Source organism: Pseudoalteromonas aquimarina, from assembly GCF_049257255.1.
GTDB lineage: Bacteria > Pseudomonadota > Gammaproteobacteria > Enterobacterales > Alteromonadaceae > Pseudoalteromonas.
In genome coordinates this window covers 173,014-230,684 of sequence record NZ_JBMMUG010000007.1, presented here as the reverse complement: position 1 = coordinate 230,684, position 57,671 = coordinate 173,014, and the positions used below count along the sequence as shown (strand labels likewise).

Genomic DNA, 57,671 nt, shown 5'->3' with positions numbered 1-57,671 from the left:
AATTAACCACTGAAATCAATAAAATTAGCCAATCTGAAACTCAGCGGCTATCAGCAAAAAAAGACGATTTAATTAAAAAAACCTTTATTGGCTTATCTATTATTACTGTATTAACCGTCATTTTGTTATTCAGATTTATACAAGTCTTGATAACACAACCCATCAATATTGCAGCAAATATTGCAAGCGAAATTGCAAGTGGCAACCTAAATAACCGGATTGACAGTCACAAACGTGATGAAATTGGCCTACTTCTTACCGCACTTTCTCGCATGCAAGAAAATTTAAACACTGCAAATTCTGAGTTAAAAGCACAAATTGATGAACAACAACGCCTTGCAAAAATTAATGGCAGAATTAAACAAGCACTGGATAATGTTGCAACCCCAGTATTACTCTGCGATGTAAACAGCCACGTAATTTACGCAAATCATAAATGTAATGAGCTTTTAAACAAACATATTCAAAACATTAGTGTAAGCCAACCGAATTTTAATCCTGCAAATTTAATAAACTCTGCAAGTAGTTTATTGTTCGATGGTCAAGAGCAGTATAATCAGCTAGCCCTTTCATCACAGCAACAGGTTGAATGTGAACTTACCTATCAAAATACCATTTTATCTGTGATTGCAGGTCCAGTAACTGATGACAGCGCAACCATAATTGGTGTGGTATATGAATTTGTTGATTTAACTGAGCAGCGCCTTGCAGAACAACAAGTAGACAGCATTATTACTGCTGCTGTGTCTGGTCAACTTGAAACACGAATAAACTCTCAGGAATTCTCCGGCTTTATGCTTACGCTTGCTAATGGTATTAACCAAATGCTCGACGCAATTGTGAAGCCAATACATCAAACACAAAATTACCTTACATTAATTGGTAACGGCAATATACCAAAACACATTGAAGGCGATTATCAAGGTGACTTTTTATTAATTAAGCAAAGCCTTGAACAATCGTGCTTTGCAATTGCCAAATTAATTGAAGATACCAACGAGATTGTTAATAGCGCATCTATTGGCGAACTTACCAAACGTGCAAATGCCGACAACCATAAGGGAGATTATCAAAAGATAATTAGCGGTATTAATGCAACCTTAGATGCAATTGTAACACCCATCAACCAAACATCACGTTACTTAAACGACATTGCTAATGGCCAAATCCCAAAACAGATCAGTAATGATTACCAAGGGGATTTTTTACAAGTAAAACAGAGCCTGCAAACAAGCTGCTCAGCAATAGAACGTTTAATTTCAGATACCAACACATTGGTAGATGCTGCATCAAATGGCAAACTCACGGTAAGGGCTGATAGCCAAAAGCATAGCGGTGATTTTGCCAAAATTGTTATTGGCATTAATGACACACTAGACGCCATTACAAAACCATTACAAGAATGCCAAGAAGTGATGCAAGCCCTAGCTATTGGTGATTTATCAAAATCTGTAAATGGTGAGTACAGTGGCGACTTTAATAACTTAAAACAATCTGTAAATACCAGTGTTGATAATTTATCTGCCTTGGTTAAGCAAATTTCAAACACTGCGTCACATATCACAAATTCTGCTGATGACATAAAGCATGGCATTAATGATTTAAGTAGTCGCACTGAATCACAAGCAGCATCGATTGAAGAAACCACAGCTTCAATGCATGAAATAACTGAAACAGTAAGACGCAACTCAGAAAACGCACAAGTTGCCAATATGCTGGCGGCAAATGCAGACGAACAAGCGCAAGAAGGTGGTCGTTTAGTTGGCGATACTGTGAGTGCGATGAAAGAAATAAGCACAAGTTCATCACAAATTTCGAATATTATTGAAGTGATTAATGAAATTGCATTTCAAACTAATTTACTCGCACTTAATGCCGCAGTAGAAGCGGCCCGTGCAGGTGAAAAAGGCAAAGGCTTTGCAGTGGTTGCAGCAGAAGTTAGAACACTTGCACAGCGCAGTGCTAATGCATCAAAAGATATCGCCGGCCTACTTAATGACAGCGCTTTAAAAGTAGAACATGGTATGAAGTTAGCGACTCAATCAGGTAACACGCTTGCATCAATTGTCAGCGGCATTCAGGAGTTATCGAGTAATATGGCAAATATTGCTGATGCGAGCGCTGAACAAGCCAGCGGAATAAACCAAATTAATACTGCCATAAAGCAAATGGATTCAATTATCCAGCAGAATAATGGGCTTGTAGAAAGAGCCAATGCATCAAGCAACAATATGGCAGAGCACGCAAACGAGCTTAAGTTTTTAATGGCGAAGTTTTCACATTAAAGCAGCGTATAGTTTTTAGCGGGTCGTAACGTTCAGGTGGAGAAATTGATACTTCACCTGAAATACGTAAATGAGCGAACAACAGCCGTTGGAAGTTATTGTAATCCACTCACTATAACTATTTTAATTTTATGTATATCGACACAGTTATAAGTGAATGCGGCAATCATTTTATCAATCGGCTCGCTATGTAAATTATAAACATTCTCGGCTATCTCATTTATGAAATTATAACTAGTTAAACTTAAATCCTTTAATTACGCTCATTTTTACTTAGCGAGTCATAAAATTTCTCGGTTATGCCAATTCTCGTTTTCTCCAAGTCAAAGAGCCATTGAGTGTTTAAATTAAAGTTGATAACCTATTAATATATTTAAATAAAACGTATTGGCGTTCAGAATTTATGGACGATATTCAATTTGGGATAACCGGGAATTCTCACTAATACACTGTTAAATGCCTAATGGAGTTTTGGCGTAATGTTGAAGTATATTTCAATATTAATAATCTTTCTAAGTTTTAATGTTATGGGGAATGAATTCGAAATGCCACAAAAAACTGTTTCCAAATTCCTTAGCAGTATGAAAGACAAAAATTATAAGAAAGCATCTGAATATATTTCTAAATCAGATTTGACTTGGTTGGCTCAATCTACAATACCATTACTGAATAACTCTGAGTTTTTAGATATGTACGGCTTGGAAAAGCTCACAGAAAGCGATATTAAAGAGCTTAATCATAGTGATATCTTTGAACTTTGGTCATATATTGCGTGGGAATCAAGAGATAAAAACTTTGGAAACTATGTGCCCGAAAATGTACTCGGGACAGTTAAGGAAAACAGTAATATTGCACACGTGGTTGTTCGTGATATTGCTAGCTCTGAACATGAAGCTGAGGTGTATTCATTAGAGTTAGTAACCCAAAGTTGGCAACTCAAGTTACCTAGAATAATAAGAGGCACCCTAAGTGTTTATGAGAAGTCCTTCTTGAACAAATAAATGTAATCGGCACTTAACAAACGCATCAAAAATGACGTCAGACGCTTGGCTGGCGCTCCTTCGTCGCTAATTTTAGCCAAGCATTTATGCGCCCATTAGTAAGGCGTTACGAATGACAGTTGTTGGCACTTAGCGGCTATTAAATACCCTAGTTTATTCACTTAAATCACAACCAGTAGCCTTTTAATTAAAGAAACTTAAAAAAGGGGTCAGTAAACTGACCCATTTTTTAACCGATTCCGCCTTTCGTTAATTTATACGGATTTAGTAACACTAATAATTCTTCGCGTGTTAAATCAGTTTCTTCTAAAGCAACCTCAATCACAGGCCGGTTTTCTTTATAAGCTTTCTTTGCAATTTCAGCGGCTTTTAAATAGCCAATCACTGGGTTTAAAGCGGTGACTAAAATAGGATTTTTATCGAGCGATAAATTGATCTTATCTTCATTCACTTTAAAGGTAGCAATTGCTTTATCTGCTAAGTGATAGCAGGTATTGGTTAATAGATGTATACTCTGCAATATGTTGTGAGCAATTACAGGTAACATTACATTAAGCTCAAAATTACCTGATTGCCCTGCAACGGTAATCGTAGTGTCATTGCCTATTACTTGTGCACCCACCATTGCCGCCGCTTCTGGAATAACGGGGTTTACTTTACCCGGCATAATTGATGAGCCTGGTTGCAGTGCTTCTAACTCTATTTCAGATAAACCAGATAATGGCCCTGAATTCATCCAACGTAAATCATTTGAAATTTTTATTATTGCCACAGCCAATGTTTTAAGTTGCCCTGAGAGAGCAACAATCGCATCTTGCGAGCCAATGTTATAGAAAAAATTATCACTTGGACTAAAACTGATACCAACAGCAGTGCTTAAGTTCACTGCAAATTTACTCGCAAATTTTGCATCGGCATTAATCCCTGTGCCTACTGCGGTTCCCCCTTGAGCAAGCGGTTTAACACGTTCTAGTGCAGCGTTAATACCACTAATTGCAAATTCAATTTGGCTTTTCCAGCTGTCTAACGTTTGAGCAAATGTAATTGGCATAGCATCCATTAAATGAGTGCGACCTGTTTTGCAAATATGCCCTACTTCTTTGCTTTTTTGATTTATGGTATTTATCAGATGGTTTGCAGCAGGTAACAAGTGGTAATAAACACCAATGCAACTGCTCACTTGAATAGCTGTTGGTATCACATCATTGGAACTTTGCCCCATATTGACATGATCATTTGGGTTTACGGTCTCTTTCAGCGCGTTTGAAGCTAATGTGGAAACAACTTCATTCATATTCATATTTGAACTGGTGCCTGAACCTGTTTGAAACACGTCTATTGGGAATTGGTCATCAATGCCACCAGCGAGCACTGTTTCACATGCATCGACAATCGCTTCACAAATGTGCGGCTGCAAATGTCCCAGCTCTTGATTGGTTTTAGCAGCACTTGCTTTAATATAAGCAAGTGCTTGGATAAACCAAGTTGGCATTGTCAGGCCGCTAATATCAAAGTTATTTACAGCACGCTGTGTTTGCGCTTGATAAAGGGCGTTTGCAGGTACTTGTAACTCGCCCATGCTGTCTTTTTCAATTCTAAAATCTGTCATTTTTTATCTCTGATAGCTTAAAAATTCAAAGCTGATCACTCGCAACTCATTCTCTAATTTATAATAGTGACTCAAATCACTTTCGATCTGTTTATAAAAACGTTTGAGTGCAAACAAAGGTTTATATACAAAATCTAGACTCATACGTCTTATGAGAAGATTTAATAAAGGATCACTCATAATATTAAGTAAGTCGAAAAATAGCCGTCTTAAAAAGAGCTCTTGCAGCAAAGGGTTATTGTTTTTTTGATAAACCTTTGCAAGCAGCAACCCGTGTTCAACAACATTAGTTAAAACGTCAAACGCTTTAGCACTTGAACAACGCGATAATCTAGTTAAATTAAAAGAATACTGAGTATGAAGATCACAAACATTCATTGTTAGTTAATGATAATAATTATCAATAAGCACAGATTAGTATAACCAAGCCGTAGATGCAAATAATTATTACTTAGATTTACTTTGTTTGGTTTGATACATTTTTTGGTCAGCTAAATGCAATACATCGTCAAGCTTTACCTCTTGCCCATTAAAAAGTGCATACCCTATGCTTGCCGATACTTGAAAGCACTTTGAATCCACTTTAATAACCTTTGTTAAATGGGCTTGGATACGCGATATTACATCTTGAGCGTATTGCTCTGCGGCTAAGTCGTCTTCACTTAAATGCTCTAATAGAGCAACAAATTCATCGCCACCTAAACGCGCTACATAGTCTACTTGGCGTAAATCTGACTGCAATCTGCGTGCGATAATTTTAAGTGTTTTGTCTCCAACGTCGTGGCCATAGTTATCATTGATTGGTTTAAAATCATCTAAATCTATAAACAACAATGCTGAATATTTAGCATTGTTTTCATGTGTTTTAAGGCGATTAAAGTGTTCATTTAAGTGACGTCGATTGGGTAATGACGTAAGCGCATCGGTCATCGAAAGGTAAGTCACCTTTTTTTCCAACTCTTTTTGGTGCGTAATATCAGTCGAAATACCTAATAACCCAACGATTTTGTCATTTTCATAAATCGGGGTTTTGACCTCAATGTAATACTTAGTGTTGTTAAATTTATCTAGTGCAACGATTTCTTCTTTACTGCTGTTGCCTTGAAGCACTGAACTATCTATTTGTCTTAATTGATTTGCGGTTTTTTCATCAAAAAAGTCATCATCGGTTTTACCTTCAATTTCATGCTCAGTTAAACCAAATAATTCAAGTGTTACTTTGTTCGCGTAAATATAATGAGAGTTCACATCTTTGATATAGACGTAAGAGGGTACTGCATCCAATGCAAGTTTAAGTTGTTCTATCGTTTTGTCTTTGCTTTGATTCGACATTTCCACACTCGTAATGACAGATACCCAATTTGCGTAGCAACTTTAGTATAGTCAATTGTTTAAAATCCATTTGTGCTCAGTTTAGAATATTTTGCTTTATTAATTAAGTTGTTATTACGGCAAATATAAACATATGACATTTGTCATATGTAATTGGTGACAAACGTCTCTAACAAACTATTCCTTTTTAAATAACACTACGTCTGTACCGAAACAAACGGTCAGTCATTTATCAATTTAAGGAAATAGTCATGTATTTAATTAGTAAAAACATTAACGCGTTAATTATTGCTACAGCTGCATTTACAGCCAATTTTGTAAATGCTGAACAACCCACAATCGACGCAATTGAATTAGCAGCACAACAAAATAATGTCTCTGCTCTTACAGAAATCGCAGGCACTGCCAAAGGCTATGATGCGGCACTTGTTAACTATCGCTTAGCTATTGCACACAACATTATGGGTGAAAAGGACAAAGCAATTAGTTTACTTGATAACGCACAATCTATTTTAAGCGACACCCAACTTAGCGCAGATAAAAGCGAAATTAACGCGCTACTTGCGCAAGTTTATGGCTATCGCATTGCAATAAAGCCAATAACAGGCGCGTACTACGGTATTAAATCAACTAATGCTCTCGAAACAGCATTTGAAAGTGACGAAAGTAACCCTCGTGTACATTTGATTAACGGCATAATCGCTTACAACACACCGAATATTTTTGGTGGTAGTAAACAACAAGCACTTAAAGCACTCAATAAATCACTTAACTATTACCAAACTGATGAGAATGTGGGTTATCAGTGGGGTCATGCCGAAGCCCTCGTTTGGCGTGGACTAACCCATTTAGCACTTAATGATGTTCAAAGTGCTCTTCATGATTGGCAAACATCTCTTGAGATTGCGCCCAACTATGCATGGCCGCAAATGCTTATAAACAATAACCAAGATTAATCACTTTAAAATCAAATTTAGGGCAGCATGCTGCCCTTACTTCACAAAGGAAATGTCATGAAAACTTTAGAACAGTACAGAGATGAATATAAACAAAAGAAGATGCTCGCAATGCCTATCGCCGGTTGTGCAGTTTGGTTGATTATAGGCATGTTAGGTATGTTCGTTGAAACGCAATATTTAGGACTTATTACATTTATTGGTACAGGAATGATTTTCTATATCGCGTTAGGCGTAGCAAAGTTAACTAACGAAACCTTATTGCTTAAAAATGCTGAACGTAACCCCTTTGATAATTTGTTTTTAAGTACTGTAATTATGTCTCTAATGGGTTATGGACTGATCATTCCAATGGCACAGCTAGACCACACAACTATCCCCCTAAGTGTTGGCATTATATCTGGTTTAATGTGGCTACCACTATCTTGGACATTACAACACCCATTAGGTGTTATCCATACGGTTACACGTACAGTATCACTTGTTATATTGTGGTATTTGTTTCCAGAAGATAGATTTGTAGTACTGCCTTTTGATATTGTAATTATCTATTTATTTAGCATTTATCAATTGTATACTCGCTGGCGAAATCAAATTAAGCAAACACATTCAATGGCATTAAACGTAGGTCAAAATGGATAATTTTAAACAAAGCCTCGCGGTAGAAGGAAAGTCTTATTGGGTCTGGGGTCCTCTCGCCTTTTCTAGCTTTTATTTTTTACCGCTAATTTTTAGCTTTGAGCGTTTCTCAACATTTAAACTTATCGCAATGCTACTACTTTATTGCGTATTCATTGCCTGTTATGTAAAAGCCGTTAATGCAAAAGGCGAAAAAGCGCTAGTGCCAGTATTAACAATAACCATAATTGCCACTTTTGGTACTTATATAACCCCAGGCACACAAGCACTTTTTGGCTTTGCCTGTTACTTTTGTGGCTTTAATTTTAGGCAACAAAAAGGGCTTCAAGGGTTTATAGGTGTATTACTGGGTATTGCTTTATCGGCTTATTTATTTAACTTAATTGATTTGTACTACATTGTGCCTGCAGTTATTACTAGTGTTGGCCTGTACTTTATGGGTCGAGCTGAACGCCGCGAAAGGCAACATAGATTAAGTGAAGAACAAAGTCAGCAACAAATAGAACAATTAGCAATGGTAGCTGAGCGTGAGCGCATCGCTAGAGATTTACATGATTTAGCAGGTCACAGTTTATCGTCAATCGCATTAAAAGCAGAGCTTGCAGAAAAACTGATCTCGAACGACCAAGTCTCATTGGCACAAAACGAAATAAAGCAAGTGGCAACAATTAGTCGCGAGTTACTAAGTGATATTCGTCAAGCTGTTACCAATATGAAGCAGTTTCACTTAGATGAACAATTAAACGTGTTGAAAAATGATTTATTACAAAATGGTTTTCAAGTAAGCGTCAATAACCATTTAAATAGCGCGTCATCTAGCACTCAAAACACCATTTCAATGATCTTAACTGAAGCCACAACCAATATTATGCGCCACAGTAAAGGTAATAAAGTGACTATAAATATTACTGAAAAAGAAATATCAATTAGCGACAATGGTAAAGTAAACACCTTTGTTAAAGGCAATGGCCTTAATGGCATAAAACAACGCATTGAAGCTCTTGGTGGTGAATTATTTGTGGATCATGAAAATGGCTTTAAATTAGCCATGACTTTTAAAACGGAATTAATATGATAAATGTACTTGTTGTTGAAGATCAGCAAATGGTAAGAGAAGCGATTAGTGCACTGATTGGTTTAGACCCTTTTATTAATGTTGTGGCACAAGCCGAAGATGGCAAAGCGGCGCTTGCGATATTGCAAAATCAACACGTTGATATTGTGCTTTCAGATGTCGAAATGCCCAACATGACAGGTATTGAGCTTGCTGAGTCATTACAAAACAGTCAGCCAAATTTGAAAATGATGATAATGACCACATTTTCCAAAGCGGGTTACATCAAACGGGCTATGAATGCAGGTGTGTATGCATTTATCTTAAAAGAAGCCCCATCAGAGCAACTTATTAATGCAATTAAATCGGTGCAACAAGGCAAAAAGGTGATTGACCCTGAACTCGCCCTACTCGCACTTTCAGACACAGATCCACTTAATGATAAAGAGCGCAAAGCTTTAAAGCTCGCTGGTGACGGTCTTAAAACCCATGACATTGCAGCCAAATTGTTTTTATCCGAGGGCACAGTGCGTAATTACCTTTCAGAAGCAATAAGTAAACTAAATGCAGTAAATAGAGTCGATGCAGCGCGTATTGCACAGCAAAAAGGCTGGTTATAAACCAGCATTTTTAACATTTTATTCTTCGTCTGGATCAAATCCAAATTCACCACTGATTGTTTCTGGGTAACCACAAATAGCACGCGAAGTTGCCATGCCCGCCATCGTTGCGGCTTCCACGCAACCGGCGTTTACACCCGTTTTAATCCAATCACCTGTAATATAAAAATTATCAAATACAGTACCGTCCGTTGGCAGGCGATATTGACTTGAATTTACCACCGACATTACATAGCGCTCACTCGGGTCAACATTTGCACGCCAATATTGGCTATTAAAACGCGCTTCACCTACCTCATTTGTTGTATCCATAAGTGCTTGCCAATCAAACTCCCCTTGAGTGGCTATACTTGGCCAAAGCGGATGCATTTGTTGTTTTAATTTCAAGATACTATTGTCTTTAACTCTGTCATTACACGCTTGTTGAAACTGAGTGTGGCTTGCATCAGGGTAATGTTCTTGGGTAAACGCACTGCAAAAGTAGGCTACATTTTTTGGCTCAATGCCTTGCTGCCAATCTTCTTTATTAATCAATTGATCCATGGATGCCCATGTATCAAATGGTTCGCTAAATCCACTTAAAATTGGTTGTTCACCACTTGCTGGCGTATATGCCCAGCCGGTTTCATCAAGTGTTTTATCAAGCCATAACTGAAATGCTTGGGTAGAAACAGCTTTTACTTTTTCGGCGGTTAATTTAAGAGCCGTGTCCTTATTAAGTAATTTGTCACATAGGTGTGGCAGGCTTGCAACTGAAATACCATAAATGACTTTATCAAAGTCAACACCTTGTTTTAATGTAATCTCTGGTAACGCTTCACCAAAATGGTTTTGATAAACATTTGGCCAATCACTATAAAAGCTCTCTAAATTTATATTGTGTTGTTTTAAAAGTGCTGCTTGCTCATCATCAATTTGCTCATAGAGTGGAAATGATGGCCAGCATGGTAGGCCTTTTACATCCACTAACGGTTTGTAATCTCCCGTTTTTAAATTAACTTGTTGGGTTAATGTAATGCTTTCAACATAATGGCTATCTTCATTCTTATTTGGTGTTAGCTCTGACACTTGATGAAAATAGTTAAATTTAACACCACGCTTTATGAGCAACTCATAAATTGGGCTAAATATGGTATCACCCATGCCTGCTTGCATTTTCCACATAACACCACCGTGATAACACAGTGATAACCTGAGCATGGCTAATGCTGCAACGCCCGCTTCAACATTTGGCTTATTGAAGTCACCATTTTCGTAAGCAAAAACGAGATCATAAAAACCACGCACTGGGGCAGAATCAACAGAAAACTGTACATTTGCTCCGTGCTTTAATAACCATGCTCTAAAATCTAAGTTATTGATGGCACCAAAACCACGTTCAAACACCTTGTCTTCAATTAAGCCCTCCATCATGGCAAGCGCTAAGTCAGCACAAATATATAAACGGCGAATATCGCTATTATCTTCAAGTAAATCTTCAAACTCTTCGTTTATCCAGCGTTTGAATCGTCTCACAAGCCATTGTATTGCGGTTGGATGTTTGTGATTTGATAAATTTTTATCACTGACACGTTTATCAAAAAAGTAACTTAATTCACTGAGTGTTACTTGAATATGTTTAGAGAAATGTTCAAGTGAATGCTCAGCATCTTCTTTAAATTCTTGCCACTCTTCTTTGATATCGTCTACTTTCTCTTTAACTTCATCAATAAAATGTGCAAACACACTTTGCTCTTCATCACCTTCAGGCGCATGAATATCACGCTTTTTATTAAGTGACTCGGCTTTATGTTCTAAATCACTAATGAATTTTTTTAGCCAAAAATACAAAAGACGCGCGATTTCCCAAAAATGAAGATCTAATGTGCCATCGGCAGGATTGCCAGGAATTTCAGGAAAATCAACAGGCCAAGTTTGCCATTCATTATCAATAAGTTCTTGTAAAACCACGTAACTGTGAGGCTTAAAGGCCTCTTGCCAAGTCGCAAGCGGCATACTGTCTGGACGGCCTAATTTTTCATAAATTGCTTGAATGGTTTTAAATGAGTTTACATAAGCGCCAAACCATACATGTAAGCCATGCTCTTCTATGCGCTGACCAAGGTAAGGGTTACGCCCGCTTGCACCTTTACCGCCAATGCGCCACCCTTGTTGATAAACAGTAATATCGTATTTATCTTGCCAATTTTCATCGTCGGTTAAATACACCGCCGCAGTCATGGCGGATACACCACCGCCGAGGATCACAATTTTTTCTTTTGCCATGTTAAAGTCCTTTTCTAATCCCTAGCTATAATTTCAAATGCTTTTTCTTGGTCAAAATCCATCACGACATTAAATGGTAACAAGGCACGATGGGTGCCTGGGTAAATGCCAAACATCTCACCAAGCGGAAAAGTATCTAGTTGAAACACAGTTACATCAAATTCATGCTTATAGATTTTGGCACTGTGCACTTTTTTAATAATTGAAGGTGAATGCACAACACCTTGATAAACCGCTTTAGTGCCGTCTCCGTTAGGCAGTTGCTTAAATAAAATTTGGTCCATTTGTGGATTAACAAAACCATCGAGTAACTGTTTAATTGCATTTAAATCAAGGTCAAAAAAATCAGTATCGGACTTTAGGATTTCAAATGCTTCTTTAACTAGTTCAACAAAATCACTAACTGGGTGCTCGCCACCTTGCTCAACTAAATTCACTTCGAGCAGTTTATGTTTTGCCATTTTAGTATTTGGTGAAAATGGCTGAAACGCATCAAGGCTTAATTCAAAATACTGAGGTATCTCACCTATACTTGGCATTTTGTAGTCACACAGGTACTTGTTGTAACCCCAAGTTTCGCGCCCATTAATTAATGCATAGATATTGTTAACTGTGATAAATGCTGGATACCAATAAATATGATCCACTTTTTCTTTACCGCGTTTGTTAACCATTTTGGCCACTGGTAACCAAAATATAATATCGGTTTCTTGCATCCATCCTTGCTCACTAAACGGAGACACTTTCGAAGCAATATTTTCAATATCAGTGAAGGTTAACAATGTGTAGGCACTTAACGCTTTAAAGCGAAATTCGTCTGACTTAACCGCGTTAAGGGTTGTATCAATATAGTTTTGAATTTTGTCGATATTGCCTTTAACAAAAAAGCCATATTGGTTGGCATTAACCATTCTGCAAGGCGGCTCGGCAATTACATTGCCAGGAAATTGAATAAAATCTGGTAGGTCTTTATCGTGTGCCATTATCTTCCCTCTCGAAAGCACCTAAAGCTAGGTTAATTAAATAACTTATTGATAGCAGTATAAATAAGTTAAAGCGAGAAGCACTAATGAAGAATTATTAATTTATAAATTAGGTATCATTTATTCAACGATGGTGATGTGATCTGAAAGCTTTTTGGCAAGCGCTTTATATCCCTTCTCGTTTAAATGCACACGATCAGATTTCATTGATGAATTGGACAGTAAGTCACTTAACGTGTCTTCAATTAAAATTACATTGTGTTCACTTGCTAATTGACGATATAAGTTCATGGGAGATAAACGCAGACCAAAATCAGGTACCGCCACTAAAATTACCTCGATACCTTTTTGTTTCGCGGCTAGGATCATTTGCCTTATGTTATTTGTGAGCTCTGATTTGCTTTTTCTTTGCAGAACATCATTTCCGCCATAACAAATAATCACCACATCAGGCATGCTTTCATTCAGTACCGTGTTAATACGAGCCAAGCCCTGCTGACTCGTTTGCCCAGAAATACCACTATTAACCACTTTTACACCGAGTAATATTTCTAGTTGAGATGGGTAACTTTCTGAAATAGAAACACCAACGCCTTGTGTTAGGCTATCTCCAAAAGCGACAATTACAGAATCGCGCCCTATTGTGATGGTTTCCTTGCTGCCACAGCCAAACAAACTTAAACATACTAAAAACAAGAAAATGCTATGTTTTAGTTTATTTAACAACTTCATACTAATAGTCTCAGAGATAAGCGCTTATTGTGAGTCACAATAAGCGCAATGTTTTACAAAAGAGCATTTAATAATTGAATAGGATGCTTTGGCTTTTTACCGTTATTAAAGCGCTTTACTTGCGAACGACATGAAAAACCAGTGGCAACGAGCTGTTCAATTGGCGTGTTATCGACTGTTTCTTGCCAACTCATTTCATAAAGCGCCCGCGATTTTTCAAGGTTTTGCGTTTCATGACCATAAGTACCTGCCATACCGCAACACCCTGTTGCTTTAGCCTTGAGCGTTAAACCAAAACTAGCAAACAGGTTTTGCCATACTTTACTGGCATTTGGCATAGCGGTTGTTTCAGTACAATGGTTGAGTAAAACAAACGCATTTTTTTCGCCTAAGTTTGATGGCGAAAACTCTTGAGTTTCAAACCATTCGTGTGCGAGTAACACATGGAAATCACCTCGATTTTCACCAAGCACTTGTTTATATTCATCGCGGTAACACATTACGAGAGATGCATCTAAACCAACCATTGGAATATCAAGTTCTGCAACTTGATTTAAAAATGCAGCGCTGTTTTTAGCCGTTTTTGCAAACTCTGTTAAAAATCCTTTTACATGTTGTGGTTTACCGTTTGGTTTAAACGGCAGTAACACTGGGGTTTTACCAAGCTTAACAAGTAGCTGACAAAAATCCTCTAAAAGTTCAGCTTCATAAAAGCTGGTAAACGGGTCTTGCACTATCAGTACCGTTTGTTGCTTTTGCGTTTCATCTAATGATTTAAGCTGATTCAAATTAAAGGCAAACTGTTTTGCTACGCGCTCAATAATCGCATTGTCGCTCAATAGTGGTGAATCAACATAGCCCACTTGATTTTTCAATAGCCGCTCAACAAAACCCAATTTAAGAATAGGGTTAACTATAAAGTGAATTTTGCTCAGTAATGGCGCTTGTGATTCGATGTTTGCAACTAAATAATCTTTGAGTGGACGTTTATAGCGTGCGTGATAAAGGTTTAAAAAACGCGCTCTAAAGGTCGGTACATCTACTTTTATTGGGCAAGCCGTGGTACACGCTTTACACGCTAAACACTCATCCATCGATTCTTTTACTTCATGAGAAAAATCATAAGCACCCTTTGCTTTTTGTTTAGCAAAAATTCGTTTTTCCCACCACGATTTAGTTTCACCTTTTGCAATCGCTTTTTCACTTTCTAGTAAATCAACGTTTTTCTCGCTTTGTAGGCGAAGCCATTCACGCATTAAACTGGCGCGCCCTTTTGGCGAGTAACGTCTGTCTTTTGTTACTTTATACGATGGGCACATAGCTGAATGGCTGTCATAGTTATAGCAAAGGCCATTGCCATTACAGCCCATTGCATTATCAAAACTTTCTTTTACTGCAATGGGAATTTGTTTGTCAAAATAGGCACGCTTTGTGTCATCAACACTTACAAGCTGCTCGTTAGATTCAAGCGGCGTACAAATTTTTCCTGGGTTTAAACGGTTGAGTGGATCAAATACTGATTTAATCTTTCTAAGCTCAGTAAAAAGTGTTTCACCAAAAAATTCAGGACCATATTCACTACGGTAGCCCTTGCCGTGTTCACCCCACATTAAACCACCGTATTTAGCAGTGAGTTTTACCACTTCATCTGAAATATGACGAAGTAATTTTTCTTGTGCAGGGTCACACATATCAAGTGCAGGCCTTACATGAAGCACCCCTGCATCAACATGGCCAAACATGCCGTAATTAAGGTTATGACTATCAAGTAATTCTCTGAATTCAGATATAAAATCGGCTAACGCTTCTGGAGGCACTGCTGTGTCTTCGGCAAATGCGAGCGGTTTTTCACGCCCTTTTACATTTCCTAAAAGCCCAACCGCTTTTTTACGCATGGCATATATTTTAAGAATATCTGCTTTTGAATGTGTTACCTGATAACCAATAATACCGGCTTCATTATTGGCCATTAACGCATCGAGTTTAGCAAGCAGACCATTAACCTTGTCGTCAATATCCGCTTGCGCTGTTGCGTTGAACTCAACCATGTTGAGCCCCTGCATATCTTTACCAGGAACGTCCTCAATCAAACTTGATACTGAATGCCAAATAATATCTTCACGAGCAAGATTAAGTACTCGGCTATCCACAGTTTCAACTGAGGTAGCATTGGCAGCCACTAAAAACGGTGAGTTGCGAAGTGCTGAATCAAAACTATCGTATTTAATGTTTATTAACGTTTTAAATTCAGCAATTGGCGTAATATTTAGTTTTGCTTCACAAACAACGCCTAGCGATCCTTCTGAACCTGTGATTATTCGGCTGGCATCAAGTGTGGTTAAATCATCATCCAGAATATTTTCAAGGTCATAACCGGTTAAAAAACGGTTTAGGCGCGGGAATTTTGCTTTAATTTCATCACGTAATTCTACACCCGTTGCAAGTAATTGTTTATAGATTGCACCTATCGATGTGGCTTGTGCCGCATAGCTTTTAGCTGTTTCTAAGCTTACAGGTACTGTATCGAGCTCTGTACCATCAACTAGCATTGTTTTCAAACCAAGTACGTGATCCGATGTTTTGCCATAAACAAGCGATCCTTGACCAGATGCATCTGTGTTAATCATGCCGCCAACGGTAGCTCGGTTACTGGTAGATAAATCTGGCGCAAAAAAGAAGCCAAAGGGGCGTAAAAAATCGTTAAGTTGATCTTTAATTACACCTGTTTGAACACGCACCCACTTTTCTTCGACATTTATCTCTAGAATTTCACGCATATGGCGAGATAAATCAATCACCATACTGTGGGTTAATGATTGGCCATTTGTACCTGTGCCACCGCCCCTTGGGGTAAATTTAATCTGGTTAAATTCAGCTTGATTGGCAAGCTTAAAAATAAGTTGAATATCGTTATTGGTTTTTGGAAATAAAATACCCTGAGGTAATGCTTGATAAATACTGTTATCAGTGGCGGTTACTATTCGGGTTGCATAACTAACATCAATTTCACCTGTATAAGCTGTTTTTTGTAATTCTGTTAAAAACGCTTGGGCAACAGGCGATAAGGTATCTTTGTGATCTATTACTTCAATCATTACTTGCTCGGTGACGGGAACAGGGTTAGCGCCATTATATCAAAGAAATACGGCGAGTTTTGCTTCATATTTACAGTTTGTAACATCATTTATTCGCATGCTAAACCCTATTTTTTATACTATGAATAAATATCGTGTTATTTGCTTAAAAACACCTTAGAGAGTTGATTATGAAAAAAATGATAAATCATACATTTGCTGTTTTGTTTTTAGCACTTGGTTTACTGTTTATGATAGTGCCTGGTCCTTCGCTTATCTTCTTTATTGCGGGCTTATTGTTATTGGCTTTTTACTACCCTTGGGCACGACGCTATTTAGCCCATTGCCAAACAGCGTTAAAAAAATCGTGCGAATTTTTAGACAAAAAACTTGCTAAACGTTAGCTATGGGCTTCTTTAAATAAATTGAGTAATTCAAAATAACAGGTGAAAACATAATCTGCTTGGTGCGCGTAATCTGGAATTTCGTTTTCACAAAACAGTGCACTTAAAGCCCCCGCATTTTTCGCAATATTAATATCGTGTAAGTAATCCCCAATATACAAAATATTGTCCGGCGCAATCTGCCATTCTTTAGACAGGTTTAAAAGTGCCGTTGGATCGGGTTTAGCTGGAGCGTCATCGCGCGTAATAATGGTTTTGATAGAAATATTATTGTTATTAATTTTGATGTCGCTAGGCTCTTTACTATTGCGTGTAACAATTGCTAGTGGAAGCTGACTTCTATTTAAATAGGTAATAAATTCTTTTGCCCCTTTAATCCAATTAGCACTGTGTGCATCTTTTAACTCTAAATCACGAATTGTTTGATTAGCGACTATTTTTTGTTCGTCAGATAATGAGTCTACAAACGCCAAAATATCTTCATCAAGCGGACACCCTATTGCTTCACGCATGGTTTTAAAACACAGATCACAGCTAACTAATGTCCCATCTAAATCAAAAATAATGCCTTTAATATGTTTCATAGAAAAATCGATAGTTTCTTGTTTTATACATACTAACAGTAAATTCGGTTCACTCATTAAGACATTCTAAAATTTTTGAGAATAATTCTCATCAACGATTGATTGTTACAATATAACAATATATTATTGTTATATTATCACATAACAGTTGGAGTTATTATGAAACCTGGTATTCACCCTGATTATGAAAAAGTGGTTTTCCACGATACCGCTGCAGATGCTTACTTTTTAGTTGGGTCAACAATCAAGACTGACCGTACCATTGATTATCAAGGTAAGACCTATCCTTATGGTGCCATTGATGTTTCAAGTGCATCACACCCTTTTTATACTGGTAAGCAACGCGTTGCTCAATCTGATGGTCGCATCGCAAAATTCAATAAACGTTTTGGTAAATTAGGAAGCAAATAATGCAGGTGCTAAGCTCATTAAAAAGCGCTAAAAAGCGTCACCCAGATTGCCAAATAGTTAAACGCCGTGGTCGTTTGTTCGTTATTTGTAAATCAAACCCGCGCTTTAAAGCCGTTCAGGGTAAAGGTAAAAAGAAGAAATAAATGAAAAAAAGGCGCATTAAGCGCCTTTTGTTTTGTCAGCTTTATACTGATGACATATCAGTTAAAGGAACTGTTTACGATTGTTATGCGTGTTTTTCGCCAAGGTATAGCCAAGTTTCTAACACGGTATCTGGGTTAAGTGATACCGAATCAATGCCTTGTTCAACCAACCAAGCTGCAAAATCTTCGTGATCTGATGGTCCTTGACCACAAATGCCCACATACTTCCCTTTTGCTTTAGCGGTTTGAATCGCCATTTCTAGTAGCTTCTTGATTGCTGGGTTACGCTCATCAAATAAATGGGCAATTAAACCTGAGTCACGGTCAAGACCTAGAGTTAACTGGGTTAAGTCGTTTGAACCAATAGAGAAACCGTCGAAATATTCTAAGAATTCATCGGCAAGTAATGCATTAGATGGTAGTTCACACATCATAATTACTTTAAGGCCATTCTCACCACGCTTTAAGCCATGCTCTTCAAGTAATTCAATTACACGAGCTGCTTCTTCAAGTGTACGAACAAATGGGATCATAATTTCAACATTGGTCAAGCCCATTTCGTTACGAACGCGCTTAATTGCTTCACACTCTAGGGCGAAACAATCGCGGAAATCTTCAGAGATATAACGTGAAGCACCGCGGAAACCAATCATTGGGTTTTCTTCTTCAGGTTCGTACTGCTCACCACCCACTAAGTTCGCGTATTCATTTGATTTAAAATCAGACATACGCACAATTACACGCTCTGGTGCAAATGCAGCACCTAAAGTTGCAATACCTTCGACTAATTTGCTGATGTAGAATTCAACCGGTGTTGCATAACCCGCCATCATAAAGTCGATTTCAGATTTAACATCATCAGATTGCGCATCATAATTAATTAGTGCTTTCGGGTGCACGCCAATCATACGGTTAATAATAAATTCAAGACGTGCTAAGCCAATACCAGCATGCGGTAAACGTGCAAAGTCAAATGCTCTGTCAGGATTACCGACATTCATCATTATTTTCATCGGTAATTCAGGCATTTCATCTACACGAGAGGTTAATACTTCATAATCAAGAAGGCCTTGATAAATGAAACCCGTGTCACCTTCAGCACACGATACCGTAACTTCTACGTTATTTTCGATTGTGTCGGTAGCATTACCACAGCCAACAACTGCCGGAATACCTAATTCACGGGCGATAATTGCAGCATGACAAGTACGGCCACCACGGTTAGTAACAATTGCCGCTGCACGTTTCATGATTGGTTCCCAATCTGGGTCTGTCATGTCAGTTACCAGCACATCGCCCTGCTGTACTTTGTCCATCTCATCAATCGAGTTAAGAACGCGTACAACACCTTTACCTATTTTGTGACCAATAGCACGGCCTTCACAAAGCACATTTGAAGTGCCATTCAATTGGAAGCGCTCCATTACATTCGCATCTTCATTAGAGCGAACCGTCTCTGGGCGTGCTTGTACGATATATAATTTACCGTCATTACCGTCTTTAGCCCATTCAATGTCCATTGGACGACCGTAATGTTTTTCAATAATTACCGCTTGTTTCGCAAGTTCCATCACTTCTTCGTCAGTAATTGAAAACTTGTTTGAACGCGCCTCTTCAATATCAACAACTTCAACTTGCTTGCCATGTGATTCATCGCTTGAGTAAATCATCTCAACCGCTTTTGAACCAAGGGTACGGCGAACAACCGCTGGACGATTCGCCGCAAGTGTTGGCTTATGAACATAGAATTCATCAGGATTAACCGCACCTTGCACGACCATTTCGCCAAGACCATAGCTTGAAGTAATGAATACCACATCTTCAAAGCCTGATTCTGTATCAATACTAAACATTACACCTGATGAGGCTTTATCAGAACGCACCATGCGTTGAATACCAGCCGAAAGCGCCACGCCGCGGTGATCATAGCCTTGGTGAACACGGTAAGAGATAGCACGGTCATTAAATAATGATGCAAATACATGCTTAATCGCTACCATTACAGCGTCTATGCCACGTACATTTAAGAATGTTTCTTGTTGACCAGCAAACGACGCATCTGGCATATCTTCTGCGGTTGCTGAAGAGCGTACAGCAAATGAAACGTCTTGATTTGCATCACCATGAAGCTGTGAATACGCTTCACGAATGGCTGTGTCTAGATTACTTTGGAATGGTGTATCAATGATCCATTGACGAATTTCAGCTCCTACACGTGCTAATTCATTAACATCATCTACGTCGAGCTTATCAAGTACATCATGGATTTTGTTGTTAAGACCAGACTGGTCAAGAAATTCATTAAACGCTTCAGACGTCGTTGCAAAGCCACCAGGAACTGTAACACCTGCGTTTGCAAGATTAGAAATCATTTCACCAAGAGATGCGTTTTTACCACCAACTCGTGGTACATCGCTCATACCAAGTTCTTGATACCAAAGTATATATTGCACGGAAATTCTCCATAAGCAAAGGTTGTGAGAGAGTGTTATCTAATCCTAGTTTAGATAACAACAAGTTGCTAAATGTGAACGCCAATTACACCTGCGATAAATTTGAACGGGTAGCAGAAATTAACAATTCTATTCAACAAGCGAGCATAAGTTTACATAGATGACTTACCAAGGTAAAGCAGCTAACCCTTGCAAAATCAAGGACAAATAGCCTGATTTTAAAATGTATTGTGCGTAAATTCGGTTTTAGTGAATTTTTATGCTAGTGACACCGGTGCCATTTAGAAAATAAGCATAAAGCAATTCATTTTAACTTTTTTGTATAAGATAGAAGTTTTTTAATATGGCTTATTAATCTAATTTGCCGTTTCTAAATTCGAGCTTGTAACAAAATATTTAATAATTTATGATTTTACATGAAATGGATTTTAAGGCTAAGGAATAGCCTTGTGGTTTACCTCCCCCTGTAGTTGAAATCTCATTCGCAAAAGTTAACTAAAACAAGGAATGCAAATGAAACGCTCCCCTGGTCAAAAGCGCAAATTGATTGTGCAGGGCATCAGCCTATTTATATTTTTAATCATCACATATTTTGCTAGTCAATATTACGGCAAAATTCACAATGGCTTATTAGCTTGGACAAATAACAGTTACCCAGTTTTAGGTACTGTAGTAAGTTTAAACAGCGAAGAAGAGGAATACCGTACACGAAAAGGTCGAAAACGTAGTGAAACTCTTTATTACGTTCAATACCGAGTGGATATTGACGGTGAATCATATGAAGAAATCAGCGAAATTAAGCACTCTTTATATAACTCGTTAGCAGTTGATGGCCCCATAGATGTCATTGTATCGCAAAGTGGCGATCACTTTGACCTTAAAGCGAATGTTGATGAAGCTAGGGCAAGTAACAATTTTTTAGGTTACGCAGTGAAAGTAGGTATTTTTACAGCTCCTGCATGCCTTTTCTTATACTATATTTTGTCCGTTATTTTTGTTCGAGAAGCCGCCAACGCGTTACCTGAGGGTTTTTACAACAGTAACTCTTGGTTAGATATTGATGACTTTTATCTAATTTGGCTTGCGAACAATCAACTAATTTCTGTCAAATTTGATAAAAACGAAGTGAGTAGAGTGCAAAATGCGTATCAAAAACAAAGTACGTTAGATGAAATAGTCTCTTTAATCAAAAAGCCTAAGGTAGTTACAATTCCTCTCGCTGAAATCACAGAAGTTACAAGCAAACATAACAGCGATGTGCTTTCAATTAGTGTCGGTGAGTCTGATCACAGTATTGAGTTTTTAAACCAAGCGGTTAAACATCATGCTTTAGACCAAATAAAGGCTTTGTTACCGCAGCACCTTATTCATACCACAAACAAAAAATCCCGTTTTATGGCGGTATTGCCTTGGTTAGTCTTAGCAGGTATTTGCGCGGGTGTTATGTTCTTTCTTGGTAAATCAATTTTAAGTACGTTACTTGCTTTATTTGTGATTGTGAAAGTACTGCCAAAGCTTATTGCACGTCTAATTTCGCCAACCGTTGTGCAAACATGGCAGGTGTCTGAAGTGAGCTCTTAAACCTTTTCAAATTAGCTAAAAGCCAACTGGGCTTTTAGCTAAATCAAATAAAACATAAATTACAGCGCTTTTTATTGAGCTACTGAGTGATATTTGTTTTGATAGCTTATCTCTCACAAATAGGTGCTATTTATGCGCAGCGCATTTTATATATCTGACGGTACAGCAATTACCAGTGAAGTATTTGGTCATGCTACCTTGTCGTTATTTCCTGTAGAATTTAAACACATCACAATACCGTTTGTTGAAACAGAACAAAAAGCATACGAAGTTAAACTTCAAATTGATAAAGCATTTAAACTCAGTGGTGAAAAGCCGTTAGTGTTTTTTACCTTTGTTGATCCACAGCTAAGCGATATTATTTTATCGTCACAAGGCCAATGTTTTGATTTTTTAACTGCTTACAGCGGACAAGTAAAAGACACCATTGGTGTTAACCCTGTGCCCCGTACACATCGAACCCACTCAATACATGAAAAAAGCTACGATTTCAGAATCGATGCGGTTAACTATGCACTTGCCAATGACGATGGCAGCAATTTAAAAGATTACGATGAAGCAGATATTATCTTAGTTGGTGTAAGCCGAAGTGGTAAAACTCCCACCAGCTTATACTTAGCACTTCAATATGGCATAAAAGCCGCTAATTACCCGCTTACAGAAGACGATTTAGATATGATGCGTTTGCCAAGTGCTCTGCAAAATCATAAAAGTAAGTTATTTGGTTTAACTATTAACCCAGAACGCTTAGCTGCAATTCGCAACGAGCGGATGGCCAATAGTAAATATGCCTCATTAAGACAATGTCGACTAGAAGTACGTGAAGCCGAAATGCTGTATAAAAAGAATAAAATTCCACATTTAAGCTCAACGCATTTTTCGGTGGAAGAAATCTCAGCAAAGATTTTGGCAGAAACTGGCCTTGAGCGCCGTAAGTATTAATACACCTAGTTATTGAAAATGCCTAAATGGTTAAGACTAATTTAGGCAATTCACCATTTATATTGAACTACACTAAACTTAATGTGAGTGCATTCGTATAAGTTAGATAGTTTTGATTTATCTATTTTTATCAAACTGTGTCATATTTAACCTAGGACTCAGATATATAAGGATTTTATTAAAGTTAATAGTGAGATGTCATGCGCTGTTCTGTGGTTTTTTTTATTTTCAATTTTTTTAGTTGTTTCTCGTTGCAGGCCAACGTAATTGATATCTATATTCGTGATGACGTTTATAAAGATTACACCACTTTTGTCAACAATCGCGATGTCACAAGCATTGATGATTTTTCTGGTAAAGCCATTCGCCGTGATGTAGTAGATATGATAATCGCCCAACAAGCATTAAAGTTAGGTGGGTTTGACTATAAATTTAATTATATCCCCGGGAAAGTCAATTTTCGTAATACCCGCATGCTCGAAACCGGCAAACTACTCATTAGTTTTGACTCCTATTGGTTAACTGATGCTCATGCCAAAGCAAATTTCTTATTTATTTCTAAACCGCTTATTCGTCGTGGAGAATATATTGCTGGGATTTACACCCAATCTGGCCGTGAAAACAAGCTAAAATTAAACGAGTTAGCTGATTTTAAAAGATTAAGCGCAGTCTCTACCCCTAAATGGCGCACCGATTGGAATACCCTTTCCGCATTACCTTTAAAGGAATTAGTAATAGAACATGAATGGATCAGCATGGCGCGAATGGTAAATTCTGGTTGGGTCGACTTCATGCTAATGCCTTTTCACTCTACGCCTGATAAACGCTTTACACTGGATAAAATTAACCTAGTACCTTTACCCAATGTCGCTGTTGAATTAAAAGACAGCCGCCATTTTGTGATTAGCCGCAACCATCCGCTGGGCAAAGAAGCATACATTGCAATTGAAAAAGGGCTTACGCAGTTACGTAAAAGTAATGCAATTACTCGCGCCTATACGCAAGCCGGCTTTTTTATTGATAAGAGCAAATACACCATCATTAACGCAGATAACCAAATGCCTCTTAATTAAGGCTAATAAATTCAATTGTTAAAATCTTATATCCACTCAAGTAGGTTATTAGGTTCTGCTTAAGAAACTTGAATGCACTCTTAGAAATAACTATAACAAGCTAGTTTTTTGTACTTCGATGTTTAAAACTAATAGAGGTTTCTTTAATCAGCTCGCCGCTTTTATTTGTCGGTGTAGAGTAGAAATTAACGTGTAATTGATCAGTTTTATTATCAATTTCAATATGTGCAAAACCCCAAGTAAAGGCTTTATGCCAAAGTAAGTCATATTCATCATATTGTTTTTCTTGATAATCTGCTAATCCACGATGGATACCACGCATTTTTGAAGCTGCACCACTAATAATCAGTGGTAAGGGTGGTTTTTTCACTGTGCTTACGCGTGAACAATCATCTGTTAAAAGCTCTAAATCATGTTCATGACCTGCAATATAAGCATCAGCATACTCACACAGCTCAGGTAAGATTAAGCGTCTTAAAACATGTGCTTCATCGTATTTTGTACCGCCAATCGACCACAAAACATGGTGACCATAGACAATCTTCCATTTGGCTGTTGATTGTTTTAAACCATTTGCAAGCCAAGCCAATTGCTTATGATCTTCACCATTTAAAGGTACTTCATGGTTTTCGATTTCTTCAATTTTGGCCTCACCAGATGCCAGAGCTGTTGCAAGCCCCTGTTCGCTTCCATCTTTGGCTAAAGGTATTTCATAGTAATGTTGACCAGAGAGCAGCATATTAGTATCGAGTACGAAAAACTCGACATCGTTCCCAGGTGTACCTTGCTTGTAGCTATAATAACCTTGTTTATCCATATGAAAATTTGGTTGTTTTGCCATCCATGCAGTTTGTAAGGCAACGCCTTTACGTGAGGTTTTCCAGTCATGATTACCGAGCGCTGAGTAAACAACCATATTGGGAACTTGTTTAAATAAAAGTTGTAACGGTGCAAGAATTAAATCATTCATTCGCTTTTGATCATCTTTACCGTCATTTGCATCAGCACCATCAGGGTAAATATTATCACCTAACTGAATGCCAAAATCACAATTAGCAGATTTGCATAATGTCGCCATCGCCAAGCCGACACTTGTAGCGCCTGTATCTTCTGTTGCAATGCTAGTGCCTGGATAAATATAAATAGGTGCATGACCAAAATCTGACATAGGGCGATGTTCTGCTTGCCAATCAGCTTTTTCTGCAGCAATAAATTCAGCCTTTGTTTTAGGCTTATCAATATGTTTTTGCTTTGGATAATTTGGGTGATAACCACCGTCTCCAAATGCCAAAAAGGAAATTTTATCCTCGGCAAAACAAGGTGTTAGTACAACAGATAAAACCAAATTTAAAAGAATATGCTTTGTTTTCATATAAAAAAGCCGCTGAGGTTACTCAGCGGCACCTCTTCTTAAAATGATGTGAATGTAAAACCGAGTTCAAATGAACGACCATACGTCTCATACTGTAAGCTGTACTTTTCGCTACCGTGATATAAGTAAAAAGGCTCATCAGTTATATTGATTGCATTAAAGTACACTTGGCTTTGTTCATTTATGTAATATTTGGCACTAAAATCAAATTGGTTATGTGCGTCTTCAAAAACAGCAGCATCAGCTAACTCATATTGATATGATTCACTTTTATAGCTTGCACTGATACTCGCGCTGAATTTTGCAGATTCATAGCCAAACATCATATTTACAACAGTATCTGACTGATTAGGCAATTTATCGTCGGCATCAATAAATGTACCATTGGTAGAAAACATCAATCCGTTTTTGAAGTTTTTGGTCCAAGCAAGTTCAATCCCTGTTAATTGTGCTGAACCACCATTAATTGGCTGGATAACTTCATCAAAGCCTTGCCAAGCGGGCGTATCTTGCACTTCAGCCATAACGATAAAGTTTTTAATGTCTTTAAAAAAGATCCCTGCTGACATCACACCGATATTGCCTGGGTAATATTCAATAGACGCATCCAAATTCATCGACTCATAAGGTTTCAACTCTGGATTTCCCACTTCCGCTTTTCGCTCTGTAGTTATTTCACCATCATCACTTACAATCTCAGTTTCGATTAATTGATATGCTGCACTGTCGCCAAATGTCGGCCTTGCAATGGTATTTGTATAAGCAAAACGGGTTATTAACTTATCAGAAAAATCATATTTGATATTTAAGCTTGGCAAAAAGTGGTTGTAGTCCTGCTCTACCGTCCAAGGCGCTATAGACACAGCTTCATCATCGTTTATTTCATCAACAGTCAATTCAACACGGTTGCCTGCCGTTGCAAATGACGTGTCTTCGTATCTTACACCCGCAACAATATGCCACTGATTAATATCCATAGTAACCATCGCAAATGCCGCTAAGATATCTTCTTCACTTTGGTAAGTTTGACCAAAGCTGTTAATCTCAGTATCTATCTGATTGATTTCGAATTGCTGTTTATTGGTTTTTACAAACTGCGCCAATGCATGTTTTGAAAGCCCCAGCCCAAATGCCCCTAAGCTGTAATCTGGTTCAGCACTTTGAAATTTAGACGCGAAAACATCACCAAATCCACCGTCATACACAATTGAGTTAACGTTATTTGTTTTCTCACGTGTTTGATATTTAGTACCAAATTTCAGTTCGCCATTGTGATTTTGCCAAACAAAATCTTTACTAACGTCAACTTTGAAGCTGGTAGCACTGTCTTCCGATAGGTTATTCTCATTAACAATCTCATCTAATTCAAAATTTGTGAGATCATGCGCAGCTTCAGAGTGAGCCAAATCAGGTGCATTTGCTGTACTGTTATAACCAAGCGCAAACCCTTCACCTTTAAAGTCAGCATCGATACGGTTAGGCTCTTTTTCATTTGATTTGGAATAGCCTAAATCGTACTCTAATAACCAATCATTAAGTTGATTTTTACCGCCTAACACTACCGATAAGATTTGTTGTTGCTCAAATCTGTCTTTGGTGTCTCGGTCCATATCCGCATTTATAAAAGTTGCTGATGAACTTGTAATACTGTCTTCAAGCACTTGGCCTTTAGCAAACTTGTATTCATTGCGCAGTCTGAATTCATCATCTGAAAATTCACTCCAAAGTGTGCGTAGGTAATATTCAGAATGTGCATTTGTTCTAAAGTCTAAATTTAAGGCCGCACCGAGTCTTTCACGCGTGATTAAATAATGGCGTTGTTCAATTTCTTCAGCACCGAAAAAATCAACATCATCTCCTGAGTTTTGCCCTTCTACCGAGATTTCTCCAAAGCCGCCATCTACTTCCGAATTATGAGAGCCGAACTTTCTTTCAAACCAACTAAATGCCGTTGCTAAGCCAAGTTCACTGCCATTTTCAAATTCATAAACATCAGTAAAACTTGCTGATAACTTAGGACTCGCTTCACTTACTTGCTCATTGTATGAACCTTGAAATGTTGCGCTGTAGCTTCGCCCTTCTCTATCAAATGCACTTAAACTTTTAACATCAATCGAACCACCCACAGCACTTGCGTCCATATCTGGCGTTACACTTTTACTTACTTCTAAACTTTGCACCAGTTCACTTGGAATAACATCCATAGCAACGCTGCGCACGCCTGCCTCAGGAGACGGTACATTTGCGCCATTAATCGTCACATTATTTAAGTTAGGGTCGATGCCACGAATACCTACAAAACGGCCTTCCCCCTGATCCCGCTGAATAAACATGCCGGGTAAACGCTGTAATGCCTCTGCTGCATTTTGGTCAGGTAATTGCCCAATTGAATCACTGCTGACAATTGACTTAATACTGAGTGCATTTTTCTGACGGTTAATCGCGCCTGCTTGTCCTGCGCGTGTTCCGACCACTATCATGTCTTCAATTGAATTATTTGCAGACGCAAGCTTAATATTCTGCTCTAAATCAGCATCTATTTTGACCATTATCGCTTGTGGTTGAGCACCCACATAAGAAACAACTAACGTATATTCGCCTGCTGGGACATTATTAAATGAATAACTGCCATCGCGTGATGACACAACACCTTTATTTAGTTCTTTTAATTCAACTTTAGCACCTTCAAAGTAAACCTTTTGATTTACGTCACTGATGCGACCAGAGAGGGTGTTTGCCATCACTTGATTCGATAAACAAGCGGCAATGACTGCAAACGCAAGTTGACTACGTTTAAATACTGACGGTTTATTGTTTTCCATTTTAATTCTCTTTCAGGGGTTAAGATTTAAAGCCAGTTTTTAGTGGCGCTTTCTCTACCCGCCACTAAATTGACTGCGTCACCCTACAAGCCTTATATGAAAAAAATATTTCAATGGTTCTAGCCACTTAGCTTAAACATTGAGTTAGATGAGATATCAGAACCGAGATGAGCTGTTTTAACCCCGAATAGCAGTATTAAAAAGCCAAACAATTGCCTATTTGTCATAAAAATGATGAGTTTGATGAGCTATTTTAACCCTGTGAAGAACAGACAAATTCATCAACAATAAATAGAAAACCTTATTAGTAACTATGAAATCCAACATTTTCAAACTCCATCGCACGCTTTTTGCCTTATTTATTACAATCTTTACGGTGATTATTTTGACCATTGCATTATTGAGCAACCTTAAGCCATTAGCTGATATAAAGTGGTTAGACGTTATAGGTGAAGGTGGTATTGCGTTAATTACGCTGTGTTGGTTACTTGTAACACTGCATACCCGTCCGAAAGGCAAACTTACCTTGCTGTTATTTATCGGCATTATGATGGTGCATTTTTCAATGTTACTTGATCTACTTGATGAATTTTATCGCTATAAATCACATTTCCAGTGGATGTCACGGGTAGAAGCAATCCCTGCTGTACTTGGTTTGATTATTATGAGTTTTGCGTTAGTTTATTGGCACCGTGAACAACACATCATTAATAATCGACTTATTAAAAGTGAACGATTCTATCGTGAACACAGCTTTTATGATTTTGTAACTGGTCTCTACTCTGCTAGTTATATGAAAAAACAAATTCAATCTGAGCTTTATCATTTCAACAATGACAACACTCCTTTTTGCCTTAGTTTAATCGATATAAAAGCGTTTGATGTTTACCTAAGAGAGCATGGTGTAGAAGCTGCCAACTCGCTTCTTAGTGATATTGGGAGCTTGATACAAGTTAACATTCGTAAATCGGATTTAGTTTGTCGCTACGCAGGCGACTTATTTATTGTGTTAATGCCAAATACACAACTATGCCAAAGCCATCTTATCAATCAACATGTCGCTAATATGATTAGGCAACACGTTTTATACTTAAACTCTTTGTCAACTTACAGTGATATCAATCACACAACAATACAAGTTGAACAAAGGGATAATGTCGACAGCTTACTACAGCGCCTAAATCGTTGTTTAGAAGTACAAAAGAAGGCGGCCTAATGGAGCGCAATAAGGCTTTTTTTGAGTGTAATAACGCTGTTATTCCCTGTACTGGCGTGCTGCTTCCATTAGTATCTATGGCACAATTACAAGGCGTTTTGCCGAGTAAAATATTAAAAGGAACAGGGTTATGCTACGAGGACCTTTTAAATAACCATTTAACCGTAAGCTTTGATCAGATAGAAACTTCCGTTGAAAATGTGTTTTCACTACTACCTTACAATGAGTTTAGTTTTCAAATTGGCAAAAATTTCTTTTATCAAAATCACACTCCTATCAAAACAGCGCTTATCAATGCCAGTAGTTTAAATCAGGCTATTCGTATTATATCGCTCTACGCTGTGTCTTTTTTCCCTTACTGTAAGTTTGATAAGTTTGTTGTTGGCGATAAAACCCATTTTGTTATTAGTCATGGTGTAAAACACAGCTCTGAATTTAGCGAACGATTTTTCATAGAAATATTGATTAGTAAATTAAGTAGTTACCTTAATTGGCACTTTCCATATTGTGAAATCACCATAGAATTACCGTTTGCCAAACCCGCGCATTATGAGCAATATTTTGCCTATATAAAGTACCCAGTAGCTTTTTCAAAACCGTTGTTTTTAATCACTATAAAGACAGATTCATTAAATGCCAATCAGCAAGGTAGTTGCAAATTAATGCGCCAACAAGCGTTGCAAAATCTAAAAATGACTTCTAAGTCGCAGAGCTTATTGAGCCAACTTGCCAAGCTTATTACAGAGCAGCCAACCACCACTTTGGAATCTGCATCAGACTATTTTTCGTTAAGCCCAGCAACATTCAAAAGAAAACTAAAACAACATAATACTAACTTTAAATATGAAAAAGATTTAGCACAAAAGCATGCAACGTTATTTCACCTAATGCACACATCTGCATCTAATCAAACGCTTTCAGATAAGCTTGCAATAAGTGATTTAACTAATTTTCGTAGAATGTTTAAACGCTGGACGGGAAAAACGCCAAGCGAGCTTCGCTTGGCGAAATAATCTAAAGGCAAATAGCTAACGGAAATTTGGCATAATTGCTGGGATCCCTGGCAACAATCCTACTAGTGCCATCACGCCTGTTAATACCACAAACATGATCAGTGGGATTATCCAGCGGTTCATTGAGGTCAGCTCTTGGCTACGCTCTTTACAACCAATTAACCCTAAATTATCTAATAACATGGTAAGCGACCAACCAAATGCCGGGTTCACCAGTGCCGAAGAAAACACGACGATTGCTGCTGATTGCGTTGTTTTACCTTCACGGGTCATTTCCATACCTGCTTCAAGCAGTGGAATAAACACACCAACAATTAGTGCAACACACAGAACTGGCTGCCAAATTGCTAAATCCATAGGATAACCCCAAAGGCCTGCAATAATACAAAATACCGCTGTTAAAATGGCGCCTGCCGGAATAGGTCTTTTTGCAATCGCAGCAGGCACTATGTACGTACCCCACGATGATGTAAAATTAGCACCACCCATTAGTGAGCCAAAGGTCTGTCTAACAGACGCACTTAACATAGTATCGTCTATATTCATTTGTACTTTTTCGGTGCGCTCTGGGTAACTAATTTTTTGAAACACTTGGTGACCTAAGAAATCCGGCGACCACATCGCAACAGCGAGAACAGCAAATGGCAATACCACTATAAAACTTTCTAATGTAGGTAAACCAAGCATCCAACCCGTATTTTCTCCCCACCAATACATTGGATCCATATTTGGTAAACCGGGGCCAGTTTTAAATTCAAACGGTGCGCCTAATGCAAACGCCAAACCACCACCAAGTAAGCAACTTAGAGGTACTGCAAGCCAGCGCTTTTTAAAATGCTCTAATAACGCGTAAAGTAAAATAGTGGTAAAAATGATAATAAAGGCAATATGCTCCATATTAATGCCTTCTGCCCAAGCAAACAGTTTTTTGACCTGTGAAGTGGTGCCTATAAAACCTAAATAAAGTAATAAACCACCACATACACCACGACTGGTTAATCCTGCTAAGACACTGCCACCTTTACTGATTGCCAGCAATAAACCAAACGCACCAATTAATAAACCAAAAGCCATTGGGTGACCACCCGCAGCAACAACGATGGGGATTAATGGGATCAGAGGGCCATGTGTGCCCGCTAAATTTGCAGTTGGTAAGAAAAACCCTGAGAACAATAAAATGAAAATGGAAACTAAAAGTAATTCATAGCGCACATTCTCCAAGATAAAGCTATCGCTTAGCCCAAGAGGCCCTGCAAATGTTGCTGCAATTGCACCAACCATAACAACTTTACCAATTGTTCCAGCCATTGCTGGAATAGTATCTTCTAATTCAAAGCGATAATCACGAAACGGTAAATTAGGTCGCCAGCGTTTAGGCTGCATAATTTGTAACTCATGCTCAAGGTACTCATCGCGGTTGTTAAATTCACTACTTGGTCTATGGAGGGATTCATAACTTTGAGCTGTTACATCATCTTTGTTGGATCTTGCTGTTGTCATTACATCTCCTACTACGGATGTTAAATTACGGATGTTAAATTGGTAATGAAAACAGGGTAACGTAGTCAGTTCAGCTTGAGACTAAGCAATAAGTCGAGTAGTAATTTATAAATTGGCTTATGTTGCTTGGTTTTTAGGCAGGATTATAACAAATATAGAGATAGCCCTTTATTTTAAAGGCTTACATAAGATGCTCACTAATTAAACTGGTTGTTTCACACTCTTTAGCTTTTAGTCTAATAGCGCACAAAAAAGGCCAATAAGTGTTCCGCTTACTGGCCTTATAGTAAAAGAAAACGTTAAAAATCTTTTGCAATGAGCTTAATGCAACTGAGCGCTTCATCAATTTGCTCGTCCGTTACATAAGGTGCAGGCCCAAGCCTTAGCTTATCACCGCGACTGTCTGTTTGAATGCCGTGCTCTGCGAGCATTTTCACCCACCTAGCAGCTTGTTTAGTTGTAAGTGATAAGAACCCAGCATTATCGTTTATTGAATGACTTGGCAGTGATAAAACATTATCTGCTAAATCCATTTTTTCAATGCCTTGCCACAAACGCGCAATTTGGCCTTTGTTCACGTTAGACAAAACTTCGGCCGTTAAATTATGTTCTTTAAAAAACTTAAACACCGAAGCAGCACGATAGTGGCTTGCAGGATCGTATGTTGAACCGGCAAATGCTGCTTGCCCTTTACCATAACCCACTTTACCTGGTGCTTGATCTAAACTTTCAAATTCAGCAAACCAACCTGTAATAATCGGGCTGCCGTTATAACCAGTTGGAATACGCATAAAACAATTGCCCTCACCTGCTTGGCAATATTTATAGCCTCCACCAACGATAAATGCGCTGTCTAAACGCCAATCATAAAGATTAAATGGGATCACATTAAGCGCATGATAAGCATCAACTAAACACGGAATTGCTAAGTTTTTAGCCGCAATTGCCACATCGCCTACCCCATGAAAAATACGACTCGACGCAAAAAACACGGCTGAGACCATTACTGCATCCGTATTTTCGTCTAGTTCATTTATCAGTCGTTCTGCTAGGGTCTCTGCAGGGTGAGTATCAACAACATTGATATGAATATTGAGATCTTTCAACCTGTCTAACTGCCTTCGCATTGAATGAAATTCACCATTGGTAGTAACAATTTTAATCGGTGAATTCTTTTTGCTTTTAAAACACGCTAAATCTGATAAAAAACGCAAGATAAGCTCATGCGTTGATTGCCCTAAAGCAATCTGAGCATTTGTCTCACCCATCAAATCACGATAAAAATCTCGAACGATCTCGGCTTTTTCAAATGCCGCTCCCCATTTATCATCAATGTGTTTTGCTGCATCGCTAAAACACGCTAACAAGCCATCTTTTGCAACATTTGGCCATGCTTGATGAGAATGACCAGATAATAAAATGCGGTTGCTTACATCAAATTCTGAGTAATAAGGTTGTAGTTGTTCTGCTTTCATTCTTATTTCTCTTATAGCTTGGTTCTAAGTTCAAAAAGCTCAGGGAAGAAACTAATATCAAGCGCTTTTTTCAAAAAGGCAACGCCAGATGAACCGCCCGTGCCAACCTTATTGCCAATAATGCGCTGCACTGTATACATATGTTTAAAGCGCCATTGTTGGAAACTATCTTCTATATCTACCAGTTTTTCGGCAAGTTCATACAACTCAAAATATTTATCAGCATCTTTATAAACTTCAAGCCATGCGTTAAGCACGGAATTATTGCTTTGGTAAGGTAAACTGACATCGCGATTTAACTGGCTAACATCAATATTAAGGCCATGCTTTTGTAAAATACTGATGGTGACATCATACAAACTTGGCGCATTTAAAATCGCTGATAATTCACTGTGCACCAATTCATCATTTTCATGCACTTTTAATAAACTTTGATTTTTGTTGCCTAGCAAAAACTCTAACTTGCGATAGCCGTATGATTGAAACCCTGAAGAGTGACCTAGTGCATCTCTAAATTTTAGATAATCAACAGGCGTTAACGTAGAAAGAATATTCCAAGATTGTGTCAATTGATTAAAAATTTGCTTAACACGCGAAATCACTTTAAATGCATGACCAAAATCACCATTATTTAAATTCGTAATTGCAGCACTTAATTCGTGCCCTGCCAGTTTTAACCACAGCTCACTTGATTGGTGAATAACAATAAACAACATTTCATCATGCTGATCAGAAAGTGGTTTTTGCGCCGATAACACCTGCGATAACTGCAAATAATCACCGTATGACATATCGTCTTTAAAATCGGTGTGAATGTCTTTTTCTAACTCACGAAAGTTATGATGTGGGCAAGTCATTAGAAGCTCCAAAATTTATTATTAGTGTAGCGTGTCGCTATGCTCACGCCACTTTATATAACCCAAGGGAATAACTTAGATAACTCAGCTATTAGAGCATTATTTTTGCTTGCTGTCAGTGAAGCTAATATTCTTTAACTATTGAACTTGTAAGATTTCAATGACACTTGTGTAAAGTGCATACTTTTATTCGTCATTTCAACTAATCAGACCTTTTATCCCGTGAATTTACTGGACAAAACTCAGCTAAAGCGCTAGTATTCAAAACGCTTAAAACATAGATCAATCCCTATTACTGCGTTATTCCTGTTTACTCCTTTTTGAAAGTTGTACATAGAAGCTAGATGCGATATTAGCTGAAATATAAATTAAGCTCGGCGGTGAGATTCACCACAATAAACACTTTTAAAAAAGGTAAAAATTATGTCTAACAAAGTAAATGGCGTAGTAAAATGGTTTGACGAGTCAAAAGGTTTTGGCTTCATTTCACAAAACGATGGCGGCAAAGACGTATTCGTACATTTCCGTGCAATCCAATCAGAAGGCTTCAAAACGCTTACTGAAGGTCAAGCGGTAGCTTTCGAAGTTGAAGATGGCCAAAAAGGTCTTCAAGCTGCGAACGTTGTAGTACTTTAATTAGTCACTACAAAGAAAAAGCGAGTTTATAAACTCGCTTTTTTTGTGCCTGTTATTTATAAAAAACAGCTAGCCACACCGTTTCACTGTTAGGATCTGTTTCAACAACTTTATGTTTGCACCCAGCAGGGATTAAAAGGTGATCACCCACGTCTAGCTTTACTTTGCTACCATATTCAAATTCCAGCACCCCGTAACCACTTAACACACAAACCCACTCGTTTTCGCCTTGATCATACCAACCACTTTGTGGTGAAGATTGTCCGAAACTAACAATGCGTTCAATTCGTGTAGATGAAGATTTTATGAGATCACTAAAGTGCTCTTGCGTTGTGTCCTTGGGTAAATTAGCAAAGAGGTTATTTTTATCGAGCATAATTACACCGAAATATCGTGTATCACTTGTTTTGCCAAAGCACGTAAATCCTCGGCCTCGGGGTGAGTGTAGCCATAAGTACGCAAACCATAGATGCTCATGACTAAAAATCGAGCTCGACATTTTGCATCGCGAGTGCCACTAATTTCACCTCGTTCTTGAGCTGCTTTAATAATGTTTTCTAGTCCTAATTGCCAGCGTCTTAGCTGCGCTGTGACTAAGGTTTGTACATCACTATCTTGCTCTGCAAGTTCATTCAGTGCTTTTTGCAGTAAGCAAGAGGATTCCGGTTCACAACTAATACACTGGTCAACAATATAATCTAAGTAGTGTGTTAACCCTGCTAATGGCGAATCAGTACTGTCAAAAAAGGTATTAAAACAGGCACTACTATCGAGGTTATATTGCTCAATTGCAGCAAGTAATAAACCTTTTTTGTTGTCAAACGCACAGTAAATAGAACCAGGATGAAGCCCTGTTGCGGCTTTTAAGTCTTGCATACTGGTTTTATTAAAGCCTTTATGCATAAAAGCTTTCATTGCAGCTCTTAAAACAAATTCACGGTCAAATTCAGCGCTTCTCATCTATGGCCTCATAAAATATTACGCCTCAATATAACTTAATTTGAACATTTGTTCAAAAAAGTACTTGAACGAACGTTCAATAAAAGTTAATTTGAATAAGCATTCAAATTAACCACATGAGAACATTATGACAAAATCACTTTTTGACAAAGTGCAGCTTAATACCGAAATAACCTTAGAAAATCGTATTTTAATGGCACCTTTAACACGTTGTATGGCAGATGAAAACTTGGTGCCAACACAGCAAATGGCAGATTATTATGCCAAAAGGGCCGAAGCGGGACTGATTATTTCAGAAGCAACAATTATTCGTGCTGATGGTCAAGGCTACCCTAATACACCTGGTATTTTTACAGCTGAACAAATTCAGGGCTGGCAACGTGTTACACAAGCCGTACATAACAATGGCGGAAAAATTTTTGCACAGCTTTGGCATACAGGCCGCGTAGCACACCCGCATTTTTTCAATGGTGATACTGTTGTTGCACCCAGTGCGTTAAAAGTGGAAGGCACAGTGCCGCGCATGCGTGAATTAGAATATATCACCCCAACCCCATTAAGTGAGTGCCAAATTGAGCAATTAGTAAATGACTATGCACAAGCAGCCAGCAATGCAATTGATGCCGGTTTTGATGGTGTAGAAATTCATGGCGCTAATGGCTATTTAATTGACCAGTTTTTACACTTTGATAGTAATCAACGCGATGACCAATTTGGTGGTAATCCTGAGAACATGTCACGCTTTGCACTACTCGTTGTAGATGCCATAAGCAATCGTATTGGTGCTAAGCGCACAGCACTTCGTGTTTCTCCAGGTGCCTATTTTAATATTTCTCCGGACCCTCGTGATCGTTCAGTATTTGATTATCTTTTAAATGAACTGGCAGATCGTGAGCTTGCTTATTTGCATATCGGTATCTTTGATGATGCGCTTGAGTTTGATTATTTAGATGGCCGAGTATCAGACTATGTACGTAAAAACTACCCGCATACATTAGTTGGTGTTGGCGGCTTTACTGCAGAAACCGGCCTAGAGGCAATAAATCAAGGACGATTTGATTTACTGGCCATTGGTCGTCCATTTATTGCGAATCCTGATTACGTTGCAAAAGTTAAATCAGGTGAAAAGGTCGTTACATATAACGATGAAATGCTAAAAGAATTGATTTAATAGTTTACAAAAAGGCATGTTTTACATGCCTTTTTAGTTAATATACGTAATTTTGAAATTTAATGCGCCCTAGATAGGTCTTGTTTGTAACCTTAACAATTGGACTTACTAAATGCGAAATTTCCTTATCTTTCTTTTTGTACTTATACCTAACCTTGTTTTTGCCAAATCAATTGCCGAATCAAGTGATACAGTCTCGCCATTATTAAATGGACAACTCATACCAAAGGTTAACGTTACAAGGCTAGATGGTAGTAGCCAAACGCTCTCAGCTTACTTGGATAATCAAAAGACTATTTTATTTTTTTACCGCGGTGGCTGGTGCCCATTTTGTAATACACAAATGGGACAACTCAAAAAAATAGAACCTAAGTTAAAAGCAATGGGTTATAAATTAGTTGGTGTATCAACAGATGCCCCGCAGGATTTGCAAAAAAGCATTTCGAAAATGGCTTTACAGTATGATTTATTATCTGATTTTAACAGTGAGCTGAGCCAAGCGTTTGGTCTTGCATTTTTTACTGATGAAGCAACGACAAAACGCTATGTTAAACGCCTAGATTTAACCAACCCGCTTAAGAAAAATGGATCGGGTGATGCTCGTTTAGTTTTACCTGTCCCTGCAATATATTTAATTGATGAAAATGGTCTAGTTCAATTCAATTATGTTAACCCAAACTTTAAAGTAAGGCTGCACGAACAAGTTTTGCTTAAAGCTGCTGAAATTTATCAATAAACAGCAATTTTTATACTACAAATTAAAGCTTAACTATACTTATTGGCAAATTGATATGTTTTTATCCAATGGAATTGTAAATGGCACACAGCCAAACAAGCTCAGAAAAGCAAGCATGCGATTTGCCAATTTTACCAACAATACTTGTCGAATTGATGAGCATTCCACAAGATGATGCTGACTATTTTTTAAAAATTGAAAAACTTGCTGAGCGTGATCCGCCCCTCGCACTCAAAATTATTCAACTCAGTAACACTGCCAAACACGCAAGTGTAAAACCCATTCGCAGTATCAAAGAGGCAATAGTGAGAATGGGCAGTAAAGAAGTATTTAACTTAATTAACCTAGTGGCATTAACAAAAGTCTTTGTACCTACCAGTAACTTTGAAAAAGAGCTATGGCGTCAATCACTTATTTCTGCAGAACTATTAAAAACAACTTATGAGATTTTGCTTCGTAGCGTGATTACGGCAGACATGGCATATTTAGTTGGTTTATTACACGACATTGAAATAACACTAAATCATAAGCAGTATGTAAAAGATTTTGAGCATTTAAGCGACTTAAGCTGGTATTTACCAAAGCCCTATCAAAAGCATCGAATAGCATATTTGCTACGTCAACATGCTTTTAACGGCGCAAAAGTATGTAAACATTGGCACATTCCAAGCCCTATTCCTGAAATTATTTATTTCCATCATCATGATGTTTTGCCCGAAAAGTTTAAACAGTTTACGCCATTGCTTGAAACCATTCGCAGAGTACAGTTTTGTGATTTAGTAACCCAAACATATTGCCAATGCAATGAATTGAATATTCAAGAAATACAATCTCTGATTGAAAAAAGTCAGATTCTTTCCGACTGGCAATCTCACTACAACAACTTTAATTTGTTGTATGACGCTATACCAAGCGCGCTAAATACTGCAAACCAAAAATACGCAATGTTAGCAATTTAAATAAAATTGTATGTGCTATGACTGTTTTATTAGTACTTATATGAAGGCTTAAATGCGTTTGTTTACAGCAGGATAAATTGTCCTACACTTTAATAAAACACTCACTCTCGTAGCTTATGAAATTAAAAACAGCTTTTATTAGCTCACAAATCGCCCTTTTGATTAGCTTCTTTGTTGTTTTAATCTCCGGTGTCATTATCTATCACAACGTAACAAATCACTATCAAGTTACCCAAACTCTGAATGATTATAAGCAAATTCTATCGGATACCATTAACCTTCAACACGAGTTTACCCTTGACCGTGACGAACAAATGCAAGATTGGTCAACGGAACAGTTTGCCGATTTTTCTCAAATACATTTTGAGTTATTACAACTAGTTAAGCACAACGAAATAGCAGAACGTTTGCTCATGCAAATTCAAGAAGCGGTAAGAAATTTTGAGCAAAACTTACGCTTGCAGCTCTCTATTCAAAAAAAATTAGGGTTTGACGAAGACCAAGGGATCAGGGGGAATTTCCGTAATTCTATTCATGCTATACAAAACGTTAGTCAGCAAATAAACGACCAAGAACTTGAGCTTTTAATTTTAGAACTAAGAAGACGCGAAAAAGATTACTTATTACGCTGGAAACCAAAATATTTAGAATTTCACAAAGAAATTTTGGTTGAGTTAAAAGTGTATTTACAAACTCACGATAATCCTTCAAAAGAAGAACTGCTTACTTATTTAAAAGAATATGATGTTAACTTTACACAATATACGGCCTTTTTAGAGCAAATAGGTCAAGCATCCGCAAAAGGCCTTGCTGGTAAAAACAAGTTGCTATCGCAAGTTATTAACGAGCGCTACACCAATCTTTCGCTTTACTTGAACAAACAATCTATTGATAGCAGCAAAGAAACGCTTATTCTAACTTTTTCCATCACTTTTATATTTTTAGCATTAAGTTTAGCGGGCTCGTTTTTTATCAATAAACGCATTGGCTATGGCTTATTTAAACTAAACAGTTTTATTACGGCAATTTGCCAGTCTGATAGCTTCTCGATGCGTACCAATTTACGTGGTGACGATGAAGTCACTGACCTTGCAAAAAATATAGATAAATTACTTACCCATATTGAAGAATTAATAAATCGTCTAAACCTTGCTCAAAAACGTTTGATTGAAGATGCGAAAATGGCGAGTTTAGGTTCAATGGTGAAAGGTTTTGCCCACGAACTAAATACCCCACTTGGTATTGCAATTACGAGTGAATCACACTTGCGCGAACAAGTGGAACATTTAAAGCAAGCATTTGACCAAGGCACATTACAAAAAAACACCCTTCAACAAATGATTTCGGATGCGGATAATTGCCTAAGTTTAATGGAATCAAACCTTAACCGCTCAGCCAGTTTAATCAATAGCTTTAAGCAAGTTGCTTCGCATCAAGAATACGATGAACTAGTTGAATTTAATGTAGAAACATTTTTAACAAATTTATTCTCAAGTCTAAAACATGAACTTGAAAAGTACGATGTTGCTTATTCAATTGATGTTACAAACGGCTTAGTGGTGCGCAGTTATTTAGGAGCTTTCAATCAAATATTCACTATTTTGATCATTAATAGCCTTCGCCATGGTGCTCGTGACAATGAAAAACTAAATATTGAAATTGTGGCTAAGATGGTTGGTGCTAGTTTGCATTTTAGGTATATCGATGATGGTGTTGGCGTTAAAGAAGATTTACTCGACAAAATTTTTGAGCCATTTGTTACAACCAAACGTGCAAAAGGAGGTACAGGGCTTGGCCTTAGCATTGTTTATAATCTTGTAACACAAAGGCTTAATGGTGAAATCGAATTTCAAAGTATTGAAGGCGATGGTGTGTGTATATATCTTCATTTTGATGAGGTTGATTATAGTCTTAAATTTGAAGAATAAATGTCAGCAAAAGAAATCTAACTGAGTAAGCGTTATTTTTATGTTAGGCTGAGCTTGTTTGAAAACAACATAATTAAGCTATGGATCAATCAGTAACTCAGTTTGTTAATTTACTTAAGCAAAGTGATTTAGCCGCGCTGAAAATATTTTACCAACAACAGCCTGAGGCGACTCAAACAAAGCTACAACTTTTTTTGGCTTTACAAGCAAGTAAAAGCACCGATGCTTTTGATTATTTTCAATTACTCAGCGTTAAACTATCTGCTGGTAAAACAATGCCATTAGAGTTGATTTCACAAATAAAAAATATAAAAAGCCTTTCTTTCTTTACCCCGTTATTACAAACAATGGCTAATTTTGCAGTGCAAGATAATAAAAAACGCAATGTACTTCATTACCTGTTTGTAGCAAGAGGTTCATCTGAGTGTGTGCCATTTACCTATTTAAGATCGTTATTATTATTTGAAAGTAACTTATTTTTACCAAAAGCATTAATACAAACTGAGTCGAATAACTTAACGCCACTTGAGTGTTATTTACATTTAAATATTCAGGGAAACGTTTTGCCTGATCACGAACTAACGGCATTTATGGCACTAATTGAAATAGAGCAATCACAACGGCCTGTTACTTCTGACAATTTAACGTTTGCACGGTCACGCTTTCAAAAACAATTGAATGATTTTGAATTAAGTGAAAGGTATATAGAGCAAAAAGCGCTTTTATTGGCGAGTTATTACGGTGTTTCAATAAACGATATAAAGTTAAGCATTAAATTCTAAAAGAGTTATTTGGTTAGAGTAATCTCGTTATGATAAAACAACCATAACGAGATTAAGTTCTGATTATTTAGAGCTAGCTAATACCAGCCTAATTTAGTGTAATTTCTACAACGTATTATTTACCCAGCGGCCTTTATACACTACTGCATTCACTTTAATGTCTTTTAGTTTAATGGGCTCGATGTTAAAAGGGTCTTCTTCTAGAATTGTGAAATTTGCTGTTTTTCCCACTTTTATTGAGCCAATAAATTTTTCTTGATTAAGCGTTCGTGCTGCATCTAATGTGATTGCTTTCATAGCCGTAAATACATCAATGCGTTGTTCTTGCGATAATGCATTTCCTTCAGCAACAACTCTATTTACTGCCGTCCATGCTAATGTTAGTGGCTCAGCCGGTGCCATAGCGAAATCAGAGTGAAATGATACTGGTATATTGCGTTTTGATAGCTCTTTAATTTGCACTAGGTTCTCAGCACGCTCTTTACCAAGACCGACTTCAGAGTATTTAGTTGCAAGAGCCCATAAATAATAAGGATTAACTGACGTTTCAATATTTAGTTTTTTAATTTGCTCTGCTAAATCTGCGTCAAAATAGCCCATATGATGAAGTGTAAAACGGTGATCTTCTCTAGGTAACGCTTGTTGATCTTTAATATTGAAATCTAATACCTGCTGAATACCTTTATCGCCATTTGCATGCACATGAATTTGATAGCCTTTATTCCAATAGAAAGATAACTGCTCTTGAAATAAATCAAGCGGAGTCATCCATTCGCCTTTGAACTTGTCGCTCAAATACGGTTCTTTCATCTGCATTGCTAAAGAATAAATGGCGCCATCTGAAAACAACTTAACTTGCTTTGGTGCAAAAGTAATATTGTGGGTATTGTATTTTTCAGGCAGTTGACTCATGGCAACTTCAGCCTTTTCATTACTGCCACCCGCCATAGTGTAGAGTTGCGTGCCATTTGGAATAAGCAAAACATCATAAGGTGGATTAGTATCCATTTCTTTTTTAAGTAAGCTATATTCCATATTAAAATCTGAACTTGGGAAACCTGGTTCACTCACCGTTGTAATGCCGTTTTTAAGCATTAATTGCGACATCAAGTTTAAGCCTTCACTATAACTTTCTGGGTTAAGTAAGTAAGGCGCAATTTTAGGCACTAATGCAAGCCAACCACCTTCATAGAAGTGCCCTTTTTGCCAATTAACCTGTTTATTACCAGTAAAATCATCTTCCTTTATTTTGAACAGTTTTATTGCTGCATCGTTAATAAAAATTTCATGGAACGAGCGATGGATAATGCCAACAGGTTTATCACTTGCTAATTTATTCAGTACATCTCGATTAAGTTCACCATGCCACAACTGATGATAACCCCAAATAAAATGCATTTGCCCTGGTGATGCCTTAGCAATTGATTCTTTTATCCCTTCAATAAATGCTTCTGGCGTTTTCGCTGCTTTTGTAACACCACTTGGTTTATTCCACGCATGTGGGGCAACAGTGTCATTAGGTAGCATTAATGCAGCAATTGAGGGATGTAGATGGGGTTCAATAAACCCAGGCATCATGGTCTTGCCTTTTAAATCAACCATAGATACCTTGCCATGAAGATGTTTTTTAACATCATTTAGCGTACCTACTTGCGTAATCTTGTCGTTTTCAACTAAAACAGCATCTACATACTGTGGCTTTTGACCTTCCATAGTGATAATTTTGCCGCCACTATAAAGTACTTGTTCTGTTTGTTTAGTTGCAGACTCTGCATAAAGAAATGGAATATTGAATACACCCAACAACAATAACGATGCTTTCGTTAACTTTTTCATAGTCCCTCCATGAGACAGGTTTGTATTAGAATTTACCTAATAAAAAACAGTACGTTAAAAACAGTTTCTATTTTAGTAACTAACATAAACGAATAGTATGAAAATTCAACGTTTATTTGATTTCACTCAAGCCTTATTAGAAAGACGACTTCATACTTTATTAACAAAAACGATCTTCAGCTTGTAATATTTACGCTATGACTAAGCATTTGATTTGGAAAATGAGAGTTGGTGAGGGTTAACACACCCATTAAACTAACCGAAAACGTTAAAAATCTGCAAATTTCAAAGCTAATAAAAAGCCCTTATCAATTTATACCGAGATTATTTAATAAATAGCGTAGTAGCGATTTATATATCCTATTTATGCCACTTAGTTACGCTAGTTGCACTTAAAGATAATGATTTTTATGATGAAAATTTTGGCTGTAAGTAGGACTATATGGATCATTTTGATAAGTTTGTGAATTCTGATATCTCTGATACCTATTAAAACATCTAAATTATGATAACCAGATAGTAAGGATTGAAGATACTATTCATTGTTTCTTTAGTTTATACGCACAATATAACCTCCATTACTGCTTTCTATGCCTTGAATTCATACTCGCAGATTAGATTCATTGTACTAAACTCAATAATTAAATATAGGAGTTAGCAATGTTAGAACGTAGGGTAAAACAGCCAAAATTCAACGAGCATCAAAGCCGCTTAACCCCTTTTCAAAAAGTGGCTGTTATGGACTTATATAGTTACGGTTATGATTTGGCTTTTGTGCGAAAAGAACAAGATGAAAGTGTTGCTGTATTAACATTAGATAGCAACATAGCGATTGTACATGAAGATGGTGAAGTAGAGTCAGCTAACGACTTGCCAATTCGTTAGCAATGTTGACATTTATGCGCTTCAATCTGAAGTACACTTTCTTTAACTAAGAACTCTTTTAATAAACACTTTTCGACAGCTAATTGGCAAAGTTCATGGTGCATTTCTTTTGTGCAACTTGGCTTTAAAACAATATGCGCGCCAACAATGGTTTTACTGCCCTTTTTGTCAACCGTTACGTTATGCACACTACTAATATGCTCTAAACTAGACAGACGGGATTCAATTTTAGTTGCATCAGGTAATTCTCTATCCGTTTCAAGCAAGCCTTCAATGCATTTTTTGATTACACGAAAACCAGTAATTAACACAAAGCCAGCGATAAAAATACTTGAGAAAATATCGATATCCACCCAACCTGTAAAATAGATAACAATACCTGCGCCAAAAGTAAGTACCGTCGATAACAAGTCTAAGAAACTATGCAAGAACACAGCATAAACGTTAACACTCTCTTTGCGACCTTGATAAAGCACATAAGCAGATGCAGCGTGAAATAAGAAACCTAATCCCGAAACTGCTGTCATTAAAAAAGTATCTACTTCATGGCTATGATTTTCATGATTTATTAACTTACTGGTGCTGGCAAAAATAATCGTAGCAGCTATCGCTAAATAGAATATTCCATTTACTAAACCACCGATTAATTCGGCCTTTTTATAACCAGTGTTATAATTTTTAGCTAAATGAATAGCAATGCTCGATGCAATTAGCGCCACAACAAGCGAGCTGTTATGGACAAATAAATGCCCTGCATCCGCAAGTACTGCCATAGAATTGGCAAAAAATGACGCAATAAATTGGATCACCATAAATGTGCTAGTTATTGCAAGCGCAATTAAAAGACGACGCCTTGCAGTTTTATGGGTGGTGATGTCTGTCATGAAAGGGAAATAAGCTAGAAACTAAAATGTTATATTGTCTCAATTATACCGTTTAGTTCAGACAAAATCACTCTAATCGCTTCTAAAAGCCAAAATAAAATGATAGATTTTGCATATTGCATACAATAAAGAGAATTTTACTATGACTATCGGTGTCGGTGGCAGCACAATCGAACAAGCTTTAGCCAAGCTTGAAAATATGACGCAACAAGTTAAACCAATATCAAATGACGAGCTAAACTCACGCATTGCAAAAGCACAAACATTAATGCAGCAACAAGGCATTGCAGCAATGTATATTGATGCTGGTACTAACCTAACCTATTTCACCGGGTTAAAATGGTACAAGAGTGAACGTTTAGTAGGCGCTATTTTACCTGCAAATGGCGACCTTTGTTATATTGCACCTCATTTTGAACAAGGCTCACTCAATGACTATATGAAAATCCAAGGTGAGTTTTATGGCTGGCATGAACATCAAAGTCCTTATCAGTTATTAGGTGATGTTTTAAATAAATTAAATATCACTGAAGGGAAAATCGCAGTAGATCCTAGCGCAGGATTTTTCTTAGTAGATGGCATCATTAAAGCCAATCCAGCGTTTAATATCATTAACGCAGATGTAGTTACTGCACCATGTCGTGAGTGTAAATCAACATCTGAAATCGCCTTAATGCAAACGGCTAAAAATATGACTTTAGAGGTTCATAAAGCGGCTGCAAGCATACTTAAACCTGGGATTACAACAAAAGAAGTTGAAGCGTTTATCAACCAAGCACATAAAAAGGTAGGCGCATCAGGGTCTTCATTTTGTATTGTGCTTTTTGGTTTAGCTACCTCGTTCCCTCACGGTGTAAAAGACCCACAAGTACTACAAGAAAATGATTGGGTTTTAATCGATACGGGCTGTATTGTTGAAGGTTACCATTCAGATATCACACGTACCTACCCGTTTGGCGAAGCAACACAAGAGCAACGTGACGCTTGGAATGTTGAAAAAGAAGCACAAATTGCTGCATTTAACGCGGCTAAGATTGGAGCTCCTTGTGAAGTAACCGATGCTGCCGCGCGTGTTGTACTTGAAGCTGCTGGTTTTGGTCCTGAATATCAGTTACCAGGCTTACCACATCGCACAGGTCATGGTTGTGGTATGGATATTCACGAATCACCTTACCTTGTTAAAGGTGATACTACGCCACTTGCAAAAGGTATGGTTTTTAGTAATGAACCTATGTTGGTTATACCAGGCAAATTTGGTGTTCGTTTGGAAGATCATTTTTACATGGATAGTGATGGGCCAAAGTGGTTTACTGAACCATCACATAGCATCGACGACCCGTTCGCACTTGCTGTTTAATAACAATAAAAAAGCCGCTTTAATGCGGCTTTTTTAAGATTGTAATCCTTGATATAAATTTTGATGTTCCGAGCGGTGCAAATTAAATAAAAACTTTCGAAGACGATCACGTCCGCGTTGCACTTTAGCAATTTTTGCTGCAACTAAGTCTCGCTCCACGCGAACAGTTTCAAACTCAAGAGAAACAACTTCGTCATTTGGTAAATTAATGCTAAGTGACTTTTCATTAAGAATACGCTTTAGGCTTCGTCTGTCGCTTACTCTAAAAGCAATACCGGTACTAGAGAGCGACAACAGGTCATGCTTTTTGCCTTTTTGATCTTTAAGAGCAACATCATTGAACTCACCACCACGCCAGCTGCGTTCACCATTTTGAAGGTCAACTATTTCGGGTGTACCTAACAGCGGTTTGAATTCACCATCTTCAATCGTCATTTCGAGTGGAAACCACAGTTGGTAGTGACTTATTTCAGCAAGTAGCGTTAACTTAGATTGTTCAAATACTTGATATAAACTGGTCGGAATATCTGATTTCACACTAAGAGCATGGCCAGAATGAAGTGTGTCGTCAGGTAATTGCCTGTCCGAAAACATTCCAGAAAAAAACTCAAGTTCTTCTTGTGATAAATCCATAGCATTTGCCTTATTCAATTTGGTTGAGCCTTTCTTTATTTATTATTTTTAGAGGATATAGTCGGCCCGCCACATCAAATGTCCCCAAAAAGTATGATAAACTTTACCGAAAAACTTGATATAACTCAATGTTTACGCTGCGATTTTGTGCGTTAAACATACAATATAAGTTGTTTTTTGTACCATTTATTTGACAAATTAGTTAATTTTTACTACTCAAAACGCATTTTTTTGTTATTTCACCTCACTATTTTGTGACTAGTCGTTTATCAATTAACTTTTTAAGCTTATTGCTGTAAATAACGTCAAAATTTATCTTGAAGGATCTCACATGAAAAAGTCTTTTCTAGCACTAGCCTTAGCGGCAACTTCTGCAATGCCTGTTGCAGCAGAACAGTTTAACTTTAGTGCAGCAACAACATCTGACTCTGATACCTTGGTTGTTTTTAAACATGAAAACCAAAACAATGATGTTTTTTCAAATTACCCATTTGCTGCCCAATTAGCAGAGGCGATTAAAGCAAACGATTTTAACGGTAAGTTCGCAAGTCAATTAGAAGTTATTGCACCGCAAAACAGCATTTATAAGCGTGTGATTGTGATCGGTTTAGGTGAAGATAATACACTTGAACAAGCAGAACTGACTAAACTTGGCGGCCAACTTTCAGGCATGCTCGAGAAGAAATACATCGAAAACATCGCAGTAGATGCAGCTTCATTTGGCGCAAACGATGTTGCCCTACTAGCTCATGGTATTAACCTTCGCGCATACCGTTTTGATAAATATCAAAAAGAAAAGCGTAATGAGAAAACATATACCTTTATCACACAGCAGGCAGATGAAACCAAAGCACACTATAAGCATCTAGCAAACATCGAAAAAGGGGTTTTTCTTGCACGTGATTTAACATCTGAAGTTGCAACAGAGATGACTCCGGTTGATTTTGCCAATGAAGCAAAGAAACTGAAAAAAATTGGTGTAAAAGTCTCAGTATTAACCCCTAAAGAAATGAAAAAGCTTGGGATGGGTGCACTTGAAGCTGTTGGTCGCGGTAGTAGTGAAGGTTCTCGCTTAGTTATTGCTCATTACAAAGGTAGCGATGACGCACCAATTGCCCTTGTTGGTAAAGGCATCACCTTTGATTCAGGTGGCTACAGTATTAAAACAGGTTCTTCAATTGCACGTATGAAGTCTGATATGGCAGGTGCAGCGGCTGCACTTGGTACAGTAAAAGCACTTGCGCTTAACGAAGCTAAAGTGAATGTTGTTGCTGTTATGGGTATGGCTGCCAACATGGTTTCAGAAAACTCAGTTGCACCCGGTGATGTTGTTCGTACAGCAGCAGGTCATTCTGTTGAAATTTTAAATACTGACGCTGAAGGCCGTTTAGTATTATCTGATGCTCTTTGGTATGCACGCACCGAATTTGAACCAAAAGTAATGGTTGATATCGCGACATTAACTGGCTCAAAAGTACGCGCTTTAGGTAACCGTTATGCTGCTGTTTTCTCAGATGATGACGCCTTAGTTGAATCACTCACAGTTGCAGGTAAGCAAGTAAACGAAAACTTATGGCGTTTACCACTTGGTTATAAAGATATGCTAAAGAGCCCGATTGCTGATTTTGCAAATATTGGCTCTGGTGGTCCAGGTGCTACAACAGCAGCAACATTCTTACAACAGTTTGTTGGCGATACTAAGTGGGCACACATTGATATTGCTGGTAATGCCCTTGCATCATCAGATAAAAATGAAGTGCCAAAAGGTGGTACCGGCTACAGCGTACGCTTATTAACGCAGTGGATTGAAAACCAATCTAAATAAGTTTTAATTAGAGCGTGTTGACCTTTGTTGTCAATTTCTGCAGCAGTTTGTTTGGCATTTAGACGAGGCAGAGCGATTGTCGTGTAGTTAATTTACATAAATGAGCGATAACAAAGTATAAATGCCAAACAAGCGCTGCCTAACAGGTTCAACCCAAAGCATTTTGTTCTTTGTTGTTGCTTCTTGACTTAGCCCGCTAGGCCTACAAAGCAACGCCGCGATCAAAATGCTTTGGATTTGAACAGAATTTAGACCTCAAAGATCAACACGCTCTAATAACAAAAGTGGGCAATGCCCACTTTTTTATTGAAACGCCAACTAGAGTTGCCACGCGTAGCTAAATTTGGTGAAAAATGTACGCTCATTTGCTTTTAAATGCTGCTCATCATCTTCGGCATAGCCATTATCTGAATAGCCTAAGTAAAACAGCGTTTGTGGGTTTATCTTGTAAGAGTAAATTAATTGCGTTGCAAAATCGCGCTCTTTACTGATTGGGTTAATTGCATCTAAAGGTGAGTCACCATATCTACCCATTTCATACTGCACCACAAGTTTTAACATACTCTGCATATTAAATTTCATATTGATGCGGAAATCCGTTAAGTTCACTCTAAACGATAATGCATCGTCTAGCTTCATTTCACTGTAGGTATGTTCAAGCTTAAATTGCAAATAATCGTTATAGTCCCAAGTCATGCCCGGATTTAAATACAGCGAATCGCCAAGTTCTGCATTGCGATAATCTATTTTATCACCTACTCGGCCATAAAATGTGAACTTCAAGTCACCATAAGGTTTAACTGTAAACCATAAATCGAGTAAATTTTCATCGTAATAACGTGAAATGTACTTAGATTCTCGAGTTAAAAAGCCAAGTTCGCTGTTTATGTTATAAATCGCTTCGATCCCTAGGTAAATCTCAAACTCTCTCTCTAAACGGTCGCCATGTTGTTCGTAAGTTATATCAAAATCACCAGCCACCCAATAATCTGTAATTGCATCGCCCTTTGGCATATACCAATGATATCCGCCACCAAACAAGCTTTTGTTATAACCCGCTTTAGTAATAAACCCGAGATCACTGCGGAAGTCTTCATCCACTTGCTGATAAGATGCAACTAGATCATATGCTTTGGTATCACGTTCAAATTTTACCGATAACGCATGACCGGATTGGTTTTTAGCTAAATCAAAATCGGATACTAACTCATCTGAGTTTTCGGTATCTGAATACGCCACTTGATAACTTATTTGATCTTGCTCTGACAAATAACTCGCACCGTCAAAAGACGCTAAATTGTTGAAATAGTTTTCACTTTGACGACTGGTTACTAGCAAACCGAGATTATCTCGAGAGCCATAATCAAGTTGATAGCTGGCTATTCCTGCATGAGCTTTTTCTTTAATAACAGCAAAATCAGAGCCCTGTGAACCAGGTAAAATAACCGCACTTTGTTGATCATCGGCATAGAGCACGCCATATGAATGCACGCCAGATTTACCGGTAATTTTCGCGCCTACATCAGGGTCAGCAATATTGCGTGTGTGTACTAAGTTTAATAATTCAGTTTCGAACGAATCTGCCCCGTCCAAAAAGAATGGACGCTTTTCTTCATAAAATAAGGCAAATGTGGTGTTTACATCTAATTGTCCGGCATCGGCTTCAATCTGCGAGAAGTCTGGATTAATGGTGGCATTTAAAATTGCATCAGAAGTTAAGCCATAACGAATATCAAGTCCTGGCTCAAATTCGGCATCACCATTATCCCAAGCATCACCTGTATCTCGTTTATCATTACGCGATGCAGTCAATGTAGGAGTTAATTGTAAATTCTTACTTGGTTTTGCGTTTTCTAAACCAGTGAGTTTATCGAATTGACAGAAACTACATTTAATATCGTAATCAAATTTAATGTTTGAGTATTGATTACGTACTTCCCTTGGCATGTTGCGATAAAGAGATAAACCCCATGTTTGTTTACCCTCAACAAGGGGGAAACGAATAGCTGTAAATGGAATAATCATTTCAACAGTATAACCGTCATCGGTTATCTGTGTTTTAGCGTCCCAAATAGCATCCCAAGATGGGTCTTCCATCCAAGTACCATAATCGGTCATACGGGCATCGGCTTGCGCACCTAACGCATTAACATAGAATTGATAACCTGTGCGTTCATCGTTAAAGGTGTCAATCATTAAAATAACATTGTCATCAGACCAAAGATCATCCCGGTCTCGAATTGATGCACGTATTTTTTCTGGATTTGGATCAAACGCTTTAAACGCAACATATAGCTGATCCCCGTCTTCATAAATCCAAGCATGGGTTTTTACTTTTGCTGGAATACCCTCTACAGGTTCTACTTCCCAGGGTAAGTCGATAAATGTTGCCTGCTGCCAATGTGGTTCATCTAACACACCATCTAACGTAATTGACGAATTAATTCTTTGGAGTTGATAGTTTTGTTTTGCCAACAACGGAGAGCTTACCAACAAGAAAAAAATTGCTAACATCCAAGACAATTTTTTCACACCGTATCCTTACTAAATTTTAAAATTTTGTTAATTTTTCCAATTAAGCAATTCTAGTGCCAAATACCTATTGATGTAAACTTATAATTTATAATGATTTTTATAACGTTCATGATTTAATACATCTCATTATTTCGTCGAATTTTCTTGAACTTAAGCATGCTTCTGCTTAAAGTAGCTGGTGGATAAAAAATAGATAGATAAAAGCATGGACCGTACAGTTAAAAAAGGAATTCTTCATTTACTATTATTAGTTGGTATTTGTTGCTCTTCTGTGGTTTTTGCAATTACTGATAACTCACTGTCGGCCAAAATAACCAATATCCAAAAACAAGCTGATCTTGGTCAACAAATTGACGCCTTTTATTTACTCACACAAAATAACGCATTAAACGATGAACAACACGCTCGTGTTCTTCACATTATCGCATCAAATTTAGCACAATCTGGCAAACTCAATGAGGCCATTACACCGCTTGATCAAGCACTAACTCTCACCCAGAACAAAGCAAAAATTGCCGATATTCATAGGCTTCTTGGCTTAATTTATTACTATATCAATATTCCTGAAGCTGCTATTAAGTACTACAACTTAGCCCTTCTATATCAGCTAGAAAAAAACGAACAAATCAAAGTAGCAAATTTAGAAAATAATATTGCCCTTGCATATGAAAAACTGAACCAATTTTCAAGGGCCCTTGATTATTACCAACAAGCTGAGCCTAGATATGCTCAATTTGGTACAAAACAAGATGTGTTAGATATCCAGCTTAATCGCGCAGGCTTACTTTCGAAGCTTGGCCATAATTACGATGCAATTTCACTCTATCAATCGCTATTAGATGAACATTCAAAAGAGTTAGACCAAGTCTCCCTGATATTGGCGCATAGTAATATTGCCGTTTCACTTAATGCTGTTGGCGAAGCAAAAAAAGCGGTTTACCATCTAGAGCAGGCAAAAACACTACTTGAGTCACACCAAGACACCTATCAACTTGCATCTGTCGAACTTAATTTAGCAGATAGTCATATTTGGCTTAATAATTTTCAACAAGCAAGAGTCCATATTGTTGATGCGGCTAAATTAAATGAACAACTTAATAACCCAACAATCAGTTTCAGTGTTGCATACCATCGTTCGCGAATTGCTGTGGCATTGGGCGAGCCAAGTATCGCATTAGTACAGATAAATAAAGCCATTGAGCTTGCGAAAAAATTTAACTATAAACACCAATTACAAAGGGCGTATAGCCACGCATTAATTGTTTATGGAGCAAATGGTTTAATTGAAAAGGCATACGCCATTCGTGAAAAACAACTGATTTTAAACAATGAGATTAAAGAGCAAAAAATGAAAGAACTGCTCAGTAAAGAGCAGTCAAAGAAAGATCGCGTTGATTTAGCTGACCGTGTTTCTGAGCTTGAAAAAGGTAACCAGGTCCAGAAGCTGGCAATTGAAAAATCTAAACAACAGCGGATTTTTTTCATAGTTGCAGGACTTTTAACAGTATTACTAATTGTTGCAGCACAGCGCCGTGCCCATGAGCGTAAAGCAAAAAAACAATTAGAAATGATTGTTGATAAACGTACCGCTGAATTACAGCAAACCAGTGAGCATTTAAGACAAGCCAGTTTAGTTAAATCAAAGTTTCTAGCCAATATGAGCCATGAAATTCGTACGCCGTTAACCGCAATTATTGGTCATTCAGAAGCTATGAGTAATAGCCATTACGATATGCGAAATTTTAATAAAGACCTTCGTATAATTAATAATAATGGTAAACATCTTCTTGATTTAATTAATGATATTTTGGATATTAGCCGGATTGAAGAGAACAAGTTAGAACTGGATATCACTACCTTTAACCTCAATTGTTTAATTGAAGAAATCAATGCTATGTTCACAACCTTAGCTGAGAAAAAGCATATTCAATTTCAAATTATTAATAGCCTAGATGAAGATTTCGCTATTAAAGCAGACCAATTCCGTTTAAAGCAGATCCTTTTAAATTTATGTTCAAATGCGGTTAAATTTACTGATAAAGGCAGTGTTACATTCTCAATTCGCGAAACCTTCACCGGCGTGCGCTTTAACGTGATTGATACCGGTATCGGAATGGAAGAAAAGCAGTTAGAAGAAATTTTTGACAGTTTTACCCAAGGTGATAGCAGCATCACACGACGATTTGGTGGCTCAGGGCTTGGTCTTTGCCTTTCTGAACAATTAGCTAATTTAATGAGTGGTTCTATTTCAGTAACTAGCGAAGTGAATAAAGGTAGCGAGTTTACTCTTCATCTAAACGTTGAGAAAAGTACACTGGCTAAACCGACCAATCAATTAAAACGTGATGATAAGGCTATTTTTGAAGGTAATGTATTAATTGCTGAAGATCATGAAGATAATCGAGAACTAATCGCAAGGTTATTAACCCATTTAGGTCTCAACGTATTTGCTGTTGCTAATGGTAAAGAAGCCGTTGAAGCATGCAAAAATGGCCGCTTTGATTTAGTTTTATTAGATATTCAAATGCCTGTACTTGATGGCATTGGTGCCTTAAAACAGCTTAAACTTTCAGGTTTTACGCAGCCAATTGTAGCTATTACTGCCAACACCATGCAACATGAAGTCGCGAGCTACCTTGAACAGGGCTTTTCAGATCACATTAAAAAACCCATAGAGCAAGATAATTTTATTTCTACATTAAAGAAATATGTTAGCTACGACAGTAAAACGCGAATCCACAAAGCGGTTAACTTTGCTAGTCAAATTGATAATAGTGATCTGTCGGAGAATTTTATTGCCAGTTTAGATGAAGAAAAAGCCGCATTAAAAGCGCTTTACCTAGCGCAAAATTGGCCTGAGTTACAACAAGCATTACACAAATTACGTGGCGCAGCTGCCATGTTCAACTATCATTCCATCGAAGAAGCTGCAGATTATTTTGAAAAAGCACTTAAATACAATGATAAAGATGCGTTTGCCGAGGCATTTGAAGGTATTGAGTTTGCCCTATCAGCGCAAAGTTAAGCTATCACATAATCTCAACTTGTTTTAATTAGGCATCAGAATAATTGCTATTTTAAAAGGGAAGTTAATTCACATGGATAAACTCTTAGTTTTAGGCATCGTATTTCAAATATTCTCGGTATTACTTATTTTATTTGCGGGTAATAAAAAGACGTATTTTAGTCAAAAGATAAAACAAATTGGCCAAGCGCTTACTATGGGTTTTTCACTCATTTTGATTACTCATTTCAGCGCTAAAATGAGCACATTTGCTCAAAATGTTGTCTTTGCACTTTGCATGTGTGTGATTGTGATATCACTTTTTAAATTTCTCTTAATCTTAAAAGAGTCAAGTGCGCCAAAATAAAGTTACAGTAAACATTAATTTAATATTAAATATAAAAGCCTTACTCCAACGTCAACAAGTACTATTAATGACAAGTAGCTCGGCTTTAACTCAATTACAATATTCTCGTATAAAGTAGCATGTGCCTTTACCTATTTACAAAGGCACATATGCCTTATACTTACACTTTAAAGCGTGAAATAAGCGCTGAAAGCTCAGACGCTAAGTCGCTTAATTGTTGTAACTGTGCTTTATCTTCAATCGCAATTGCGTTGAATTGACGCGATAGATCAGCAATCTCTACCGCCGATTCATTAATATGTTGAACAACACTATTTTGTTCTTCCGTTGCTGTGGCAATCTGTTGGTTCATATCTTTTACATCGGTAATACACGAATCAATTAATGCCAATTTTTTGCTAGATTCAAGCGAACTATCACTGACCGCTTTCGTTGTCTCGTAGCCATTAGCCATTGCAGCCAAAACAACTTCTGTTGATGTTTGAAACTGTTCAATTTGACTTCTTATCTGTTGCGTTGAGCCTTGTGTTTTACTTGCAAGGGTTCTGACTTCATCTGCAACAACAGCAAAACCTCTGCCCTGCTCGCCCGCGCGAGCTGCTTCAATAGCTGCATTAAGAGCAAGTAAATTTGTTTGTTCTGAAATCGCATTAATAACATCAACAATAGAGTTAATTGATTCAGCTTGTTCAGCTAAACGTTGAATGTCCTGATGTGCATTTTCAATAACCTTGGTCAAAGCTGCCATTGCGTTGGCATTAGCATCAATTTGAACCATGCTCTGTTTGGTATTTTCTACCGCTTCTTCACTGGTCTTCGCAGTATCAAGCGCTAGGTTTGATACTTCAGCTACTGTTGTTCCCATTTGAGTAATCGCCGAAGCGACTTGCTCACTTAAACCATCTTGTTGATACGATAAATTCGTAACCGTTTCAAACGAATTAACCAGCGCCTGAATATCTTCAACAAGCTGCGCTTCAATTTGTTTTAAGTTTGAGATCATACCTTGGTTATTTTCGATAACCGCGTTAAATCCTTTGGCGAGTGTGCCAAGTTCGTCACTTCGGCTTTCATCTAAACGAATGGTTAAGTCACCGTCTTGCTTGCCCATACCAAATAATTTATCAGAGATCGCCGCGATACTACGTGCAATACGATTTGCTTGAAAAACCATTAGAACAATAAATACCAGAGCAATAACGATGCTAACTCCCATTGTTTTTAACAAAGCACTGCTTACTTGCTCTGTTGTTTCACTGCTTGGCAGTAACGCAACTAGTTTAAGACCTGTGCCCTCAAGCTCTTGGCTTGCAACATAGTGCTCTACACCATCTAAATCATGTTTTTCAATTAAAGCTTGATTTGTGACAGCTGATTGAGCCACTAACTTAGCAATCGCTTGGTATTTTGAAATATTTGAAAAAGCCTCACCCACTAAATTTTCATTTGGGTGTGCTGCGATGGTATTATCTGATTTGACTAAGAAAACATAACCTGATTGCCCAATTTTATTACTTTTAATAATGTCAGTAATGCGACTGATATCATAGCCAAGGCCTGTTAGACCATAGACTTTGCCTGGTTGTTCTACTTTTACATTTACATAGGCTATTAGTTTATTTGTTTCTTGATGAATAGCTACTGCAAGTTGTTGTTTTAGCGGCTTTTGCATAAAGCTATAAAACCAACTATCACGGGCATCACTACGCGACATGGTTTTTAAAATGCCATCGTTTTGATAATACTTGCCTGTTATATTCGACACCCAAAAAACCACTGCAGCATCATTTTTAGCTTTAATATGCTGGAAATAGGCTTGTATCTCAGGCCATTGATTTGGATTTTCACCTTCAAAAGCCCAATTTGTTAGGTAGGTATTTTGCTCCATCGCATGTGCAAGTGCCAAAGGTGTATTCAACTCAGCACGAATACTCGCTTCAACTTTGCCAAGCAATGCCGGGAAGTATGCTTTATCATTAAATTTTTCAAATACTTGATTAAACTGAACACTAGTAAAAAGCGTAGAAAGTAATGTACTTAATACTAATGCACAGGTTATGGTTAAAATTAATGCGTTACGAATACTAATATTTAGACGTGTTTTCATACTACTGCTTTTTATTGTAATTGTTTTACTACCAATCAACATGTTGAGAGGCCAAATTGTTGAAGATTTTATTATAATTGGTACAAAGTTTCGAGCAGTAAGGTCAGTTTAACCTTGCAAAACAAGGTCAAACCAAACTTAAGTATGAGATTAAAGGTTAATCAATATTTAAACCGTGAATTCTGATATGAGTGAATTTAATTCCATCGCCAAGTTGTTTAATCGTTGTAATTGCTGCTGATCTGCCACAGCAATATCATTAAACTCTTTTGATAAATCAGCAATTTGCACTGCAGATTCGTTAATATGTTGAATTACAACATTTTGCTCTTCTGTCGCTGTTGCGATTTGCTGGTTCATGTCTTTAACAGCAGTAATACTTGAATCTATGGTTGCCAATATTTGTGCAGAACTGGCAGATGTATCACTTACTTTGGCTGTTGTTTCATTACCCTGTGCAATAGCATTTAATACAATTTCGGTGGAGCGTTGAAATTGATCAATTTGACCACGTATCTCTTGCGTCGAACTTTGTGTTTTACTTGCTAAGGTTCTTACTTCATCTGCAACAACAGCAAAGCCACGCCCTTGCTCACCAGCCCTTGCAGCTTCGATGGCTGCATTGAGTGCCAATAAATTAGTTTGCTCAGATATCGCATTAATTACATCA

46 protein-coding genes (2 of these 46 only partly in view) are annotated in these 57,671 nt (G+C 37.6%); 25 read left to right on the top strand and 21 right to left on the bottom strand.

Features of this window, described 5'->3' with window-relative positions; all coding sequences use genetic code 11:
• Both AAEU29_RS17760 and AAEU29_RS17755 read left to right on the top strand, forming a co-directional pair.
• Window positions 1-2,285: the 3' portion of a methyl-accepting chemotaxis protein gene (locus AAEU29_RS17760; protein ID WP_421974562.1), read on the top strand. 481 nt of this gene lie to the left of the window's left edge; 2,285 of the gene's 2,766 nt are visible here — the last part of the coding sequence; its start codon lies off the left edge, out of view; it ends in the stop codon at window positions 2,283-2,285.
• A 545-nt stretch (window positions 2,286-2,830) separates the two neighbouring features.
• On the top strand, window positions 2,831-3,286 hold the full coding sequence (locus tag AAEU29_RS17755) for a hypothetical protein (protein ID WP_421974561.1): 456 nt from the start codon (window positions 2,831-2,833) through the stop codon (window positions 3,284-3,286).
• Window positions 3,287-3,515: 229 nt separating this feature from the next.
• Here the strand turns inward: AAEU29_RS17755 and AAEU29_RS17750 are convergent, their stop codons facing one another.
• Together AAEU29_RS17750 and AAEU29_RS17745 are read right to left on the bottom strand one after the other, a co-directional pair.
• The gene (locus AAEU29_RS17750) at window positions 3,516-4,895 is read right to left on the bottom strand and encodes a class II fumarate hydratase (protein ID WP_421974560.1); all 1,380 of its coding nucleotides are present in this window, start codon (window positions 4,893-4,895) and stop codon (window positions 3,516-3,518) included.
• A gap of 447 nt (window positions 4,896-5,342) precedes the next feature.
• Window positions 5,343-6,227 (bottom strand): diguanylate cyclase domain-containing protein, encoded by an 885-nt coding sequence (locus tag AAEU29_RS17745; RefSeq protein WP_421974559.1) that lies wholly within the window; start codon window positions 6,225-6,227, stop codon window positions 5,343-5,345.
• Window positions 6,228-6,478: 251 nt separating this feature from the next.
• Between AAEU29_RS17745 and AAEU29_RS17740 the strand changes: the two genes are divergently transcribed.
• From AAEU29_RS17740 to AAEU29_RS17725, 4 genes are read left to right on the top strand one after another with little or no spacing between them, the layout of a single operon-like run.
• The gene (locus AAEU29_RS17740) at window positions 6,479-7,183 is read left to right on the top strand and encodes a tetratricopeptide repeat protein (protein ID WP_421974558.1); all 705 of its coding nucleotides are present in this window, start codon (window positions 6,479-6,481) and stop codon (window positions 7,181-7,183) included.
• Between the two features lie 57 nt (window positions 7,184-7,240).
• Entirely contained in the window at window positions 7,241-7,825 is a 585-nt protein-coding gene (locus AAEU29_RS17735; RefSeq protein WP_421974557.1) for a DUF7010 family protein, read from the top strand.
• Entirely contained in the window at window positions 7,818-8,897 is a 1,080-nt protein-coding gene (locus tag AAEU29_RS17730; protein WP_421974556.1) for a sensor histidine kinase, read from the top strand. Before AAEU29_RS17735 ends, AAEU29_RS17730 begins: the two co-directional genes overlap by 8 nt.
• On the top strand, window positions 8,894-9,496 hold the full coding sequence (locus tag AAEU29_RS17725; protein ID WP_421974555.1) for a response regulator transcription factor: 603 nt from the start codon (window positions 8,894-8,896) through the stop codon (window positions 9,494-9,496). The genes AAEU29_RS17730 and AAEU29_RS17725 overlap by 4 nt, the downstream gene beginning before the upstream one ends.
• An 18-nt stretch (window positions 9,497-9,514) precedes the next feature.
• On the opposite strand, the gene AAEU29_RS17720 is transcribed toward AAEU29_RS17725, so the two are convergent.
• From AAEU29_RS17720 to ydiJ, 4 genes are all read right to left on the bottom strand, one after another.
• A complete protein-coding gene (locus AAEU29_RS17720; RefSeq protein ID WP_421974554.1) occupies window positions 9,515-11,761 on the bottom strand; it encodes an NAD(P)-binding protein in 2,247 nt (748 codons plus the stop codon).
• 14 nt (window positions 11,762-11,775) lie between these two features.
• Window positions 11,776-12,744: an acetoacetate decarboxylase family protein gene (locus AAEU29_RS17715; protein ID WP_421974553.1), complete on the bottom strand. Its 969-nt coding sequence runs from the start codon at window positions 12,742-12,744 to the stop codon at window positions 11,776-11,778.
• A gap of 120 nt (window positions 12,745-12,864) precedes the next feature.
• Complete coding sequence (locus tag AAEU29_RS17710; RefSeq protein ID WP_421974552.1) at window positions 12,865-13,476, bottom strand: arylesterase; 612 nt, start codon at window positions 13,474-13,476, stop codon at window positions 12,865-12,867.
• Window positions 13,477-13,529: 53 nt separating this feature from the next.
• On the bottom strand, window positions 13,530-16,571 hold the full coding sequence (ydiJ, locus tag AAEU29_RS17705) for a D-2-hydroxyglutarate dehydrogenase YdiJ (RefSeq protein WP_421974551.1): 3,042 nt from the start codon (window positions 16,569-16,571) through the stop codon (window positions 13,530-13,532).
• A 170-nt stretch (window positions 16,572-16,741) separates the two neighbouring features.
• Here ydiJ and AAEU29_RS17700 point away from each other — a divergent pair, with 170 nt between their 5' ends.
• Window positions 16,742-16,954 carry a PGPGW domain-containing protein gene (locus AAEU29_RS17700; RefSeq protein WP_421974550.1) on the top strand — a complete coding sequence of 71 codons (213 nt, stop codon included), beginning with the start codon at window positions 16,742-16,744 and terminating at the stop codon, window positions 16,952-16,954.
• Here the strand turns inward: AAEU29_RS17700 and AAEU29_RS17695 are convergent.
• Window positions 16,951-17,595 carry an HAD family hydrolase gene (locus AAEU29_RS17695; protein ID WP_421974549.1) on the bottom strand — a complete coding sequence of 215 codons (645 nt, stop codon included), beginning with the start codon at window positions 17,593-17,595 and terminating at the stop codon, window positions 16,951-16,953. The two genes, AAEU29_RS17700 and AAEU29_RS17695, sit on opposite strands and share 4 nt — an antisense overlap.
• 102 nt (window positions 17,596-17,697) lie before the next feature.
• On the opposite strand from AAEU29_RS17695, the gene AAEU29_RS17690 reads away from it, so the two are divergent.
• Both AAEU29_RS17690 and ykgO read left to right on the top strand, forming a co-directional pair.
• A complete protein-coding gene (locus tag AAEU29_RS17690; protein ID WP_421974548.1) occupies window positions 17,698-17,949 on the top strand; it encodes a type B 50S ribosomal protein L31 in 252 nt (83 codons plus the stop codon).
• Window positions 17,949-18,092 carry a type B 50S ribosomal protein L36 gene (ykgO, locus tag AAEU29_RS17685; protein ID WP_010559268.1) on the top strand — a complete coding sequence of 48 codons (144 nt, stop codon included), beginning with the start codon at window positions 17,949-17,951 and terminating at the stop codon, window positions 18,090-18,092. The genes AAEU29_RS17690 and ykgO overlap by 1 nt, the downstream gene beginning before the upstream one ends.
• Window positions 18,093-18,175: 83 nt before the next feature.
• Here the strand turns inward: ykgO and ppsA are convergent, their stop codons facing one another.
• Window positions 18,176-20,545, bottom strand: coding sequence for a phosphoenolpyruvate synthase (ppsA, locus tag AAEU29_RS17680; RefSeq protein ID WP_421974547.1), 2,370 nt, complete (start codon window positions 20,543-20,545; stop codon window positions 18,176-18,178).
• A 513-nt stretch (window positions 20,546-21,058) separates the two neighbouring features.
• On the opposite strand from ppsA, the gene AAEU29_RS17675 reads away from it, so the two are divergent.
• The 3 genes from AAEU29_RS17675 to AAEU29_RS17665 all read left to right on the top strand — a co-directional run bounded on the left by AAEU29_RS17675 (window position 21,059) and on the right by AAEU29_RS17665 (window position 24,141).
• Window positions 21,059-22,126, top strand: a complete 1,068-nt coding sequence (locus AAEU29_RS17675) for a hypothetical protein (RefSeq protein WP_421974546.1) — start codon at window positions 21,059-21,061, stop codon at window positions 22,124-22,126.
• Window positions 22,127-22,258: 132 nt separating this feature from the next.
• Window positions 22,259-23,068 carry a posphoenolpyruvate synthetase regulatory kinase/phosphorylase PpsR gene (gene ppsR / locus AAEU29_RS17670; protein ID WP_421974545.1) on the top strand — a complete coding sequence of 270 codons (810 nt, stop codon included), beginning with the start codon at window positions 22,259-22,261 and terminating at the stop codon, window positions 23,066-23,068.
• Between the two features lie 251 nt (window positions 23,069-23,319).
• The gene (locus AAEU29_RS17665) at window positions 23,320-24,141 is read left to right on the top strand and encodes a hypothetical protein (protein ID WP_421974544.1); all 822 of its coding nucleotides are present in this window, start codon (window positions 23,320-23,322) and stop codon (window positions 24,139-24,141) included.
• Between the two features lie 100 nt (window positions 24,142-24,241).
• On the opposite strand, the gene AAEU29_RS17660 is transcribed toward AAEU29_RS17665, so the two are convergent.
• Window positions 24,242-25,513, bottom strand: a complete 1,272-nt coding sequence (locus AAEU29_RS17660; RefSeq protein ID WP_421974543.1) for a metallophosphoesterase — start codon at window positions 25,511-25,513, stop codon at window positions 24,242-24,244.
• A 38-nt stretch (window positions 25,514-25,551) separates the two neighbouring features.
• Window positions 25,552-28,335: a TonB-dependent receptor gene (locus tag AAEU29_RS17655; RefSeq protein ID WP_421974542.1), complete on the bottom strand. Its 2,784-nt coding sequence runs from the start codon at window positions 28,333-28,335 to the stop codon at window positions 25,552-25,554.
• Window positions 28,336-28,648: 313 nt separating this feature from the next.
• Between AAEU29_RS17655 and AAEU29_RS17650 the strand changes: the two genes are divergently transcribed.
• Together AAEU29_RS17650 and AAEU29_RS17645 are read left to right on the top strand one after the other, a co-directional pair.
• The gene (locus AAEU29_RS17650) at window positions 28,649-29,551 is read left to right on the top strand and encodes a GGDEF domain-containing protein (protein WP_421974541.1); all 903 of its coding nucleotides are present in this window, start codon (window positions 28,649-28,651) and stop codon (window positions 29,549-29,551) included.
• A complete protein-coding gene (locus AAEU29_RS17645; protein WP_421974540.1) occupies window positions 29,551-30,564 on the top strand; it encodes a helix-turn-helix domain-containing protein in 1,014 nt (337 codons plus the stop codon). The genes AAEU29_RS17650 and AAEU29_RS17645 overlap by 1 nt, the downstream gene beginning before the upstream one ends.
• A 15-nt stretch (window positions 30,565-30,579) precedes the next feature.
• Here the strand turns inward: AAEU29_RS17645 and AAEU29_RS17640 are convergent, their stop codons facing one another.
• The 3 genes from AAEU29_RS17640 to kynA all read right to left on the bottom strand — a co-directional run bounded on the left by AAEU29_RS17640 (window position 30,580) and on the right by kynA (window position 34,396).
• A complete protein-coding gene (locus AAEU29_RS17640) occupies window positions 30,580-32,064 on the bottom strand; it encodes a DUF3360 family protein (protein ID WP_421974539.1) in 1,485 nt (494 codons plus the stop codon).
• A gap of 299 nt (window positions 32,065-32,363) precedes the next feature.
• Window positions 32,364-33,539, bottom strand: a complete 1,176-nt coding sequence (locus AAEU29_RS17635; protein ID WP_421974538.1) for a kynureninase — start codon at window positions 33,537-33,539, stop codon at window positions 32,364-32,366.
• Between the two features lie 11 nt (window positions 33,540-33,550).
• Window positions 33,551-34,396 carry a tryptophan 2,3-dioxygenase gene (gene kynA / locus AAEU29_RS17630; RefSeq protein WP_421974537.1) on the bottom strand — a complete coding sequence of 282 codons (846 nt, stop codon included), beginning with the start codon at window positions 34,394-34,396 and terminating at the stop codon, window positions 33,551-33,553.
• 423 nt (window positions 34,397-34,819) lie between these two features.
• On the opposite strand from kynA, the gene cspE reads away from it, so the two are divergent.
• On the top strand, window positions 34,820-35,032 hold the full coding sequence (cspE, locus tag AAEU29_RS17625; RefSeq protein WP_274761311.1) for a transcription antiterminator/RNA stability regulator CspE: 213 nt from the start codon (window positions 34,820-34,822) through the stop codon (window positions 35,030-35,032).
• A 52-nt stretch (window positions 35,033-35,084) separates the two neighbouring features.
• On the opposite strand, the gene AAEU29_RS17620 is transcribed toward cspE, so the two are convergent.
• Entirely contained in the window at window positions 35,085-35,408 is a 324-nt protein-coding gene (locus tag AAEU29_RS17620; protein ID WP_421974536.1) for a cupin domain-containing protein, read from the bottom strand.
• Window positions 35,409-35,410: 2 nt separating this feature from the next.
• The gene (locus AAEU29_RS17615; RefSeq protein WP_421974535.1) at window positions 35,411-35,992 is read right to left on the bottom strand and encodes a TetR/AcrR family transcriptional regulator; all 582 of its coding nucleotides are present in this window, start codon (window positions 35,990-35,992) and stop codon (window positions 35,411-35,413) included.
• A gap of 127 nt (window positions 35,993-36,119) precedes the next feature.
• On the opposite strand from AAEU29_RS17615, the gene AAEU29_RS17610 reads away from it, so the two are divergent.
• The 5 genes from AAEU29_RS17610 to AAEU29_RS17590 all read left to right on the top strand — a co-directional run bounded on the left by AAEU29_RS17610 (window position 36,120) and on the right by AAEU29_RS17590 (window position 41,568).
• Window positions 36,120-37,163: an alkene reductase gene (locus AAEU29_RS17610; protein WP_421974534.1), complete on the top strand. Its 1,044-nt coding sequence runs from the start codon at window positions 36,120-36,122 to the stop codon at window positions 37,161-37,163.
• Window positions 37,164-37,275: 112 nt separating this feature from the next.
• A complete protein-coding gene (locus AAEU29_RS17605; protein WP_421974533.1) occupies window positions 37,276-37,899 on the top strand; it encodes a peroxiredoxin-like family protein in 624 nt (207 codons plus the stop codon).
• Between the two features lie 80 nt (window positions 37,900-37,979).
• Window positions 37,980-38,858 (top strand): HDOD domain-containing protein, encoded by an 879-nt coding sequence (locus AAEU29_RS17600; RefSeq protein ID WP_421974532.1) that lies wholly within the window; start codon window positions 37,980-37,982, stop codon window positions 38,856-38,858.
• 116 nt (window positions 38,859-38,974) lie between these two features.
• Entirely contained in the window at window positions 38,975-40,786 is a 1,812-nt protein-coding gene (locus tag AAEU29_RS17595; protein ID WP_421974531.1) for a sensor histidine kinase, read from the top strand.
• A gap of 80 nt (window positions 40,787-40,866) precedes the next feature.
• Window positions 40,867-41,568: a hypothetical protein gene (locus tag AAEU29_RS17590; RefSeq protein WP_421974530.1), complete on the top strand. Its 702-nt coding sequence runs from the start codon at window positions 40,867-40,869 to the stop codon at window positions 41,566-41,568.
• 105 nt (window positions 41,569-41,673) lie between these two features.
• Here AAEU29_RS17590 and AAEU29_RS17585 read toward each other — a convergent pair whose 3' ends face one another.
• A complete protein-coding gene (locus AAEU29_RS17585; protein WP_421974529.1) occupies window positions 41,674-43,404 on the bottom strand; it encodes an amidohydrolase in 1,731 nt (576 codons plus the stop codon).
• A 660-nt stretch (window positions 43,405-44,064) separates the two neighbouring features.
• Between AAEU29_RS17585 and AAEU29_RS17580 the strand changes: the two genes are divergently transcribed.
• Window positions 44,065-44,289, top strand: coding sequence for a hypothetical protein (locus tag AAEU29_RS17580; protein ID WP_421974528.1), 225 nt, complete (start codon window positions 44,065-44,067; stop codon window positions 44,287-44,289).
• Here the strand turns inward: AAEU29_RS17580 and AAEU29_RS17575 are convergent.
• On the bottom strand, window positions 44,286-45,173 hold the full coding sequence (locus AAEU29_RS17575) for a cation diffusion facilitator family transporter (RefSeq protein ID WP_421974527.1): 888 nt from the start codon (window positions 45,171-45,173) through the stop codon (window positions 44,286-44,288). The genes AAEU29_RS17580 and AAEU29_RS17575 overlap by 4 nt on opposite strands.
• A gap of 142 nt (window positions 45,174-45,315) precedes the next feature.
• Here AAEU29_RS17575 and AAEU29_RS17570 point away from each other — a divergent pair, with 142 nt between their 5' ends.
• Complete coding sequence (locus tag AAEU29_RS17570) at window positions 45,316-46,530, top strand: M24 family metallopeptidase (RefSeq protein ID WP_421974526.1); 1,215 nt, start codon at window positions 45,316-45,318, stop codon at window positions 46,528-46,530.
• A 33-nt stretch (window positions 46,531-46,563) separates the two neighbouring features.
• Here AAEU29_RS17570 and AAEU29_RS17565 read toward each other — a convergent pair whose 3' ends face one another.
• Window positions 46,564-47,163, bottom strand: coding sequence for a hypothetical protein (locus tag AAEU29_RS17565; RefSeq protein WP_421974525.1), 600 nt, complete (start codon window positions 47,161-47,163; stop codon window positions 46,564-46,566).
• 331 nt (window positions 47,164-47,494) lie between these two features.
• Here AAEU29_RS17565 and AAEU29_RS17560 point away from each other — a divergent pair, with 331 nt between their 5' ends.
• Window positions 47,495-48,988 (top strand): leucyl aminopeptidase, encoded by a 1,494-nt coding sequence (locus AAEU29_RS17560; protein ID WP_421974524.1) that lies wholly within the window; start codon window positions 47,495-47,497, stop codon window positions 48,986-48,988.
• A gap of 318 nt (window positions 48,989-49,306) precedes the next feature.
• On the opposite strand, the gene AAEU29_RS17555 is transcribed toward AAEU29_RS17560, so the two are convergent.
• On the bottom strand, window positions 49,307-51,520 hold the full coding sequence (locus AAEU29_RS17555; RefSeq protein WP_421974523.1) for a DUF5916 domain-containing protein: 2,214 nt from the start codon (window positions 51,518-51,520) through the stop codon (window positions 49,307-49,309).
• A gap of 208 nt (window positions 51,521-51,728) precedes the next feature.
• Here AAEU29_RS17555 and AAEU29_RS17550 point away from each other — a divergent pair, with 208 nt between their 5' ends.
• Both AAEU29_RS17550 and AAEU29_RS17545 read left to right on the top strand, forming a co-directional pair.
• A complete protein-coding gene (locus AAEU29_RS17550) occupies window positions 51,729-54,548 on the top strand; it encodes a tetratricopeptide repeat-containing hybrid sensor histidine kinase/response regulator (protein ID WP_421974522.1) in 2,820 nt (939 codons plus the stop codon).
• Window positions 54,549-54,621: 73 nt separating this feature from the next.
• Window positions 54,622-54,894, top strand: a complete 273-nt coding sequence (locus AAEU29_RS17545; protein WP_421974521.1) for a hypothetical protein — start codon at window positions 54,622-54,624, stop codon at window positions 54,892-54,894.
• Between the two features lie 160 nt (window positions 54,895-55,054).
• Here the strand turns inward: AAEU29_RS17545 and AAEU29_RS17540 are convergent, their stop codons facing one another.
• Window positions 55,055-57,001: a methyl-accepting chemotaxis protein gene (locus tag AAEU29_RS17540; protein ID WP_421974520.1), complete on the bottom strand. Its 1,947-nt coding sequence runs from the start codon at window positions 56,999-57,001 to the stop codon at window positions 55,055-55,057.
• A 168-nt stretch (window positions 57,002-57,169) separates the two neighbouring features.
• On the bottom strand, window positions 57,170-57,671 hold the 3' end of the coding sequence (locus tag AAEU29_RS17535) for a methyl-accepting chemotaxis protein (RefSeq protein WP_421974519.1). The gene runs 1,442 nt beyond the window's last position; 502 of the gene's 1,944 nt are visible here — the last part of the coding sequence; its start codon lies off the right edge, out of view — the gene reads right to left on this strand; the stop codon is at window positions 57,170-57,172.

Bases quoted from the DNA above. Each gene is read 5' to 3' on its own strand.
- AAEU29_RS17700 (WP_421974550.1), top strand. From the start codon at position 16,742: ATGAAAAAAATGATAAATCATACATTTGCTGTTTTGTTTTTAGCACTT.
- AAEU29_RS17735 (WP_421974557.1), top strand. From the start codon at position 7,241: ATGAAAACTTTAGAACAGTACAGAGATGAATATAAACAAAAGAAGATG.
- AAEU29_RS17755 (WP_421974561.1), top strand. From the start codon at position 2,831: ATGCCACAAAAAACTGTTTCCAAATTCCTTAGCAGTATGAAAGACAAA.
- AAEU29_RS17590 (WP_421974530.1), top strand. From the start codon at position 40,867: ATGGATCAATCAGTAACTCAGTTTGTTAATTTACTTAAGCAAAGTGAT.
- AAEU29_RS17575 (WP_421974527.1), bottom strand. From the start codon at position 45,173: ATGACAGACATCACCACCCATAAAACTGCAAGGCGTCGTCTTTTAATT.
- AAEU29_RS17690 (WP_421974548.1), top strand. From the start codon at position 17,698: ATGAAACCTGGTATTCACCCTGATTATGAAAAAGTGGTTTTCCACGAT.
- AAEU29_RS17655 (WP_421974542.1), bottom strand. From the start codon at position 28,335: ATGGAAAACAATAAACCGTCAGTATTTAAACGTAGTCAACTTGCGTTT.
- AAEU29_RS17750 (WP_421974560.1), bottom strand. From the start codon at position 4,895: ATGACAGATTTTAGAATTGAAAAAGACAGCATGGGCGAGTTACAAGTA.
- AAEU29_RS17595 (WP_421974531.1), top strand. From the start codon at position 38,975: ATGAAATTAAAAACAGCTTTTATTAGCTCACAAATCGCCCTTTTGATT.
- AAEU29_RS17560 (WP_421974524.1), top strand. From the start codon at position 47,495: ATGAAAAAGTCTTTTCTAGCACTAGCCTTAGCGGCAACTTCTGCAATG.
- AAEU29_RS17675 (WP_421974546.1), top strand. From the start codon at position 21,059: ATGAAACGCTCCCCTGGTCAAAAGCGCAAATTGATTGTGCAGGGCATC.
- AAEU29_RS17740 (WP_421974558.1), top strand. From the start codon at position 6,479: ATGTATTTAATTAGTAAAAACATTAACGCGTTAATTATTGCTACAGCT.
- ydiJ (WP_421974551.1), bottom strand. From the start codon at position 16,571: ATGATTGAAGTAATAGATCACAAAGATACCTTATCGCCTGTTGCCCAA.
- ppsR (WP_421974545.1), top strand. From the start codon at position 22,259: ATGCGCAGCGCATTTTATATATCTGACGGTACAGCAATTACCAGTGAA.
- AAEU29_RS17565 (WP_421974525.1), bottom strand. From the start codon at position 47,163: ATGGATTTATCACAAGAAGAACTTGAGTTTTTTTCTGGAATGTTTTCG.
- AAEU29_RS17580 (WP_421974528.1), top strand. From the start codon at position 44,065: ATGTTAGAACGTAGGGTAAAACAGCCAAAATTCAACGAGCATCAAAGC.
- AAEU29_RS17640 (WP_421974539.1), bottom strand. From the start codon at position 32,064: ATGACAACAGCAAGATCCAACAAAGATGATGTAACAGCTCAAAGTTAT.
- AAEU29_RS17715 (WP_421974553.1), bottom strand. From the start codon at position 12,744: ATGGCACACGATAAAGACCTACCAGATTTTATTCAATTTCCTGGCAAT.
- AAEU29_RS17610 (WP_421974534.1), top strand. From the start codon at position 36,120: ATGACAAAATCACTTTTTGACAAAGTGCAGCTTAATACCGAAATAACC.
- AAEU29_RS17585 (WP_421974529.1), bottom strand. From the start codon at position 43,404: ATGAAAAAGTTAACGAAAGCATCGTTATTGTTGTTGGGTGTATTCAAT.
- ykgO (WP_010559268.1), top strand. From the start codon at position 17,949: ATGCAGGTGCTAAGCTCATTAAAAAGCGCTAAAAAGCGTCACCCAGAT.
- kynA (WP_421974537.1), bottom strand. From the start codon at position 34,396: ATGACTTGCCCACATCATAACTTTCGTGAGTTAGAAAAAGACATTCAC.
- AAEU29_RS17600 (WP_421974532.1), top strand. From the start codon at position 37,980: ATGGCACACAGCCAAACAAGCTCAGAAAAGCAAGCATGCGATTTGCCA.
- AAEU29_RS17710 (WP_421974552.1), bottom strand. From the start codon at position 13,476: ATGAAGTTGTTAAATAAACTAAAACATAGCATTTTCTTGTTTTTAGTA.
- AAEU29_RS17725 (WP_421974555.1), top strand. From the start codon at position 8,894: ATGATAAATGTACTTGTTGTTGAAGATCAGCAAATGGTAAGAGAAGCG.
- AAEU29_RS17550 (WP_421974522.1), top strand. From the start codon at position 51,729: ATGGACCGTACAGTTAAAAAAGGAATTCTTCATTTACTATTATTAGTT.
- AAEU29_RS17660 (WP_421974543.1), bottom strand. From the start codon at position 25,513: ATGAAAACAAAGCATATTCTTTTAAATTTGGTTTTATCTGTTGTACTA.
- AAEU29_RS17605 (WP_421974533.1), top strand. From the start codon at position 37,276: ATGCGAAATTTCCTTATCTTTCTTTTTGTACTTATACCTAACCTTGTT.
- AAEU29_RS17570 (WP_421974526.1), top strand. From the start codon at position 45,316: ATGACTATCGGTGTCGGTGGCAGCACAATCGAACAAGCTTTAGCCAAG.
- cspE (WP_274761311.1), top strand. From the start codon at position 34,820: ATGTCTAACAAAGTAAATGGCGTAGTAAAATGGTTTGACGAGTCAAAA.
- AAEU29_RS17745 (WP_421974559.1), bottom strand. From the start codon at position 6,227: ATGTCGAATCAAAGCAAAGACAAAACGATAGAACAACTTAAACTTGCA.
- AAEU29_RS17695 (WP_421974549.1), bottom strand. From the start codon at position 17,595: ATGAGTGAACCGAATTTACTGTTAGTATGTATAAAACAAGAAACTATC.
- AAEU29_RS17540 (WP_421974520.1), bottom strand. From the start codon at position 57,001: ATGAAAACACGTCTAAATATTAGTATTCGTAACGCATTAATTTTAACC.
- AAEU29_RS17635 (WP_421974538.1), bottom strand. From the start codon at position 33,539: ATGAAAGCAGAACAACTACAACCTTATTACTCAGAATTTGATGTAAGC.
- AAEU29_RS17545 (WP_421974521.1), top strand. From the start codon at position 54,622: ATGGATAAACTCTTAGTTTTAGGCATCGTATTTCAAATATTCTCGGTA.
- AAEU29_RS17720 (WP_421974554.1), bottom strand. From the start codon at position 11,761: ATGGCAAAAGAAAAAATTGTGATCCTCGGCGGTGGTGTATCCGCCATG.
- AAEU29_RS17650 (WP_421974541.1), top strand. From the start codon at position 28,649: ATGAAATCCAACATTTTCAAACTCCATCGCACGCTTTTTGCCTTATTT.
- AAEU29_RS17645 (WP_421974540.1), top strand. From the start codon at position 29,551: ATGGAGCGCAATAAGGCTTTTTTTGAGTGTAATAACGCTGTTATTCCC.
- AAEU29_RS17620 (WP_421974536.1), bottom strand. From the start codon at position 35,408: ATGCTCGATAAAAATAACCTCTTTGCTAATTTACCCAAGGACACAACG.
- AAEU29_RS17615 (WP_421974535.1), bottom strand. From the start codon at position 35,992: ATGAGAAGCGCTGAATTTGACCGTGAATTTGTTTTAAGAGCTGCAATG.
- AAEU29_RS17730 (WP_421974556.1), top strand. From the start codon at position 7,818: ATGGATAATTTTAAACAAAGCCTCGCGGTAGAAGGAAAGTCTTATTGG.